Raw genomic sequence first — 57,467 nt, forward strand, 5'->3', positions numbered from 1 at the left:
ATTAAATTCCAGAACCCCTGTTTGCTAACGCAAACAGGGGTTTTGTTTTGGGCGGTCGAAAAATATTCCTGTGGATCATCGCTTAATGCGGCTCGCCTCGTTTGCAGCCTGTGGTCGCCTTCAATGTTAAAGTCCATGCCTCGATTTTGCTTTTCCTAAGGAAGCCGTTATGCCGGATGCGACGTCCCTCAGTGCTGGATTCATGGTCGTTCATGGCAACCGTCTGGATGAACTGCGTAGCCTGGTAGTCAGCTGGATGCGCCGTTATCCGCTCGCTCCCCTGGAAAACGAAATCGTTCTGGTGCAAAGCAACGGCATCGCCCAATGGCTAAAGCTGGCCCTGGCCGAAGACCCGGAAGAGGACGACACGGGCGGCTGCGGCATCGCTGCGGCCATTGATGTGCAGCTTCCCGGCAGCTTCATGTGGCAGCTCTATCGCATGGTCCTCGGTAAAGATGAGATCCCGCCCAAGTCCCTGCTCGATAAAGCCCCACTGACCTGGCGACTGATGCGCCTACTCCCCGAGCTCATCGATCAACCGCACTTCGAGCCCCTGCAGCGCTTCCTCACCCACGACACCGACCTGCGCAAACGCTATCAACTCGCCGAACGTTTGGCCGACCTGTTCGACCAATATCAAGTCTACCGCGCCGACTGGCTGGAAGATTGGGCCGCCGGCCGCCACCAACTGCGCAACGGTCGAGGCGAAACCAAACCGCTAAATCCAGCGAACTGCTGGCAGGCAGAACTATGGCGTGCACTACTGTTGGACGTGGGTGAAGAGGGCATGGCCGAAAGCCGCGCCGGTGTTCACCAGCGCTTCATCGAGCGTATCAATAACCTGGAGAAAGCCCCGCCAGGCCTGCCATCCCGAGTGATCGTTTTCGGCATTTCGTCACTGCCCGCGCAAGCCCTGGAAGCCCTCGCCGGTTTGGCAAGGTTCAGCCAGGTCTTGCTCTGCGTGCACAACCCTTGCCGCCATCACTGGTCCGACATCGTCGCCGACAAAGACCTGCTGCGTAACGAATACAAACGCCAAGCGCGCAAGGCTGGTATGCCGGTCATTATCGACCCACAAAGCCTGCACCAGCACGCGCACCCGCTGCTCGCCGCCTGGGGCAAACAGGGCCGTGACTACATCAGCCTGCTGGACAGTTATGACGACCCCAACAGCTATCGCGCCGCCTTCCGTGATGGCCGCATCGACCTGTTCAGCGAAAGCGAGCCCACCACGCTGCTCAACCAGTTGCAGGACGACATCCTCGAACTACGCCCGCTCAACGAAACACGCGAGCTGTGGCCGGGCGTCGACCTCAATAACGACAGCTCCATTCGCTTCCACATCGCCCACAGCGCCCAACGCGAAGTGGAAATTCTCCACGACCAATTACTCCAACGCTTCAGCGCCGATCCCACGCTGCGCCCGCGCGACATCATCGTTATGGTCCCCGATGTCGATAGCTACGCGCCGCATATTCGCGCCGTGTTCGGCCAACTGGAAAGAAGTGATCCACGCTTCATCCCCTTCACGCTCACCGACCAAGGGCAGCGCGGCCGCGACCCTCTGCTGATCGCCGTCGAACACCTGCTCAAACTCCCCGACAGCCGCTTCCCCGTCAGCGAAATCCTCGACTTGCTCGACGTCCCCGCCCTGCGCGAACGTTTCGCCATCAAGGAACGCGATCTGCCTACGTTGCACCGCTGGATCGAAGGCGCTGGCATCCGTTGGGGCCTCAATGCCGAACAACGCGCCGGCCTCGGCCTCCCCCATGAGCTGGAACAAAACAGCTGGCGGTTTGGCCTGCGCCGCATGCTGCTGGGTTACGCCGTCGGCACCGGTGTTGCCTGCCACGACATTGAACCCTATGACGAAATCGGCGGCCTTGATGCGGCCCTAATCGGCCCGTTGGTCGCCTTGCTCGACGCACTCAACGATGCGCATCAGGCCCTTTCTCAACCGGCAGCCCCTCAAGCATGGGGCGAGCGCCTGCAACGCCTGATGCAACTGTTTTTCCTGCCCAGCAGCGAACACGACGACTACCTGCTGGGCCAACTCGAACAGCTCAGAGAAGACTGGCTGGAAACCTGTGAGTCCGTCGGCCTACAAGTTGAGTTACCCCTCACCGTAGTCCGTGAAGCCTGGCTGGCGGGCCTCGACCAAGGCCGGCTGTCCCAGCGCTTTCTCGCCGGAGCTGTCAATTTCTGCACACTGATGCCTATGCGCGCCATTCCGTTCAAGCTCGTCTGCCTGCTCGGCATGAACGACGGCGACTACCCGCGCGCGCAACCGCCGCTGGACTTCGACCTGATGGGCAGCGACTACCGCCCCGGCGACCGTTCACGCCGCGAAGACGACCGCTACTTGCTGCTCGAAGCCCTGCTGTCCGCTCGTGACCAGCTCTACATCAGTTGGGTAGGCCGCAGCATCCGCGACAACAGCGACCGCCCAGCCTCGGTACTGATCGGCCAGATGCGCGACCATCTCGCCAGCGGCTGGCATAACGCACAAACAGAAGAACCATTGCTGGAGGCAATGACCCAGGAACATCCGCTCCAACCCTTCAGCGCTCGCTATTTCCACGAAGGCGACGCACTGTTCAGCTACGCCCGCGAGTGGCAATTGCTGCACGAAGCACCTGATGCACTCATAAAAGAATGCGAACTGGCGGAGCACCACCAGGAAGAGCCGCTGAGCCTTGGCCAGCTGCAGGACTTCCTGCGCCACCCGGTCAAACATTTCTTCAGCCAACGTCTGAAAGTGTTCTTCGAAGCCGCCGAAGTACCGCTGGCCGATGAAGAACCCTTCGTGCTCGACGCGCTGCAACGCTACAGCCTCAGCGATAGTTTGCTGAACGCCGCACTGAGCCAGCCCGATCACGTAGACCAGGCCCTCAATGCCCAAGCCCTGCGCCTGCAAGGTAGTGGCTTGCTGCCCATGGTCGGTTTCGGCGAGTGCCTGCGTAACGAACTGATTGAGCCGTTGCCCGATCTGCTGCAACGCTACCAGCACTTATTGGCGCTCTGGCCTACACCACATACAACCGCGGAACCGATCAGTTTTGAGCACCAAGGCATCCAGCTCGAAGGTTGGATCAGTGGCTTGCATCGACGCAGTGACGGCGGCTTGCTCAGCGTCACTACCCTCCCCAACAGCATCGGTTCGATCAAGACGCGTAAGTGGCACCGCCTGATTCACCCCTGGGTCAATCACGTGGTGGCCTGCGCCTGCGGTCTGCCGCTGAGCACCGGTTTGGTCGCCAGTGACGACACCTTGCTGCTGGCTCCATTGGATAGATCCAGCGCCGAGGAAATCCTTGGCAACCTGCTGCTGGCCTGGCATACCGGCATGCGGAAACCGCTTCCAGTGGCCGTTAAAACCGCCTTCGCCTGGCTCGGCCAAACCGACCCCGCCAAGGCCCAGGCCGCCGCCAGTAAAGCCTACGAAGGTGACGGCCTGACCACCGACGGCGAACGCCGCGAAACCCCGGCGCTCACCCGCCAGTTCCCCGACTACGCCACGCTCATCGCCAGCGAAGAATTCGAAGGCTGGGCCGAAACCCTGTATCGCCCGTTGATTAACGCCCCGTGGCGATCGCTCAGCAGTGAGGAGGCCAGCGCATGATCAGTAAACCTTTGGCTCTGGCCTTCCCGCTCAAAGGCAGCCAGTTGATTGAAGCCAGTGCCGGCACTGGCAAGACCTTCACCATTTCCGCCTTGTACCTGCGCCTTGTACTCGGCCACGGTGGTGATGAGTCCGGCTTCGGCCGCGAACTGTTGCCGCCGCAAATTCTGGTGGTGACTTTCACCGACGCCGCCACCAAAGAGCTGCGCGAACGCATCCGCATTCGCCTGGCCGAGGCCGCACGCTTCTTCCGCGAAGAAATCGAGCAACCGGACGCCCTGATCGCCGACCTGCGCGACGAATACATCCCCGAGCAATGGCCTGCTTGCGCCAATCGCCTGGACATCGCCGCCCAATGGATGGACGAAGCTGCCGTTTCGACCATTCACAGTTGGTGTCAGCGCATGCTGCGCGAACACGCGTTCGACAGCGGCAGCCTGTTCACCCAAACCCTGGAAACCGACCACAGCGACCTGCTCGGCGAAGTGCTGCGCGATTACTGGCGGCTGTTCTGCTACCCGATGCACGACGACGCGCTTAGCTGGGTCCGCAAAAACTGGGGGGGGCCCGCCGCGCTGATGCCGCGGGTGCGAGCGCTGTTCGGCAGCGAACGGCCTACCGACGAGACGCGCGAACCGGCCGAGCTGATCAACGCCTGTCTGCAAGAGCGCCGCGAAGCTCTGAGAACCCTCAAGGCACCGTGGCAACAATGGGCCGCCGAACTGCGCGACATTTGCCTGCAAGCTGTAGCCGCCAAAGCCGTCGACGGCCGCAAGATGCAAGCGCGTTACTTCGAGCCCTGGTTCGAAAAGATCAGCGCCTGGGCCGCTGACGAAACCCTCGAACAACTGGACATCAGCACGGGCTTCACCCGCCTGACGCCCGACGGCATGGCCGAAGCCTGGAAGGGCGCGCCTCCACGCCACCCCGGCATCGACGCCATGGCCAGTCTCAAAGCCAGCCTCGACGCGTTGCCCACCCCCGACGCCGCCGTGTTGCAACACGCCGCTGCTTGGGTAGGTAAACGCTTCGAAGAAGAAAAACGCCGCCGCGCCGAAATGGGCTTCGACGACATGCTGATCCGCCTCAACGCCGCCCTGCAAACAGATGGCGGCGAGCGCCTGGCCAGTGTGATCCGCGAGCAGTTCCCGGTGGCCCTGATCGACGAATTCCAAGACACCGACCCGGTGCAATACAGCATCTTCGACAGCATCTACCGTATCGAAGAAAACCACCTCGACAGCGGCCTATTCCTGATCGGCGACCCCAAGCAGGCGATCTACGCCTTCCGCGGTGCCGACATCTACACCTATCTGCGCGCTCGCCAGTCCACCACCGGCCGCCACCACACCTTGGGCACCAACTTCCGCTCCAGCCATGCGATGGTCGAAGCGGTGAACCACGTGTTCCAACGCGCAGAAACCGGCCGTGGCGCGTTCCTGTTCCGCGAGTCGAATGGCGACAACCCGGTGCCGTTCCACTCGGTTCTATCCCAAGGTCGCAGAGAGCAACTACAGGTCGATGGCCAGACGTTGCCAGCGATGAACCTCTGGCACGTGCCCACCGATCAGCCGCTATCCAACGCGCTGTATCGGCGGCAACTGGCGGCTGCCTGCGCCACGCAAATCGTTGAGTTACTCAATGGTGGACAACTGGGTACCAGCGGTTTCCTACAAGCGGACGGTAACTTCAAAGGCGTACTGCCGTCAGACATCGCCATCTTGGTGCGCGACGGTAAAGAAGCCCAAGCCGTGCGCGCTGAGTTGGCCACCCGTGGCGTGCGCAGCGTGTACTTGTCGGACAAAGACTCAGTCTTCGCCGCCCAGGAAGCCCACGACTTGCTGGCCTGGCTCAAAGCCTGCGCCGAGCCCGACGTCGAGCGGCCGCTGCGTGCCGCCTTGGCCTGCGTCACCTTAAACCTGTCACTGGCGGAACTGGAGCGTCTGAACCAGGACGAACTGGCGTGGGAAACCCGCGTGATGCAGTTCCGTGGCTACCGCGTAATCTGGCGTACCCAAGGTGTGCTGCCGATGCTGCGGCGTCTGTTGCATGATTTCAAACTACCGCAAACCCTGATCGCCCGCAGCGACGGCGAACGTGTGCTGACTAACCTGTTGCACCTCAGCGAGCTGCTGCAACAGGCTGCCTCGGAGCTGGACGGCGAACAGGCGTTGATCCGCCATCTGGCTGAGCACTTGGCGCTGTCAGGTCAGGCCGGTGAGGAGCAGATCCTGCGCCTGGAGAGTGATGAGCAATTGGTCAAGGTGGTGACTATCCACAAGTCCAAAGGCCTGGAATACGACCTGGTTTTCCTGCCGTTCATCTGCTCGGCCAAACCGGTGGATGGCAGCCGCCTGCCGCTGCATTACCACGACGAACAGGGTAAATCCCAGGTCAGCCTGCGGCCCACCGCTGAGCTGATCGCCCAGGCTGACGACGAGCGGCTGGCCGAAGACCTGCGTTTGTTCTACGTCGCCCTCACTCGCGCCAAGCACGCGTGCTGGCTGGGCATTGCCGACCTCAAACGCGGCAATAACAGCAGCTCCGTCCTGCATCTGTCGGCGCTGGGCTACTTGCTGGGCGACGGTGCATCGCTGAGCGAGTCCGCCGCACTCGCGCGCTGGTTGCAGAACCTGCAGGAAGGCTGCGCCGCCATCCATTACAGCCAGGTGCCCGACGCGCAAGAGATCTTGTTCCACCCGCCGCGCAACGATGCCACCTTGCTCGCGCCGTTGCTGCCCACGCGCAAGGCCGCCGAAAATTGGTGGATCGCCTCCTACAGTGCATTGCGCATTGGCGACAGCATGAGCGCCGCGCCGCTCGAAGCGCCGGAAAGCCCGCAAGCCCAGAAGCTCTTCGACGACGAGCGCCTCGACCCCGATGCACCGCGTGAAGTGGCGGCGACTGGCGGCGATATTCACCGTTTCCCACGTGGGCCTAACCCCGGTACTTTCCTTCACGGCCTGTTGGAATGGGCGGGCGAAGAGGGTTTTATCGTGACACCCGAGGCCATCGAAAAGGCCGTGGGCGCCCGCTGTAACCGGCGCAATTGGGAAGGCTGGATCGTTACCCTGAGCGGGTGGCTCGGCCACCTGCTGCAAACACCACTGCCAATGGATAACGGCCACGTCACCTTGAGCGGTCTGCAGCAGTACCAGATCGAAATGGAGTTCTGGTTCGCCAGCCACAAAGTCGATGTACTCGCCCTCGACAAGCTGGTGTGCCAGTACACCCACAACGGCGTGTCCCGCGTGGCCGCCGAACCGGTGCTGCTCAACGGCATGTTCAAAGGTTTTATCGACCTGACCTTCGAGCACGGCGGCCGGTATTACGTGGCCGATTACAAATCCAACTGGCTCGGCCCCGAAGATTCGGCTTACACCTTTGACGCCATGGAACAGTCGATTCTCGAGCATCGTTACGACCTGCAATACGTGCTTTACCTACTGGCCTTGCACCGCCAGTTGAAAGCGCGTCTGCCCGATTACGACTACGACCGCCACGTCGGCGGTGCGCTCTACGTTTTCCTGCGTGGCACTCAATCGGTGAGCCGAGGCGCGTATTTCACCCGGCCTCCACGTGAACTGATCGAAGGCTTGGACCTGTTGTTCCAGGGCAAACCCATCCCGCCCAAGGTTGAGCCCGCCTGGGAACAAGGAGTGTTGTTATGAGCCTGTCGCCGTTACCGCTTGAGGCGCTGATGCCGCTCAACCACGCCGCCGACCTGGTGCAACTGCTGGAACGTTGGGTTGACCGGGGTTGGCTACGCGCGCTGGACAAGGCCTTTGTCGGTTTCCTCCACGAACTTGATCCGCAGGCCGACCCGCTGGTGTTGCTCGCTGCGGCGTTAACCAGCCACCAATTGGGCCATGGTCACGTGTGCCTCGACCTGTTCGAAACCCTCAAGGCCCCGGATTTCGCCCTGTCGCTGCCACCCGAAGGCGACCTGCAAACCGGCGCCATGTTGCTGCCGTCGCAATTGCTCGACGGCCTCGACGGCGCCCATTGGTGCCATGCGCTGGCCTCCAGCCAATTGGTCGCACTGGCCGTCGATGGCAGCGACGCCGCGCAAAGCCGTCCATTGGTGCTGTCCGGTAAACGCCTGTACTTGCGCCGCTATTGGGCCTACGAACGGCGCATCGACACGGCGTTGCGCTTGCGCCTGGCCACTCAGGAAGCCGTCGGCACCGATTTGGCGCAACGCCTCAATAGCCTGTTCGACCAACCGCCACCCGACGGCGTGATCGACTGGCAAAAACTCGCCTGCGCCTTGGCCACTCGCGGTGCCTTCAGCATCGTCACCGGCGGCCCCGGCACCGGCAAGACCACCACGGTGGTGCGCCTGCTCGCGCTGTTGCAAGCACCCGCGGTGGGCGCCGGCAGCCCGTTGCGTATCCGCCTGGCTGCGCCCACCGGCAAAGCCGCCGCACGCCTCACTGAATCCATCAGCCAGCAAGTGCTGTCGCTGAATGTGCCGGACAGCGTACGGGAAAAAATCCCGACCCTGGTCACCACCGTTCACCGCCTGCTAGGCAGTCGTCCTGGCACGCGGCACTTCCGCCACCACGTCGGCAACCCATTGCCCCTGGATGTGCTGGTGGTGGACGAAGCCTCAATGATCGACCTGGAAATGATGGCCAACCTGCTCGACGCTCTGGCGCCTCACGCACGTCTGGTGCTGCTCGGTGACAAAGACCAACTCGCCTCGGTGGAAGCCGGTGCCGTACTCGGCGACTTGTGCCGCGACGCGGAAGCCGGCTGGTACAGCCCCGAAACTTCCCAATGGCTGCAAGCGGTGAGCGGCGAAGACCTCAGCGCCAGTGGCCTGCACGAAGACCTCGACGCCAGCCACCCGCTGGCCCAGCAAGTGGTCATGCTGCGCTACTCGCGGCGTTTCGGCGAAGGCAGCGGCATCGGCCAACTGGCGCGCTGGGTCAACCAGCAAAACGCCGAAGAGGCGCGCAAACTGCTCGCCGCCCGCCGCCACGACGACCTGTTCTGCCTCAGCCTCAAGGGCGAACACGACCACGCCCTTGAGCGCCTGGTATTGGACGGGCAGGGCGACGAAGCCCAGGGTTATCGCTATTACCTGAACCTGCTGCACAGCGCTCGCCCGGCCCTCGATACACCGCGTGACAATGTGGCCTGGACCCTCTGGGCGCAACAACTGCTGCAAGCCTTCGACGCGTTTCAGCTGCTCTGCGCCGTGCGCAAAGGTCCCTGGGGCGTGGAAGGGCTGAACCTGCGCATCACTGCCGCTTTGCGCAAAGTGCGGCTGATCGAAGGCGACGACCAGTGGTATGAAGGCCGCCCGGTGCTAATGACGCGCAACGATTACGGCCTTGGCCTGATGAACGGCGACATCGGCATCGCCCTCAAGCTGCCCGAAAGCGACGGCGGACCCCAAGTGCTACGCGTAGCTTTCCCACGCAACGACGGCCAGGGCGGCGTGCGTTTTGTACTGCCCAGCCGTCTGAACGATGTGGAAACCGTGTACGCCATGACCGTGCACAAATCCCAGGGCTCGGAATTTACCCACACCGCGCTGATCCTGCCGGACGCACTGAACCCGGTGCTGACCAAAGAGCTGATCTACACCGGCATCACCCGCGCCAAGCGCTGGTTCAGCTTGATCGAACCGCGTGGTGGCGTGTTTGAGGAAGCCGTAAGGCGCAAGGTCAAGCGCTTGAGTGGGTTGATGTTGGAATTGGACGTGCCGGCTGAAAAAAACTGACTGATCGGTCATGAAATATTTCTGATTCAGTTGTCTGATTTTTCTGAAAAAATAGCGAATCTCGCGAAAGCAGCTCTTCGCGGGGTTTTCCGTTGCTGTGCTATCGTTGCGGCATCACCTTGAAAAAACACCTGAGAGAATTGCTGCATGAACGTGGCTGTCTCGCCCGCAGAGCGTAGTTTGAGCTGGAGACACATGTTACTGGTGGCGGCTCTGTGCCTGCTCGCGCCGCGGGTATTTGCGCAGACGCCCAGCCTGGCCGATCACCGCGCCCAATCCGTCACTCAAGTGGTCCTCGGCATCCTCAGTTACGCGCGCTGGCCGGTGGAGCCTGCGCAACTGCGGCTATGCATCGTCGGCCCGACCCAATACACCGATGACCTGATCAAAGGGACCACCCAGGCCACCGGTCGCCCGGTGGTGGTACATCGCCTGCTGGCGGACCACCCGGATATCGTCAATGCCTGCGACGCCGTGTACATCGGCAAGCTCTCCGACGATGAGCGCACTCGGCTGTTCGCGTCGCTGATCGGCCACCCGGTGCTCAGCATCAGCGAAGGCGGCGACCGATGCACCGTGGGCAGCTTGTTCTGCCTGCGCGTGGGCGATGAGCAGGTGTCGTTTGAGGTCAACCTGGACTCCGTCGCCCGCAGTGGCGTGCGCATTCACCCCAGCGTGTTGCAACTGTCCCGTCGTCGAGCGCCGACGCCATGAGCAAACCAAAAGCGCGGCCGACCTTGCGTTCGGTCATCGGTCGCGGGCACTTGATCCTGGCATTGGTCGCCGTGACCCTGGCCAGTGTGTCGCTGACCTTGCTCGGTGTGCTGGCGCTGCGCGTGTATGCCGATCACAACCTGAACCTGATCGCGCGCTCCATCAATTACACCGTGGAAGCGGCGGTGGTGTTCAACGACAGCGCCGCCGCCACCGAAATGCTCAGCCTGATCGCCTCAACCGAAGAGGTGGCCCAGGCCGAAGTTTTCGATGCCAACGGCAAGCTGCTGGCGCAATGGGTACGGCCGGAGACCGGGATGTTGTCGCAAGTGGAATTGGCGCTGGCGCATACCTTGCTCGAACAACCCATCCGCCAGCCGATCCTGCACCAAGGGCGAACTGTCGGCAGCATTCACCTCGTCGGTCATGGCGGCAGCCTGCTGCGCTTTCTGCTCAGCGGTCTAGCCGGGATCCTGATCTGCACCGCGCTCAGTGCCTGGGTGGCGTTGTACCTGGCGCGTCGCTTGCTACTCGGCATTACTCAACCCCTGCAAAGCCTTGCTTCTGTGGCTCACGCTGCCCGCAGCGAACGCGATTTTGACCGCCGTGTGCCCCCGGCGCAAATCGCCGAACTCGACAGCCTGGGCAGCGACTTCAATGCCTTGCTCGGCGAGATGGAAGCCTGGCAAAGCCACCTGCAAAGTGAAAACGAAACCCTCGCCCACCAGGCCAGCCACGACAGCCTGACCGGCCTGCCCAACCGCGCGTTCTTCGAAGGCCGGCTGATTCGCGCTCTGCGCAGTGCTGCCAGGGTCAACGAGCGGGTGGCGGTGTTGTTCCTTGACAGCGACCGCTTCAAAGACATCAACGACAACTTCGGTCACGCCGCCGGTGATGCCGTTTTGGTCGCCGTCGCCGAGCGCGTGCGCGCGCAACTGCGTGAAGACGACTTGGTGGCACGCCTGGGCGGCGATGAATTTGCAGTGCTGCTGGCACCGCTGCACAAACTCGAAGATGCGCAGCGCATCGCCGACAAGATCATTGCCAGCATGGACAAACCGATCCCACTGCCCGGCAACACCCAGGTGTTGACCTCCCTCAGTATCGGCATTGCCGTTTATCCCGAGCATGGTGCCACCCCCGGCACCCTGCTCAATGCCGCCGATGCGGCGATGTACCAGGCCAAACGCTTATCCCAGGGCGGCCAGCAAACGGCGGAACCTGCGCCCACCGCCGCAAATGTTAACCACAGGAGTTGATCCCTTGTTCTCGACCGCGCGTTTTATGTTTATTACCTTACTGGTGGCATTCCTTGCCCTCGGCGGCTGCCAGACGCCCCCACCCAAAGGCCTGAGCCCGGCCCAAGTCGCGGTCCTCAAACAACAAGGCTTTGAACTCACCGACGAAGGCTGGGCGTTCGGGCTGTCGGGCAAAGTACTGTTCGGCAGCGACGTGGAAAGCCTCAACAAAGCCAGCACCGACATCGTCGAACGCATCGGCAAAGCCCTGGTCGGCGCCGGCATCGACCGCGTACGCGTAGACGGCCACACTGACGCCTCGGGCAAAGAGAGCTACAACCAACAACTGTCCCTACGCCGCGCCAAAAGCGTGGGCAAAGTGCTGACCGGTGTGGGCATGAAAGAAGAAAACATCCAACTGCGCGGCCTGGGCAGCAGCGAACCGGTGGCGCCGAACACCACGGTAGCGGGGCGCACCGAGAATCGGCGAGTGTCGATTGTGGTGATCGCGGACTAACCGCTTAACCCGTTCCAATGCTGCAATGCTGTCAAATGTGCATGACCAAAGTTCTGCGTCCGCCACAGTTCAAAAATGTGGGAGCGGGCTTGCTCGCGATGGCGGTCGTTCAGCCACATATTTATTGGCTGACCCACCGCATTCGCGAGCAAGCCCCACATTTATTTTTGCAGCGTGCTCGCTACAGTGTTCGCTTAACTGCCCGGCGTCATCGCCTGTGTCAAGTCATCCACCACGGCCTTGCCCATCTCACACAGGTAATGCGCAGCCCACGCGTATTGCTCGCCGCGCACATCCATGGCGGCTTCCATGGCGAGTTTCTTGGAGTAAAAAAGCAGGGGGGAGGCGTGTTCCAGGGCTTGCTCAATCGGCATGCCGGAATTGACGCGGAACAGGGGTTTTTGGTTTTCGCCGTAATCGCCGAAGGTGACGACGCCGAGGGTGGTGATGGAGGAAAGCGGTGGATCGGGGACGATTTTGCTCATGACGATTGCTCTCTGCTGAAGTAGAGCCGCCACATCACATCGCTAAACATGAAGAGGGTGGCAGCTGTGTGCAGGTTAGCGATCCGGGCCAGAGCGCATCCCGGGTAGACTCGAAAGTCTCCCGCACACAGCCGCCATAAAACGCTAAAAGCTGACGAGAGCCAGCTAATACTGTTGGGGGCAGTGACACGCCTGAAACCCGGATCGCTAAACCCGATCGCTGATGTGCAGCGACCCAGGGAGGCTAGTGACCCAAACAGTAAGGCGCAATAGGGTGGAGAGTCTCTAGGAAACGTCCTGCGATTTAAAGCGAATCGTCGTTGATGGCCCTTTAATCCGCAAACTTGATCTCCCGCGTCTCCCCCATCAGCAACCCCTGATTCTGCTCCGTCACCTCCCTGATGTAGTCCCACAACAACGTAATCCGCTTCAGCTTCCTCAAATCCTCCCGGCAATACATCCAGAACTGCCGCGTAATCGCAATCTCCTCCCCCAGCACCGGCAACAACCGCGGGTCCTGCGCCGCCAGAAAGCACGGCAATATCGCCATCGACCGGCCCTGCTGCGCGGCGACGTACTGTGCAATCACGCTGGTGCTGCGCAAACTCGCGCTGGCGCCGGGCACCACATTCGCCAGGTACAACAGCTCGGAACTGAACGCCAGGTCATCCACGTAACTGATAAACGGATGCTCAGCTAAGTCTGCCGGGCGCTGGATGGGCGGGTGTTGGTCGAGGTAGTCCTGGGTCGCGTAGAGCTGCAGTTTGTAGTCGCACAGTTTGCAGCACACGTACGGCCCGTGTTCCGGGCGTTCCAGGGCGATAACGATGTCGGCTTCGCGCTTGGACAGGCTGATGAAGTGGGGCAGGGGCAGGATGTCGACCGAGATCGCGGGGTACGTGTCGACGAAGTGGCTGAGCTGCGGGGTAACAAAAAAACTGCCGAAACCTTCGGTGCAACCCATGCGCACATGGCCGGACAGTGCCACGCCGGAGCCGGACACCTGCTCGCAAGCCATGTGCAAGGTGCTTTCGATGGACTCCGCGTAACCCAGCAAACGCTGGCCCTCGGCGGTAAGGACAAAGCCGTTGGTCCGGGATTTTTCGAACAGCAAGGTGCCGAGCGACACTTCCAAAGAACTGATGCGCCGCGACACGGTGGTGTAGTCCACCGCCAGGCGCTTGGCGGCCACGCTGGCCTTGCGGGTGCGGGCCACTTCGAGGAAAAACTTCAGGTCATCCCAGTTCAGGGAGCCCAGTGATGTGATGTTTTTTTGCATATTGGACCGGCTTTTATGTGCGTTCTTATTAGAGATTTGCACATCTATACTCGAAAAACAGTCCGAACGCCTCATTTCCAAGGCGACTCACGCGCCTTGTCTCTGCATAACTACAAGATTGGAGACCACATGAACGCTTCTGCCGATATTTCCGTGCAACAGGTCAAGTTGCTGATCAATGGTGAATGGGTCGAGTCCAAGACCACCCACTGGCAAGACATCGTTAACCCGGCCACCCAGCAAGTGCTGGCCAAAGTTCCTTTCGCCACCGCCGATGAAGTCAACGCCGCCATCGACGCCGCCCACAGCGCCTTCCAGACCTGGAAACTGACGCCGATTGGCGCACGCATGCGCATCATGCTCAAGCTGCAAGCCCTGATCCGTGAACATTCCAAACGCATCGCCGTGGTCCTCAGCGCCGAGCAGGGTAAGACCATTGCCGATGCCGAGGGCGATATTTTCCGTGGTCTGGAAGTGGTGGAACACGCCTGCTCTATCGGCACCTTGCAGATGGGCGAATTCGCTGAAAACGTCGCCGGTGGCGTCGACACCTACACCCTGCGCCAACCCATCGGCGTGTGCGCCGGCATTACCCCGTTCAACTTTCCGGCGATGATTCCGCTGTGGATGTTCCCGATGGCGATTGCCTGCGGTAACACCTTCGTGCTCAAACCGTCCGAGCAAGACCCGCTGTCGACCATGTTGCTGGTGGAGCTGGCGCTGGAAGCCGGTGTACCGGCGGGTGTGCTCAATGTGGTGCACGGCGGCAAGGACGTGGTGGATGCGCTGTGCACCCATAAAGACATCAAGGCCGTGTCGTTCGTCGGCTCGACGGCTGTGGGCACTCACGTCTACGACCTGGCCGGTAAACACGGCAAGCGCGTGCAATCGATGATGGGCGCCAAGAACCACGCCGTGGTGCTGCCGGACGCCAACCGCGAACACACCCTCAATGCCCTGGTCGGCGCCGGTTTCGGCGCAGCGGGCCAGCGCTGCATGGCCACCTCGGTGGTGGTGCTGGTGGGCGCGGCCAAGCAATGGCTGCCGGACCTCAAGGCGTTGGCGCAAAAGCTCAAAGTGAATGCCGGCAGTGAAGCCGGTACGGATGTCGGCCCGGTGATTTCCAAACGTGCCAAGGCGCGCATCCTGGAACTGATCGAAAGCGGCGTGAAAGAAGGCGCCAAGCTGGAGCTGGACGGGCGCGACATCAAGGTGCCGGGCTTCGAGCAAGGCAACTTTGTTGGCCCGACCCTGTTCTCGGGCGTGACCACGGACATGCAGATTTACACCCAGGAAATCTTCGGCCCGGTGCTGGTGGTGCTGGAGGTTGCGACCCTCGATGAGGCCATCGCGCTGGTCAACGCCAACCCGTTCGGCAACGGCACCGGCCTGTTCACCCAAAGCGGTGCGGCGGCACGTAAGTTCCAGAGCGAAATCGATGTAGGCCAGGTCGGCATCAACATCCCGATCCCGGTGCCGGTGCCGTTCTTCAGCTTCACCGGCTCGCGTGGCTCCAAGCTCGGCGACCTGGGCCCGTACGGCAAGCAAGTGGTGCAGTTCTACACCCAGACCAAAACTGTCACGAGCCGCTGGTTCGACGACGACACGGTCAACGATGGCGTCAACACCACCATCAACCTGCGCTGATTTCGGGAGACGACCATGAAGATTGCATTTATCGGCTTGGGCAACATGGGCGCGCCCATGGCCCGCAACCTGATCAAGGCCGGCCACGCGCTGAACCTGTTCGACCTGAACCAGACGGTTCTCAAAGAGCTGGCCGAACTCGGCGGCACTGTCAGCGATTCCCCGCGTGATGCGGCTAACGGCGCTGAATTGGTGATTACCATGCTGCCCGCCGCTGCCCACGTGCGCAGTGTGTGGCTGAATGAAGACGGCGTGCTCGCCGGGATCGGCAAGGGCGTACCGGCAGTGGATTGCAGCACCATCGACCCGCAAACCATCCGTGATGTAGCGGCTGCGGCGGCGAAGCAAGGTGTAGCCGTTGCCGACGCCCCCGTCTCCGGCGGCACCGGCGGCGCCAGCGCGGGCACCCTGACTTTCATGGTCGGCGCCACGCCAGAACTGTTCGCCACTCTGCAACCGGTGCTGGCGCAGATGGGCCGTAACATTGTGCATTGCGGCGACGTCGGCACCGGCCAGATCGCCAAGATCTGCAACAACCTGTTGCTCGGCATCAGCATGGTCGGCGTCAGCGAAGCCATGGCCTTGGGCGATGCATTGGGCATCGACACCCAGGTGCTGGCCGGGATCATCAACAGCTCCACCGGTCGCTGCTGGAGTTCCGACACCTACAACCCATGGCCGGGCGTGATTGAAACCGCGCCGTCGTCCAGAGGTTATACCGGTGGTTTTGGTGCCGATTTGATGCTCAAGGATTTGAGCCTGGCCACCGAAGCCGCGCGCCAAGCCAAGCAACCGGTGATTCTCGGTGCCGTGGCCCAGCAGTTGTACCAATCGATGAGCCAGCGCGGGGAAGGCGGCAAAGACTTCTCGGCGATCATCAACAGCTATCGTAAGCCCGAATAGGGCATTTTCCGGGAGCCTGCCGCTGGCGGGCTCCCGGGTTTTTGCGGGTCACGCAAACACAAAATACTTACGCACCGTCTCAACCACTTCCCACGTCCCCTTCATCCCCGGCTCCACCACAAAGATATCCCCAGCCCGCAAGTGAATCGGCGCCATGCCTTCGGGGGTGATCACGCAGTAGCCTTCCTGGAAATGGCAGTATTCCCACTTCACGTATTCCACATACCACTTGCCTGGTGTGCAGATCCAGGTGCCCATGATCTTGCTGCCGTCTTCGCTGGTGTAGGCATTGAGGTTGACGGTGTGCGGGTCGCCTTCGAGTTTTTCCCATTTGCAGGCATCCAGCACCGGCAGTGGGTGGGTGTCGCGAAGTACGGTGATGGGCTTGGACATGATGCCTCCGAGGCAGTGAATGCAAAGGTGAACCCTAAGGCCTTGGGCGTTGCGTCAGTGGTCTGAACTCGACATCGGGATGCCCAGAAGCGCAGGCGGATGCGATTCCTCTGACACCCATGCAGTCCATGTGGGAGCGGGCTTGCTCGCGAAGGCGTTGGGTCAGCCTAAGTATTCAGTGACTGACACTCTGCATTCGCGAGCAAGCCCGCTCCCACATTGGATCTTCAGTGTTTGAGCTGCTTTCGTCAGACGAAATTTTCGGGCGTCAATCCGCCATTTCCTCGCAGTAAGTACGAAAGAATTCCCGTCTGGCGCAGGAATTAGCAAGAAAATGCACGGCTGGCCCTCGTATCATTCACCTTAGAACGAGTGAGAGCCTTGAAATGAACCCAATAAAAACGTGGTGGGATATCAGCCCGCCCTTGAGCGCGGCCACCCCGACCTGGCCGGGCGATACGCCGTTCCAGGAAGAGCGCGTGTGGCAGTTCGGCCCCGAGTGCCCCGTGAATGTGGGTCGCGTGACCTTCTCGCCGCACACCGGCGCCCATGTGGATGCACCGCTGCACTACAGCGCGGACGGTGCGCCGATTGGCGAAGTGTCGCTTGATGTGTACATGGGCCCGTGCCGGGTGTTGCATTGCCTGGGCAGTGGCGCGCTGGTGCAGCCGCATCAACTGCAAGGGCGTGTGGATAACCTGCCGGAGCGCGTGCTGCTGCGCACTTATCCACAAGCGCCGCTGACGGCATGGGACTCGAACTTCACCGCCATCGCGCCGCAAACCATTGAGCTGCTCGCCAGCCTGGGTGTGCGCCTGATCGGTATCGATACGCCCTCGCTGGACCCGCAACAGTCCAAGACCATGGATTCCCACAACGCCGTGGCTCGCCATGGCATGGCGATTCTCGAAGGCATTGTGCTCGATGACGTACCGGAGGGTGACTATGAACTGATCGCGCTGCCGCTGCGCTTTGCCAACCTGGACGCGAGCCCGGTTCGCGCCATTCTCCGCCCGCTCAAGGAGCTTACGCGATGAGCCAATGTCCCTTCTCTGCTGACTACCAACCGCCGGAAGAGTGGCATAACGCCGAGCTGAATTTTTCCGAGTCGATGAGCTACGGCGATTACTTGGACTTGGGCAAAGTCCTCAGCGCTCAGCACCCGTTGTCGCCGGACCACAACGAAATGCTCTTTATCATCCAGCACCAGACGTCCGAGCTGTGGATGAAACTGATGCTGCACGAGCTCAAGGCCGCTCGCGAACACGTGCGCCAGGGTGAGTTGCCACCAGCGTTCAAAATGCTGGCGCGGGTGTCGCGGATCTTCGATCAACTGGTGCACGCCTGGGCGGTGCTGGCGACCATGACGCCGTCGGAGTACAAGGCGATTCGCCCGTTTCTGGGGCAGTCGTCGGGGTTCCAGTCGTTCCAGTACCGTGAGATCGAATTTATCCTCGGCAATAAAAGCGCGGCGCTGTTGCGTCCTCACGCACATCGGCCAGAGTTATTGAACGAGTTGAAAGTGGCGATTGCCACACCGTCGCTGTATGACGAGGCGATCAATCTGATGGCCAAGGCTGGCTTGGCGATCGACCCCAAACGCGGCGAACGCGACCCAACGGCGGCCACGGTTCATGATGAGTCGGTGGAGGCGGCGTGGCGTGAGGTGTATCGCGACCCGAGCCGGTATTGGGATTTGTATCAGTTGGCCGAGAAGTTTATCGACCTGGAGGATTCGTTCCGCCAGTGGCGTTTTCGACATGTCACCACAGTGGAGCGGATTATCGGCTTCCAGCCGGGCACCGGCGGTACCGAGGGCGTGGGTTACCTGCGCAAGATGCTCGATACGGTGCTATTCCCCGAACTGTGGCGAGTCCGTTCCACGCTCTAAACAAAAAGCCCCGGAATCCCGGGGCTTTCTACATTTGGAATGCCATCAAGAATGTGGGAGGGGGCTTGCTCCCGATGGCAGTCTGTCAGCCAATACATCCGGTCTCTGACATACCGCTATCGGGAGCAAGCCTCTTCCCACAGGGATCACTGTGCATTCACTACAGCGCTACCCTTTTTGATCCGCATCCGGTAGGCAATATAGATAATCCCCACCCACACCGGCATCGCATACACCGACTTATTTATCCCCGGAATCGCCAGCATCACACTGATGATCATCACCATGAACGCCAGGCACAGGTAGTTGCTGAACGGGAACCAGAAGGTCTTGAACGACGGCACCACGCCTTGCTCGCCCATGGCCTTGCGGAACTTGATATGGGTGATGCTGATCAGCGCCCAGTTGATCATCAGCGAGGCAACCACCAGCGCGAACAGCAACTCAAGGGCGCTCTTGGGCGCGACGTAGTTGACCACCACGCACAGCATGGTCACCAGCGCTGAAATCGCCAGGGCGCGCAGCGGTACGCCTTGCTTGTTGAGTTTCATCAGCGCTTTAGGCGCATCGCCTTGTTCGGCCAGGCCAAACAGCATACGGCTGTTGCAGTACACGCCGCTGTTGTACACCGACAACGCTGCAGTCAGCACCACGAAGTTGAGGATGTGCGCGGCGGTGTCGTTACCGATCAGCGAGAAGATCTGCACAAACGGGCTGCCGCTGTAGGCATCGCCCGATGCGCCGAGGGTTTGCAGCAGTTGGTCCCACGGGTACAGCGACAGCAGCACGGTCAGGGCGCCGACGTAGAAAATCAGGATCCGGTAGACCACCTGGTTGATGGCTTTGGGGATCACTTTGCGCGGCTCGCTGGCCTCGGCGGCGGTAATGCCCACCAGCTCCAGGCCACCAAACGAGAACATGATGAAGGCCATCGACATCAACAGCCCCATGCCGCCATTCGGGAAGAACCCGCCGTGGCTCCACAGGTTGCTGACGGAGGCTTGCGGGCCGCCGGTGCCGCTGAACAGCAGGTAGCAGCCGAGCACGATCATGCCGACAATCGCCACCACCTTGATGATCGCGAACCAGAACTCGGCTTCACCGAAGAACTTCACGTTCAGGGTGTTGATCAGGTTCACCGCGACAAAGAACACCAGCGCGCTGACCCAGGTCGGGATTTCCGGCCACCAGAACTGGATGTACTTGCCCACGGCCGTCAGTTCGGCCATGCCCACCAGCACGTAGAGCACCCAGTAGTTCCAGCCGGCCAGGAAGCCCGCGTAACCGCCCCAGTATTTGTGCGCGAAGTGGCTGAAGGAGCCAGCCACGGGCTCTTCGACGATCATCTCGCCGAGCTGGCGCATGATCAGGAACGCGATAAAACCCGCAATCGCGTAACCCAGGATCATCGACGGCCCCGCCGACTTGAGCACCCCGGCCGAGCCGAGGAACAACCCCGTGCCAATCGCCCCTCCCAAGGCAATCAGCTGAATATGCCGGTTCTTCAGGCCACGCTTGAGGCCTACCGGGTTAACCATGTCATCCGCCATTAACATTCCCTTCTACTTGTTTTTCTCAGGGTTGATTGCACGCCGCACCCGCCCCTCAGAACTGCTGAGGGGTCAGATATTACTCTGCGTAAACTTTTCGTAATACAGCTGAACACCATCAAGTGCCTGATCCGCCAGCCATTGCTGGATGGATTCGACCATCGGTGGGGGGCCGCACACGTACATATCCGCCGATCTGTCCCGCAATTCGGCCAGGTCGAAATGTTCGGTGAGGTAGCCGCGCTTGCCGGGCCATTCCGGCGATGGGTTGCTGAGCACTTCGGTATAGCGAAAGCCGGGGATTGTTGCGGCGTATTGCCTGATCCGCGCCGCCTCGCATAAATCTTCGGCTCCGCGCACGCCGTAGTACAAGTGCACCGGCTGCTTGCAACTGTTGGCCGCCAGCTCATCAAGCATGCCCAGCAACGCCGACAACCCGGTGCCGCCTGCCACCAGCACCAGCGGCTGAGTGACATGCCGCAGATAAAACGCACCCAATGGCGCCTCCATCAGCACTTCGTCACCGACCTGACAGTGTTCGCGCAGGTAGTTGCTCATGACGCCATCGGGCAGCAGGCGTACCAGAAACTGCAATTGACTGCCCGGCCGATTGGCGAAGGAGTACGAGCGCCAACTGTCGGTGCCGGGCACCGACAGGCGGGCGTATTGGCCCGGCAGAAAATCCAGCGAATCCTCCAACTGCACCTGCAGGATGGCCGTGCTGGCCGACACCTGCTGTACGTCGCTCACCGTGCCACGCACCTGCACCGGGCCAGGTGCGTTACACAGGCTCGAATCAAAATCGAAGTAAAACGTCGCGTCGGATTTGACCCGCGTCTGGCAACTGAGCATTTTGCGTTGTTGCAGGTCGAGGCTGGAGAGGGCTTCTTCGTCGACGTAGTCCTGGGTGTAATCGCCCGACTCGCAACGGCCCTGGCAGGTGCCGCACACGCCTTCGCGGCAATCCAGCGGGATCTTGATGCCGTTGCGCAGGGCCGCGTCCAACAGGATTTCGTTAACACCCACCGGGAAAAACAGGGTCTTGCCGTCGGCAAAACTGAAGGCCACTTTGTGATTCATCCGCATAACTCCGCATATCTGATTTTTTGTAGCTGACCCGCTCGCCACAACAAGCCCGTTCGCCACAGGGCGGTGCTCGCTACAGGTGATAAAAATCCAGCACCGAGTTGATGGTGTCGTTGAGCAGCAGGGCGTGCTTGCGCGTGATCAACCAGCTGTCGCCATGGGGTTTGAGGCTGTAGGTGGCGTGCCCATAAAACTGCTCCGAAGTGGCCAGCCGATAGAACAGTGTGTGCCAGTTCAGCTTTACTTCCAGTAACCCGCCGGGTTGCTCGGCAACGCGCACGTTATTGATCAGGTGCAACGTACGCGGCATCGGCGTGGCCGATGCGGCCTTGCCGGTGCGCAAACGGAACACGCGGTCTTCCAACCCTGAACGGTTGGCGTAATAAATCAACGACATCTCGCGCTTGGGGTCGCGGGTGTAGACGTGTTCCGAGTCCCATTGCGGCAGGTGTAATTCACTCTGCGGGTCGAACAATTGCACATAGGCATCCCAATCCTGGGCATCGCACAGCTCGGATTTGCGGTAGAAAAACTGTTCGATCTGGTACTGCAATTGCGCGTTCATCACTTCACCTCCCGCAGTGTCAGCGCTTGTTGGTCCAGGCCCTTGAGCAAGAACTGCTGCCAATTACGGTGCTGGTTGACGTAGAGGCCTTCGTGGGTGAATTCGGTGCCGGTCATCGCGGGCTGGATGCCGATGGCTTCGCTGTTCGGTGTTGGGCCGGTCTCCCAGCGGTGGCTGCCGCGTGAGATATCACTCCAGCGCTCCAGGCGGCCCTGGAAGCCGCGTTGGGCCTCGCGAAATTCCACCAGGTCATCGGGTGTGCCCATGCCGGAGACGTTGAAGAAATCCTCAAACTGGCGGATACGGTTTTCGCGGTCGGCGTCGGACTCGTTTTTCACTCCCAGGCACTGGCTGATGATCTCGGTCTTGTTCCACGCCACCGGGCGAATAATCCGTAACTGCGAGCTGATCTGGTCGAGAAAGAACAGGCTTGGGTAGATATTCAGATTGCGCAGGCGATGCATCATCCATTCGGCCTTCTGCTGGCCGTGTTCGGACACGAGGCGCGGCATGATGGTGGCATAGCCGGAACGCACGCTCGGGTTGGGCATGTCGCTGAACAACAGGCTGTGGCCGTTGTTGAAGGCGAACCAGCCGTCATCGGTGTTCGCATCGCCTGCGCCGAGCTTGCTGTAGTCCAGTGTGGCGCCTGAGCCGGTGCCGTTTTCGCTGTTCACCTGCTGGCGATGCTGCACCGTGGCCACGTAGTTGTAGTGCACGGTGCTGACGTGATAACCGTCCAGGCCGTTTTCGTTCTGCAGCTTCCAGTTGCCGTCATAGGTGTAGGCGGATTTGCCCGGCAGCACTTCCAGCTCACCGGTGGCGGACTGCGCGACCATCATGTCGAAGAACACTGTGGCGTCGCCGAGGAAGTCTTGCAGGCTGTCGGTGCCATTCACGTCCAGGCTGATAAACACAAAGCCCTTGTAGCTTTCGATGCGCGCCTTTTTCAGGCCGCGAGTGGCCTTATCGAAACCTTCCGGGTATTCGCCCGGCGCCTTGACCTTCACCAGCCGGCCATCGCTCTTGTAGCACCAGGCATGGAACGGGCAGGTGAAGGTCGATTGGTTGCCCTTGCCGACCCGCGTGAGGGTGGTGCCGCGATGCTGGCAGGCGTTGACCAGCGCATTCAGTTGGCCCTCGCCGTCGCGGGTGATGATCATCGGCTGGCGCCCGGCGCGCATCGTCACGAAGTCGTGGTTATGGGCCAGCTCGCTTTCGTGGCAGGCGTAAATCCAGTTCTTTTCGAAGATCAGCTCCATCTCCAGGTCGAACAATTGCGGCTCGGTGAACATGTCCCGCGCGATGCGGAACACTTCATCGGCCGGGCGAAAATCCAGGCAGCCTTCGATAAACGTTTTCCACTGCTCGACGCTTCTTGCACCACTCATGGGAGGCACCTTTTTGATAGGGGCTAATCGGTGGTTCATTAGAGGCAGCGGGGCAGGGCCTGGGCTATCCGCTTAGTGGGGGAACCTGCGCCGGAAAATTGAGCAGCAAATACCCAGCTCGGTGCGCCGTGGTGACGCGATGCGCTACTGTCATACCAAGGGAAAGTCGCAAAAGCCTGCTGCTTATCCACATAGTCGACCGTTGCTATCCACCCCGTTGCAGCAAAGCTGACGTGGCTTGGAACTTGCTGTCGATCTGTACGACGCGCCGTCAGAGCGCGCAAAAGCCTAACCGCCGTGGGTGCACCTTGATGAGTAGCCATACACGCGATATTCATATTCAACGCTTCGACCTGGAGGGCGCCTGCAGCTGGATGTCCGGCATCTGCGGGCCACACCGCCTGGCGACGGCCACGCCCGAGCGCCTGCGTTTTCACCACAGCGCCAATGTGTTCAAGTCCCGCGCTACCACGCTGGGCGTGATCGAATACGGCACTGACGTGACCATCGATATCGAAGACGCCGAGCACTTCAGCAGCTACAGCCTCAGCCTGCCGTTGGTGGGCGAGCAGGAACTGAGCAAAGACGGTGTGCGCCTGAGCTCCAACCGCGACCAAGGCGTGATCATCTCGCCCAATGAACATCAAGTGCTGGCAATTTCCGGCGATTGCCGCAAGTTGCAGGTGGTGATTACACGGGCGGCGATGAGCGAATCCCTGGAAGGCTTGCTGCAACGGCCGATTGAAGCGCCGCTGCGTTTTGAGTCGGTGATGGACGCCGTGGACGGCGCCTCGGCGTCGTGGTGGCGCATGGCGCGTTACTTCATCGCGGAGCTTGAGTGCAGCAGTGAGTTGTATGAGCAGGCGGCGTTCACCCGCGACCTGGAAAGCTCGCTGATCAAGGGGCTGATCCTCGCCCAGCCGAATAATTACTCAGAAGAATTGCGCGACGTGCTGGGCGTGAAGCTGCCGCACTACTTGATTCGGGCGCGGCAGTACATCCATGACAACGCCCGTGAAGCGGTGCATCTGGAAGACCTTGAAGCGGCTGCGGGCGTGTCGCGGTTCAAACTGTTTGATGCGTTTCGCAAATACTTTGCCTTGTCGCCCATGGCGTACTTGAAGAAACACCGGTTGGGCGCGGTGCGCCAGGACATCCTCGAACACGGCTCTACGCATACCATTTCCGAAATCGCCTTGGGGTGGGGGTTTACGCACTTGGGCCGGTTCTCGGCGCAATACCGCAAGCTGTTTGACGAGTCGCCCAGCCAGACCTTGCAGCGCAAGCGCCTGCGCAATATCTGAGCCTGATGAAGATCAACCTGTGGGGTGTGTGGGCGATCTCAGATCAGCTCTTCAACCAATTGCAGGCAATGACTCAGCCCCGGCGACTGATCATTCACCCGCCGGCTGAGAATGATCGGCGAGGTCGCGGTGGCTTCCACAATCGGCGTGTAGCCGATATCCGCGCGGTGCAGCACTTGCACCGAGGCCGGTACCAGCGTCACGCCTATGCCCGCGCCGACCAGGCCGATGGCGGTTTGCAACTCGTTGGTCCATTGCGCCACCTTGAGGCTCAAACTGTGGGCGTCGAACAGCGCGATCACATGGTCGGCATAGCTGGGGCGCGGGTTGCCGGGGTAGAGCACAAAGGGTTCGGCGGCCAACTGGGCGAGGGTAGCGGGAGCACCCAGCAGCGGGTGCCCGGCGGGCAGCACGGCGACCAGTCGATCCTCGACCAGTACGCGTTGGACGATGGCCGGATCATCGATGCGAATCCGCCCGAAGCCCACGTCAATGCGCCCGGCCTTGAGCGCTTCGACCTGCTGCAAGGTGGTCATCTCGGACAGCCCCAACTCCAGCTCCAGCGTCTCGTGGCTGCGCAGCCGTCGAATCAACTCCGGCAGCACGCCGTACAGGGTCGACGGCGCAAAACCGATGCCCAGCCAGGTCTTCTCGCCCAGGCCGATGCGCCGCGTGGCGTCGCAGACCTTGCCCAGTTGCTCAAGCAGCACATTGGCGTGCTCATAGAAAAACCGCCCGGCCTCGGTCAGCCGCAACGGTCGGCCACGCTCCAGCAGAATTACGCCCAATTCATCTTCCAATTGCTGGATCTGCCGGCTCAACGGCGGCTGGGCGATGTGCAGGCGTTCGGCGGCGCGGGTGAAATTGAGGGTCTCACCCAGCACCTGGAAATAGCGCAGATGACGCAGTTCCATGACGGCTCCTTTCATACCCTGAAGGTATCGTGCGAGACCCATTCTATATTGGAAGCCAGGAAAAATACGGCACAGAATCGGCTCAAGCCTATAAAGAACCCAACGGGTATAGCCATGCCGATTTGCGCCATCGAGTCGATCGAGACCATCATCGTCGATCTCCCTACACTCCGCCCGCACAAGCTGGCGATGCACACGATGCAAAACCAGACCCAGGTGATTATCCGCGTGCGTTGCGCCGACGGTATCGAAGGTATCGGTGAGTCCACCACTATCGGCGGCCTGAGCTACGGCAATGAAAGCCCCGACAGCATCAAAATCAACATCGACCGACACTTTGCGCCACTGTTGATTGGCCAGGACGCGAGCAACATCAACGCGGCCATGTTGCGCTTGGCGCGCAGCATTCGTGGCAACACCTTTGCCAAGTCCGGTATCGAAAGCGCCTTGCTCGATGCCCTCGGCAAACGCCTCAACCTGCCGGTCAGCGAACTGCTCGGCGGGCGTGTTCGCGATGCCTTGCCGGTGGCGTGGACCCTGGCCAGCGGCAACACCGAACAAGACATTGCTGAAGCTGAAAAGATGCTCGACCTGCGCCGTCACCGTATCTTCAAATTGAAGATTGGCGCCGGTGAAGTCGGCCGCGATCTGGCCCATGTGATCGCGATCAAAAAGGCTCTGGGCGAGCGCGCCAGCGTGCGCGTTGACGTCAACCAGGCGTGGGACGAAGCCGTGGCCCTGCGCGCGTGCAAAGTGCTCGGTGATAACGGCATCGACTTGATTGAACAACCGATCTCACGCAATAACCGCAGCGGCATGGCCCGGCTCAACCTGTCGAGCCCGGCGCCGATCATGGCCGACGAGTCCATCGAATGCGTGGAAGACGCCTTCAACCTGGCCCGCGAAGGCGCGGCCTCGGTGTTCGCGCTCAAGATTGCCAAAAATGGTGGCCCGCGGGCCGTATTGCGTACCGCCGCAATCGCCGAAGCGGCCGGTATCGGCCTGTACGGCGGCACCATGCTCGAAGGCGGCATCGGCACACTGGCCTCGGCCCACGCCTTCCTGACCTTGAACAAGCTGGCCTGGGACACCGAACTGTTCGGCCCGCTGCTGCTGACCGAAGACATCCTCACCGAACCGCTGGCGTACCGCGATTTTGAGCTGCATGTCTCGCGCTTACCGGGCCTTGGCCTGACTATTGATGAAGAGCGTTTGGCGTTCTTCCGTCGTGACAAACACTAAGAGGCGCCTGCCATGTTGTTCCACGTAAAAATGACCGTGAACCTGCCCATCGACATGAACCCCGAACGCGCGGCGGCCCTGAAAGCCGAAGAGAAAGCCCTGGCGCAGCGCCTGCAACAGGAGGGCAAATGGCGTCACTTGTGGCGCATCGCCGGGCACTACGCCAACTACAGCGTGTTCGATGTCGACAGCGTGCAGGCACTGCACGAGCTGCTGATGCAACTGCCGCTTTTCCCCTATATGGCCATCGAAATAAATGCCCTGTGCCGACACCCTTCGTCGATCCATGAGGACGACCGCTGAGCCTGCTTTGCACCCAATAATTACAAGATGAGGATTGCACCATGTCCATCCGACTGTCCCAGACTGCCCACGCCCAACAGTTTCTCGAGCAAGCCAGCGGCAACCTTAACGATGCCGGCAACCCGCGCACCAAGGCGCTCATTTACCGGATCCTGCGCGACACGGTGAACATCATCGAAGACTTGGAAGTGACCCCGCAAGAGTTCTGGAAGGCGGTCAACTACCTCAACGAGTTAGGCAAGCATCAGGAGGCGGGTTTGCTCGCCGCCGGGCTGGGCCTGGAGCATTACCTGGATTTGCTGATGGACGCCGCCGATGAAGAGGCGGGCAAGTCCGGTGGCACCCCGCGTACCATCGAAGGCCCGCTGTATGTGGCCGGAGCGCCGCTGAGCAAGTACGAAGCGCGGCTGGACGATGGTAAGGACGCCGCGGTGCCGCTGTTTATGCGCGGGCAAGTGCGCGATACCGACGGCAAGCCGTTGGCGGGCGCGATTGTCGATGTATGGCAGGCGAATACTGGCGGTACGTATTCGTGGTTTGACCCGACGCAGTCGGAATTCAACCTGCGCCGGCGCATTGAGACCGATGCTCAGGGCAACTACCGTTTTCGCAGCATCGTGCCATCCGGCTACGGCTGCCCGCCGACCGGGCCGACGCAACAGCTGCTCGACCAACTGGGTCGTCATGGGCAGCGGCCGGCGCATATTCACTTCTTTATTTCGGCGCCAGGGCACCGGCATTTGACCACGCAGATCAACCTGTCGGATGACCCGTACCTGCATGATGATTTTGCCTATGCGACGCGCGATGAGTTGATTGCTGAGATTCGCTTCAGTGACGATCAGCAACTGGCGCGGGAGTTTGGCGTGGAAGGGCGGTTTGCGCAGATTGATTTTGACTTTGAGTTGCAAGCGTCTGGTGCGCCCCAGGAGCAGAAACGCATGCAGCGCGTGCGCGCCCTGGAAGACTGATTTTAACGCGGTTAAAAAATGTGGGAGCGGGCTTGCTCGCGAATGCGATGGATCAGCCAGCACATGTATTGACTGGCACACCGCCTTCGCGAGCAAGCCCGCTCCCACATGGGTTCTGTGGTGTTCTGGTTATTTGCGCACGACTAAGTCCAGCACCTCATCGCGATCCTTGATCTTCTGCAGCACAATCTCCGAGCGTATATCCATCACCCCCGCCGTGCGGTTCAGGTGGTTCACGATAAAGTCCGAAAAGTGCTTCAAATTCCTAGCCTGCACCCGCAACACATAATTGCTCGCCCCGGTAATCACATACGCACTGGCCACCTCCGGCCAGCCTTGCACCTTCTTAATAAACGTCTCATGCCAGTCCTCCACGTCCTGGCGCAAGGACAGGTGCACGATCGCCTCCAGCTCGATCCCCAATTGCTCGGCATTCAATACCGCGCGGTAACCGCTGATGATGCCCTCGCTCTCCAGCAGGCGCAAACGGCGTAGGCAGGCGGAGGGCGACAGGGCGACTTTTTCTGCCAGTTCCTGGTTGCTGATGCGGCCATCTTGTTGCAGAAAATGCAGGAGGCGCAGGTCGGTGGCGTCGAGAATCATGCTTAGAATAAATCCGCGTGTTTTGGAGTTAAATTCGAATTTCCTACAGCTTAATTAGCCTGTTACCCACCACTTTGCACGAAAATTCTCTAAAGCTTCGTTCATTATTTGGTTCATCTTCACTTATAAAAACCAGGACAGCCCATGACCACCCGAAGCCACTGCCAAGCCCTCGATGCCCAGGACTCGATGGCGCCGCTGCGTCATCAGTTCGCCTTGCCCGAGGGCGTGATCTACCTCGACGGCAACTCCCTCGGCGCACGCCCCGTGGCGGCGTTGGCGCGGGCACAGCAGGTAATCGCCGACGAGTGGGGCAATGGCTTGATTCGCAGTTGGAACAGCGCCGGCTGGGCGGATCTGTCCCAGCGTTTGGGTAACCGTCTGGCCCCCTTGATCGGCGCGCGTGACGGCGAAGTGGTGATCACCGATACCACCTCGGTCAACCTATTCAAGGTGCTCAGCGCCGCGTTGAGCGTGCAGCGTCAACGCCAGCCTGGGCGCAAGGTGATCGTTAGCGAGGCGAGCAACTTTCCCACCGACCTGTACATCGCTGAAGGCTTGGCCGAGTTGCTGCAACAGGGTTATTCGTTGCGGCTGGTAAACAGCCCCGATGAACTGCCGCAGGCCATCGATCAGGACGTGGCGGTGGTGATGCTCACCCACGTCAACTACAAGACCGGCTACATGTATGACATGCAGGCGCTCACCACATTGAGCCATGAATGCGGCGCGCTGAGCATCTGGGACCTCGCGCATTCGGCGGGCGCGGTGCCTATCGACCTGCACAAAGCCGGGGCCGATTACGCGATTGGCTGCACCTACAAATACCTCAATGGCGGGCCGGGCTCCCAGGCGTTTGTGTGGGTCAATCCAGCGTTGGTGGACCTGGTGCGCCAGCCGTTGTCGGGCTGGTTCGGGCACACACGGCAGTTTGCGATGGAGGCTCAATACGCCCCGAGCAGCGGCATCGCGCGTTACCTGTGCGGCACGCAGCCGATCACTTCGTTGGCCATGGTCGAATGCGGCCTGGAGATTTTTGCCCAGACCGACATGACCAGCCTGCGGGCTAAATCCCTGGCGCTGACTGACCTGTTTATTACGCTGGTGGAGGCCCGCTGTGCGGCTCACGGTCTGGTGCTGATCACGCCACGTGAGCACGCCAAGCGTGGCAGCCATGTGAGCTTCGAACACCCCGAGGGCTACGCGGTTATTCAGGCGCTGATCGCCCGTGGCGTCATTGGTGATTACCGCGAGCCGCGCATCATGCGCTTTGGGTTTACGCCGCTGTACACCAGTTTCACCGAGGTGTTTGACGCAGTAGAGATCCTTGGCGAACTCCTCGATAACGCCACGTGGGACCAGCCACAATTCAAAGTGCGCAACAGCGTCACTTAAGAACACTGCAAGCCCGCTCCCACAGTGGATCTATATCCAAACCGTGCAATCACAATAATAAAGGGGCACACCACATGACCACGCCAGACAACGGCTTTGCAGAGATCACCCACCGCGAACTGGGCCTGCGGCGCCAGCTCACTTGCGGCCAGATGAGCATGATCGCCATCGGTGGCGCCATCGGCACTGGGCTGTTCATGGGCAGCGCTTATGCCATCGGCTATGCCGGGCCCAGCGTGCTGGTCAGCTACGCCATCGGCGCGCTGATCACCTTGCTGTTGATGGGCTGCCTGGCGGAGATGACGGTGGCGCATTCCACCTCGGGCTCATTCGGCGCCTACGCCGAGTTCTACATCAGCCCGTTGGCTGGCTTCCTGGTGCGTTATGCCTACTGGGCGGCGATTGTGCTGGCGGTGGGCGCCGAGGTCACGGCGGTGGCGATGTACATGAAGTACTGGTTCGCCAACGTGCCGGAATGGGTGTGGATCGTGTCGTTTTCCAGTGTGCTGATTCTGCTCAATGCGATCAGCGTGAAGACCTTCGGCAACTTCGAATATTGGTTCTCGACGATCAAGATCAGCGCCATTGTCGGCTTCATCATCCTTGCGGTGTATGTGGTGTTCGGCTCGGGCAACCCGGAATACGGCATGCAGAATTACACCGCCCACGATGGTTTTTTTCCGCATGGCTTGAGCGGTATGTGGATCGCGGTGATCGTATCGATCTTCAGCTACCTCAGCGTGGAGATGATCGCCGTAGCGGCCGGTGAAGCCGCTGACCCGGAGCAGGCAGTGAAGAAAGCCTTCCGTGCCACCATCGTGCGGCTGGTCGTGTTCTACCTGTTGACCCTGGCGCTGATGCTGGCCATCGTGCCGTGGAACCAAGCCGGCCAGACCCAGAGCCCGTTTGTCACAGTAATGCAGACCATCGGCATTCCCGGCGCCACCGGGGTGATGAACTTCGTGATTCTGATTGCGGCGTTGTCGGCGATGAACAGCCAGCTCTACATCACCACACGCATGATGTTCAGCTTGTCTCGCGCAGGTTTTGCGCCCAAGTCCATGGGCGCCTTGAGCAAGAGCGGAATTCCACTGAATGCGCTGCTGCTGTCCAGCTCTGGCATTGCCTTGGCGACCTTGCTGAACGTGGTGTACCCGCAAAGCTCGTTCACCTTGATGATGGCGATCTCGATGTTTGGCGCGATCTTCACCTGGTTCATGATCTTCCTCACTCACCTGTTTTTCCGCCGCTATCGCAAGCGCCACGGCGGGCCGAAGCTGTCGTTCCAGCTGCGCCTGTTTCCCTATAGCACGCTGTTGGGGCTGGTGCTGATGGGCGCGGTGATGATCACCACGTACTTCACTGAGGCGTTCAAGATGACCCTGGTGTTCGGCGTGCCATTCCTGCTGATTCTGTCGGTGGTGTATTACGGGTTTTTCCGCAAGGGCAGGGCCAGGGCGTCGAACAAGGCTTTGGCGTAGCCGGGCAATTGCTCAAATGAACGCGCGCATAACAGTAGCGTGCGACAGGCCCAGTCTTCTCGCAGAGGTTGGGCCTTGAAGCGGCGCTCCAGCGGCCAGCGCTCCAGTGCGGCTTGGGGCACGATGCCCAGGCCCGCGCCGCCAGCGACCATGCGAATCAACCCGTCAAAACCATCGGCGCGGATGCGCGTTTGCAAGCGAAAACCTGCGTGCAACGCCTGTTCTTCCAGATATACCGCCAGCGCGCTGTTGGCGGTGAGGCCTACGTAGTCGTATTGCAGGCTGTCGATGAAACTTGCAGTGCCCGTCGCCAGCGGATGGGCCGAGGGCATGATCAACACCAGTGGGTCGTCGCGAAACGGTAGGGTTTGCAGGCTGTGTGTGTCCACCGCGTTGGAAATAATCCCGAGGTCCGCCGTGCCTTGGCGCAATGCTTGGGTGATGCGCAGGCTCGGCAGTTCTTGCAGGTCGATATCGAGGTTGGGATGTTCGCGCAAAAACTCCGCCAGCAATTCCGGCAGGTATTCGCTCAGGGCCGTGGTGTTGCACAGCAGACGCACCTGGCCTTTGACGCCATTGGCGTATTCGGCCAGGTCCTGTTGCAGATGCTCGGCCTGTTGCAGCAACAGGCGCGCGTGGCGGGCCAGGGCTTTGCCTGCTGGCGTCGGTGTGACGCCACGGCGGCCGCGTTCGAGAAATTCGATGCCCAATGAAGCTTCCATCGCACGGATGCGGGCGCTGGCGGCGGCCAGGGATAAATGGCTGCGCGTCGCGCCAGCGGTAATGTTGCCGGTGTCGAGGATGTGCAGGTAGAGGCGCAGGTCGATCAGGTCAAAGTGCATGGCCGAAGCTCTTCAGTGGCTGGACTTGCTCGCGTAGAGGCGCTCAGCCTCACACAAAACAAGAGGCTGACTCAGTATATGGCGAATTTTCATCTTCGCTGTGAAGTCGCAAAATCCCTCCATGACTACTTTCCTCTCGTTCTACCAAAACCTCGGCCCCGCCCTGACCCTGCTGGTACTCGGCACCTTCCTGCTGGCCGGCACCGTCAAAGGCGTCATCGGCCTGGGCCTGCCCACCGTGGCCATGGGTATGCTCGGCCTGGCTATGCTCCCGGCGCAGGCTGCGGCATTGTTGATCATTCCTTCAACGGTCACCAACCTCTGGCAACTGGCAATCGGCGGCCACTTGAGCGCCTTGCTCAAGCGCCTATGGACGATGTTGCTGCTGATTTTCCTTGGCACCGGGCTCGGCACGCTGTGGATGGGCATGGACGGTGGGCATTGGGTGGTGCGCGCGCTGGGCGCGGCGCTATTGGTGTATGCCTTGAGCGGGCTGTTCCTGCCCAGCTTCAAGGTGAAGCCTCACACCGAGCGTTGGTTGGGGCCGTTGTGTGGGCTGATCACCGGCCTTATCACCTCGACCACCGGTGTGTTCGTGATTCCCGCCGTGCCGTACCTGCAAGCCTTAGGCTTGAACCGGGATCAGTTGGTGCAGGCCTTGGGGCTGTCGTTCAGCGTGTCTACGCTGGCGTTGGCTGCGGGCTTGGCCTGGCGCGGGACCTTGGGCGGCGGCGAAATTAATGCATCGCTGTTGGCGCTGCTGCCCGCGTTGTTGGGTATGTGGCTGGGTCAAGTGTTGCGTCAGCGCATCAGTGCGGTGCTGTTCAAGCGCGTGTTTTTCATCGGCATGGCGCTGTTGGGCGGTCATCTGCTGATCAGCGGTTAAGTCAAGAGTCCGGCGTTATTCGTGCATTTTGATCAAATGTATTTTGCCGCACTGCTGCTTATTCCCGGGGTTGAATGTCGATAGCCTGCCGGCACACATTTTCAACCCTCTGGACCCCTTCGATGAAAAAAGTACTCCTGCTTAACGGCGGCAAGAAATTCGCCCACTCCGACGGCCGTTACAACGCCACCTTGCATGACGCCGCCCTGGCGGTGCTGGACCGTGGCGGCATTGATGTCAAAGTCACCCATATCGACGAAGGCTACGACGTGGCCGAAGAAGTGGCCAAATTTCTCTGGGCCGATGTGATCATCTACCAGATGCCCGGCTGGTGGATGGGCGCGCCGTGGATCGTCAAGAAGTACATCGACGAAGTCTTCACCGAAGGCCACGGCAGCCTCTACGCCAGCGATGGCCGTACGCGCTCCGATTCGTCGCAAAAGTACGGCAGCGGCGGCCTGATTCAGGGCAAGCAGTACATGTTGTCGCTGACCTGGAACGCCCCGCAGCAAGCCTTTGACGACCCGACCCATTTCTTCGAAGCCAAGGGCGTCGACGCGGTCTATTTCCCGTTCCACAAGGCCAATGAGTTCCTCGGCATGACCGGCCTGCCGACGTTTCTGTGCGTGGACGTGATGAAGCGCCCGGCCATCGAGGCTGACGTGGCACGCTACGAGCAGCATCTGGCGCAGGTGTTTAACCTCTCGGTGTAAGCTGCTACCCACCGATCAACAAGGACAGCCTGTGAAAGCCCGATCCGATGAGCTACAGATCTTCGTCAGCGTGATTGAGTGCGGCTCGATTTCCGCCGCGGCTGAGCAGGTCGGGCAGACGCCCTCGGCGGTCAGCCGCACGTTGTCGCGACTGGAAGCCAAGCTCGACACCACGCTGATTAACCGCACCACGCGGCGCATGGACCTGACCGAAGAGGGCAAGTACTTCTTTGAGCAGGCCAAGGTGATCCTGGCGCAGATGGATGACCTGGAAGAGCGGCTGTCGTTGCGCCAGAAAAAACCGGCCGGGCGCCTGCGCATCAACGCCGCTGTGCCGTTCATGCTGCATGGGATCGTGCCGTACATCGCCGAGTTTCGCAGCCTCTACCCGGACATCCAGCTGGAGCTGAACAGCGATGACCTGATCATCGACCTGCTGGAGCAGAGCACCGACATTGCCATTCGCATCGGTGCGCTGGCCGACTCCACGCTGCACGCGCGGTCGCTCGGCTGTACGCCACTGCATATCCTCGCCAGCCCCGACTACCTCAAGCAATACGGCATGCCGTCCACGGTCGCCGAGTTAGCGGACCATACGTTGCTGGGCTTCACTCAGACTGAAACCCTCAACCACTGGCCGTTGCGGCATGTGGAAGGCGACCGCTGGCTGATCCAGCCAAGCATCGCCGCCTCCAGCGGCGAAACCCTGCGCCAGTTGGCGCTGGAAGGACAGGGCATTTGCTGCCTGTCGAACTTCATGACGGTTGAAGATATTAACGCCGGGCGCCTGGTACCGGTGCTGGAGGCGTTCAACAGTGGCTATCGCCAGCCGATCCACGCGGTGTTCTACCGCAATTCGCAGTTGGCGTTGCGCATCCAGTGTTTCCTGGACTTCATTCAGACCAAGCTGGCGCGGTATGCCTGCTGATTTATGATCTGTGCGCACGATTGAATTGGGCACATCGAAGAGTGGTGGCGCTGTACCTGCTGGGGCTTGAGAAGCCGGTACCAGGCGCTTTCTACTTTGTGGAAAGCGGCGAAGCGGCACTTGTCGACATGACCACCGACATCGCGATTGGCCGAGGCTGAAGCCGAGTAGGGCCCTGAAATGGTCAACTGTGGCCTGGGCTCTAACAGCCGCGTGCGTGGCAAGCATGCCCGTGAGTTGCTGGGCTGGGCGCCGAAGCGGGCTTGCTCGCGAAAGGGGCCGCTCGGTCTGTCTGGTTCACCCAACACTGGCCCCTCATCGCTCAATTCCGTACCATTACCCGCCTTATCCCCCGCAACGCCCTGGTACCTCATGAACCTAACCCGTCTGCGCGCCGATGCTCTGGCCGGCCTCACCACGTCTTTTGCACTGCTGCCCGAGTGCATCGCCTTTGCCCTGGTTGCCCACCTCAACCCGCTGATGGGGCTCTACGGTGCCTTTATCATTTGCACCCTCACCGCATTGTTCGGCGGCCGGCCCGGCATGGTCTCGGGGGCGGCCGGCTCGATGGCGGTAGTGATCGTCGCGTTGGTGGTGCAGCACGGCGTGGAGTATTTACTGGCGACGGTGCTGCTGGGCGGGCTGATCATGGTTGCGTTCGGCCTGCTGCGCCTGGGCAAGCTGGTACGCATGGTGCCGCACCCGGTGATGCTCGGCTTCGTCAACGGCCTGGCGATTATCATTGCGCTGGCGCAACTGGAGCATTTCAAACGTGGTGAGACTTGGCTCAGCGGCACGCCGCTGTATGTGATGACCGGGCTGGTGGTGGTGACCATGGCCATTGTCTACCTGCTGCCCCGCCTGACCCGCGCCGTGCCGCCCGCCTTGGTGGCGATCCTCGGCGTTGGCCTGGCGGTGTACCTGCTCGGCCTGCCGACCCGGACGCTGGGCGACATGGCCCACATTGCCGGTGGCTTGCCGACCTTCGCGCTGCCGCAAATCCCCTGGACCCTGGAAACCCTCGGCATCATCGCGCCCTATGCGTTCCTGATGGCCATGGTCGGCTTGTTGGAAACCCTGTTGACCTTGAACCTCACTGACGAGATCACCGAAACCCGTGGCTACCCCGACCGCGAAAGCGTGGCGCTGGGCGCGGCGAATATGGTCTCGGGCCTGTTCGGCGGTATGGGCGGTTGCGCGATGATCGGGCAAACCGTGATCAACCTGAGTTCTGGCGGGCGCGGGCGCTTCTCGGGTGTGTTTGCCGGGGTGATGATCCTGTTGTTCATTCTGTTTCTGTCACCGCTGATCGAGCGAATTCCGCTGGCGGCATTGGTGGGCGTGATGTTCGTGGTGTCGCAGCAGACCTTCGCTTGGGCGTCCCTGCGGGTGATCAACAAAGTACCGGTCAATGACGTGCTGGTGATTCTGGCGGTGACGGTGATCACCGTGTTTACCGACTTGGCCACGGCGGTGCTGTGCGGCATTGTGATTGCGGCGCTGAACTTCGCTTGGCAACAGGCGCGTGAGCTCTATGCCGATGAGCATCTGGAAGCCGATGGCAGCAAGCTTTATCGCCTGCATGGCACGCTGTTCTTTGCCTCGACTACACCGTTCTTGAACCAGTTCGACCCGGCCGATGACCCGGCTCAGGTGACGCTGGATTGCCGTCACCTGATCTTTGTCGACTACTCAGCGATTGCCGCGCTGATGACCTTGCGTGAGCGCTATACCAAGGCCGGTAAGCACCTGCGGGTGCTGCATTTATCGGAGCGCTGCAAGAAGTTGCTCAAGCGCGCCCGCGTGCATCATGAGTAATTGATTACGGCCCGACCAGGTCTTCGAGTTCCTGGGCACGGCTCTGGGTCATGTCCAACAGGCAGCCGGAGCCGTTGACTTGGTCGATGGTGCCGCCAGTGGCTGAGCCTGCGAAGGCGCAGTTAGCGTCGCGGTATTTAAGCCACAGGCGTTGCACGTCCTGCAGTTTCTGCTTGCGGTCGCCTTCTTGAGCGGCCAGGGCGGTTTTGTAAGCTTTGTTCAGGCGTTCGTCCTGAACCTTGGTTTCCTTGGCGTTGCAATTGACCATGTCGACGGTCGTGTTGGCGCTGTCCATGCATTTTTTCAGCGCGGCGTTCTCGGCCGCCGAGGCGCTGCCGGACAAGGCGAGCAATAGCGCGCTGGTGGCGAAAGGAACAATCAGGGTCTTGCGATTCATCGTTGGAATTCCTTATCGACGGTGGGGCTGCCATCTGAGACTCGGCCCTGGCAGTTGAGTTTCGATACATAAAAAACTTCATGTAAAAACACCCTCCGGATTTTCACGCGTTGGCGCTGGGCATACCCGCAAGCGACAGCACTTATCCGTGGGCGAAAATTACTTTCATAAAAATTGAAAACTATATCGGTTAATGATTTATGAGTTTCACAACCAATTCGACGTGACCCTTTTCAAGGAGTACCGCATGGCCGCACCACTGGGCTTCGGGCTGTTGGCATACGCTGCCATCGCCATCATTGCATTGATCGTGCTGATCGCACGTTACCGACTTAACCCGTTTATTGTCATCACTCTGGTGTCTATCGGCCTGGCGCTGATGGCCGGCATGCCGGCGGACACCATCATGGGCTCGTACGAGGCGGGTGTCGGTAAAACCCTGGGGCATATCGCCTTGGTGGTGGCGCTGGGCACCATGCTCGGTAAGATGATGGCCGAGTCGGGCGGCGCCGAGCAGGTGGCGCGCACCCTGATCAATCGCTTTGGTGAACGCAATGCGCATTGGGCGATGGTGTGTATCGCCTTCCTGGTGGGGCTGCCGCTGTTTTTCGAGGTCGGTTTTGTGTTGCTGGTGCCGATCGCCTTTACCGTGGCGCGGCGCGTTGGGGTGTCGATCCTGATGGTCGGCTTGCCTATGGTCGCCGGTTTGTCGGTGGTGCATGCGTTGGTACCGCCGCACCCGGCGGCGATGATGGCGGTGCTGGCGTATAACGCGTCGGTGGGGCAAACCGTGCTGTATGCGATCTTGATTGGTATCCCTACGGCGATTATCGCCGGTCCGCTTTACGCCAAATTCATCGTGCCACGCATTCACCTTCCGGCGCAGAACCCGCTGGAACGCCAGTTTATCGAGCGCGAACCGCGCACCCGTTTGCCGAGTTTTTCGCTGACCATGGGCACGATCCTGCTGCCGGTAGTACTGATGATGATCGGCGGCTGGGCCAATGTGATTTCCACTCCTGGCACCGGTTTTAACCAATTCCTGCTGTTTATTGGCAACTCGGTGATCGCGCTGTTGGTGGCCACCTTGGTGAGCTTCTGGACCTTGGGCCTGGCCCAGGGCTTTAACCGCGAAGCGATCCTCAAGTTTACCAATGAATGTCTGGCGCCGACCGCCAGCATCACCTTGCTGGTGGGCGCGGGCGGCGGCTTGAATCGCATCCTGGTGGACGCCGGCGTAACCCATGAAATTCTTGGTTTGGCCCATGCCTTCCATCTGTCGCCGCTGGTGATGGGCTGGTTGTTCGCCGCACTGATGCGCATCGCCACGGGTTCGGCCACTGTGGCCATGACGACGGCGTCTGGTGTGGTCGCGCCCGTCGCGCTGGGCCTGGGTTATCCCCACCCGGAGTTGCTGGTGTTGGCCACCGGTGCGGGCTCGGTGATCTTTTCCCACGTCAACGACGGTGGCTTCTGGCTGATCAAGGAATACTTCAATATGACGGTGATCCAGACCTTCAAGACGTGGACCGTGCTGGAAACCCTGATTTCGGTGGTCGCCTTCGGTCTCACTTATGGTCTGTCCTGCATCTTGTAACCCGGAGACCCCATGGACATTCTCTACCAGATCCGCGCCCGCCAGGATTCCTTCAGCGCTGGCGAAGGGCGTATCGCCAAGCTGATGCTTGATGACGTGGGCTTTGCCGCGTCGGCCAGTCTGGAAGAGTTGTCGCAACGGGCCGAGGTCAGCACAGCGACCTTGTCGCGGTTTGCGCGCAGCGTGGGTTGCCGCGACTTGCGTGACTTGCGCCTGCAATTGGCCCAAGCCAGCGGCGTCGGCAGCCGCTTTCTGGACCCGGCGGGGTTGCCGGAGCAGTCGGCGTTTCATCGGCAGATTCTCAGCGATATCGAATTGACCTTGCGTCAGCATCTGTCAGGTTTTAACCAGGCAAGTTTTGTCCACGCCGTCAGCCTGTTAGGCAAAGCGCGGATGATTCACGCGTTCGGCATGGGCGGCCCGTCGAGCCTGTGCAGTGAGGAGTTGCAGGTGCGACTGGTGCGCCTGGGTTACCCGATTGCCGCGTGCCGCGATCCGGTGATGATGCGTGTGACGGCCGCGACGCTGGGCCCTGAGCATGCCCTGATCGTTTGCTCGCTCTCCGGCCTCACGCCCGAGTTGTTGGATGTGGTGAGGCTGGCGCGCAACTACGACACCCCCATCGTCGCCATCACTTTGGCCGACTCTGCGCTGGCCCAGTTGGCAGACGTGTTGCTGCCACTGCAACCGGCCGAAACCAGTTTTATCTACAAGCCCACGGCGGCACGCTACGGCATGCTGTTGGCCATCGACCTGCTCGCTACCGAGCTGGCGCTGGCCATGCCGGACGACAACCAGGAGCGCCTGCGCCGGATCAAGCTGGCCCTGGACGACTATCGCGGCGGCCCCGATAGCCTGCCGCTTGGAGATTGATATGAAGTACGACACGCTGATTCGCCAGGCGCTGATCATTGATGGCAGCAACTCCCCGGGTTATGTCGCGGATGTCGGTGTGCGGGCAGGGCGGATCGCAACGATTGGCGACCTGTCGACCGCGCAGGCCGAGCACGCAATCGCGGCCAATGGCCGGGTGTTGGCGCCGGGCTTTATCGACGTGCACACCCACGATGACACGGTAGTGATCCGTCACCCGCAGATGTTGCCCAAGCTCAGCCAGGGTGTGACCACGGTGATTGTCGGCAACTGTGGCATCAGCGCCTCGCCGGTCAATTTGCGCAGCGACCCGCCGGACCCGATGAACCTGTTGGGTTCGCGTGAAGCGTTCGTTTATCCGCGGTTTGCCGATTACCGTGCGGCTGTGGAAAGCGCGCATCCGGCGGTCAACGTCGCCGCGCTGATCGGCCATACGGCCCTGCGCAGCAACCATATGGACGACCTGCACCGCACCGCCACGCCCGATGAAATTGCCGCCATGCGCATGCAATTGCAGCAAAGCCTGGAGGCCGGTGCGCTGGGTTTATCCACAGGTCTGGCCTACGCCAGCGCATTCAATGCCGAGACCGATGAAGTGCTGCAACTGAGTGAAGAACTGACGGCCTTCGGTGCGGTGTACACCACCCATTTGCGCAGTGAATTCGAACCGGTGCTGGAGGCGATGGACGAGGCGTTTCTGATTGGCCGACATGCCCAGGTGCCGGTGATTATTTCTCACCTGAAATGTGCGGGCGCGGGGAACTGGGGGCGGAGTCCGCAGCTATTGGCGTCGCTGGAGCTGGCGGCGAAAACCCATCCGGTGGGCTGTGATTGCTATCCCTATGCGGCCAGCTCGTCGACGCTGGATTTGAAGCAGGTCACGGATGCGTTTCGCATCACCATCACCTGGTCGACGCCACACCCGGAGGTCGGCGGGCGCGACTTGCAGGATATCGCCGCCGAGTGGGAGGTTTCGCTGCTGGACGCAGCACGTCGCCTGCAACCGGCAGGGGCGGTGTACTACGGGATGGATGAGGCGGATGTACGCCGCATCCTCGCGCATCCGCTGTCGATGGTCGGCTCTGATGGTTTGCCTGAAGACCCGTTCCCCCATCCACGGTTGTGGGGCGCGTTTCCGCGAGTGCTGGGGCATTTCAGCCGGGATGTGGGATTGTTCCCGCTGCACACGGCGGTGCACAAAATGACGGGGTTGTCGGCGGCGCGTTTTGGCTTGGCCGAGCGTGGCGAAATTCGTGAAGGGTATTGGGCTGACCTGGTGTTGTTCGACCCGTTGCACGTGCGCGATGTGGCGGATTTCAAAGCGCCACAGCGCGCCGCTGAGGGCATTGATGGCGTGTGGATCAACGGGGTGTTGAGCTACAGCGATGGTCAGGCCAATGGTCAGCGGCCGGGGCGATTCCTGGCGCGCAATGGGGATTTGCGTGGTGGGTTTTCGTCTCTATAGTGGGCGCTTTCATACACGGAGCTGTCGCCATGCACTTAGGAAAAGTCACCCCCATTTTGCGGATTTTCGACGAGGCCAAAGCGTTGGAATTCTACGTCGAGTTCCTCGGGTTCAAGGTCGACTGGCAGCACCGCTTCGAGGCGAATTTTCCGTTGTATTTGCAGGTGTCGTTGGGCGAATGTGTGCTGCATTTATCCGAGCATCATGGCGATGCTTCGCCGGGGTCGGCGGTGCGGATTCAGGCGCAAGAGGTGGACGCGTATCAGCAGCAGTTGCTGGCCAAAGATTACCGTTATGCCAAGCCTGGGGTTGAGGAAACGCCGTGGGGCTCGCGGGAGATGAGCATCAGTGATCCGTTTGGGAATCGGCTGGTGTTTGTTGAGGAAGGCGAGGGCTGATGGGTAAATTGCAGGCAATAAAAAACCGCCTTAGTAGGGCGGTTTTTTATTGCAAACCCAGTTTGCGGCTGGGGTTGCTATCTCAAAAGACGCATCGACCTGCAGTTGGATACTACCGCTGGTCATGTCATCACGCAAGACGGAATGATGGCCGGCATGCTTACTTTAGGCATCCTTTCTCTTGCTTGATTTGACTGCAAACTCTTTCAATGAATCTATCAGGCGATACTGGATATTTGACCACTGTTCGACACACCTTAGACGGGAATGTTGGTTAGGATCTTCCCCGTTCTGCGTTTGTCGCTTTTTAGGTGAGCCGGGTATGCGCGCGAATTCTGGACCGACCGCCACGGGCTAGTAATCCGTGCCGGATTGATGCGGAAGGACCATTAGCCCGGCCACCTCAAAGGACGTATCGATCTGCGTCTGAAGGCTCACGTGTTCCGGTAAGTGCGCTGGAGGTAAGGCCCAACTCAAGGAGGGCCGAGTATGTCTAAGTTTGCACGACGTACGTGGAACCTCGTAGTGAATGCCCTGCGTGTTTATCACGTGTGGACACTCCTGCGGGACAGCTTTGATGACCTGTAAGGTCTGAGAAGTGGAGCCGCCTCGGCTTAAATCGAGGCGGCTTTTTGGTTTTTTAAACCCGGAAATGACTGACCATCTGCTGCAACTGGCTGCCCAAACGCGCCAGTTCCACACTCGACTTCGCTGTCTCGTCACTCGCCGTTGCGGTCTGCTCCGACACATCACGCACGTTCACAATGCTGCGGCTGATCTCTTCAGCCACGGCGCTTTGCTGCTCGGCCGCCGCTGCAATCTGCTGGTTCATCGACTGGATGTTCGACACCGTACGGGTGATGTTTTCCAGCGACACACCGGCCTTACGGGTCAGCTCGACGCTGCTGTCGGTGAGGCTGCGGCTGTTGTTCATCACAGTAGCCACTTGTTGGGTGCCGTTCTGCAAACCCGCCACCAGGCCTTCGATTTCTTCGGTGGATTTTTGGGTGCGTTGGGCCAGGCCACGGACTTCGTCGGCGACCACGGCAAACCCACGACCGGCTTCACCGGCACGCGCCGCTTCAATCGCGGCGTTGAGCGCCAGCAGGTTGGTCTGCTCGGCCACGGCCTTGATCACATCCATCACGCTGCCGATCTTGTTGCTCTCTTGTTGCAGGTGCGTCATGGCGTCGGTGGAACGTGCCACTTCAGCGGCCAGGCGTTCGATCTGGGCGATGGCTTCGGCCACCACTTTGTCACCTGCGCGGGCTTGGCCGTCAGCATCGGCAGCGGCCAGGGACGCCTGCTCGGCGTTGCGCGCAACTTCCTGCACCGTGGCAGTCATTTCGTGCATAGCGGTGGCGACTTGATCGGTCTCGATCTTCTGGCTGTTGACGCCGGCACTGGTCTGCTCGGTGACGGCCGACAGCTCTTCGGCAGCGCTGGCGATCTGGGTCACGCCGTCGCGAATACCACTGATCAATTCACGCAGGGTGGTGCCCATGCGCTGGATGCCTTGTTGCAACACGCCCAGTTCGTCACGACGGGTCACTTGGATGTTGTGGCTCAGGTCGCCGGAGGCAATGCGCTCCACCACGGCCAGGGTTTCCTGGATCGGGCGCGTGATCTGGCGGGTAATCACCCAGGCCGCGATGACGCCGACCAGCAGGGCCAGAAAAGTGCTGATCAACTGCAGGCTGCGGGCCTGGGCGCTTTCGGCGTCGCGGCGATCCAACTGAATGTCATACAGCTTGTCGCTGATGGTGACGATATCGGCGCCTTGCGTGGTCATTTCGGCACGGGCGCTGACGATATTGGCGTTGGCTGCCTTGTAGCTCTGCACGGCGCTGCGATAGGCGCCCAGTGCAGTTTCCAGTGAGGTCAATGCGCTTTGTTGACTGCTGCCAAACGCAGCGTTGAGACCTTTCAAGCCACCGATGGCTTTCTCGATTTGCGCAGCGGCGCGGGCTTCGGTCTCTGCGTTGACCGTGTTGGTGTAACCGCGCACTTCATAACGGGCCAGCTGGAACTCTTCCTTGGCGTTGGTTATAGCCTGGTATTGCGTGTAGCGCTCCGGGCTGTCGGGCATCTGCTGCGCGGTGGTGTCCAGTGCTTCGATCTGGGCATTGGCAATATCAGCCTTGTCGCCCATGACCTGGCGCGCGGCATTGCCGTTACGGTAGGCCTCGCGCATTTTGTTCAGCGACTGTTGGTAAGCGGTGATGACGGCTTTCTGGTCGGTGAGCAGCTTGCGGTTTTCCGGGCTCTTGAAGCTGTCCAACAGCTTCTGTTGCTGGGCGGCGAAGGCGTCCAGGCTAGTCTGTACGTTCTGTGCCACGGCCTCATCGCCGTTTGCCAGCATGTACTGCAGGCGCACGATACGCAGTTTTGTCAGGGAGGCGTTGAGCTGGGTGATGTCGCTCATCCAGTTGCTACGGTCGATCAGCCCGCCCAGGCTGGTCCAGCCGGTCAGTGCCAGGATCGAGGTGAGGACCAGCACCAGGCCGAAGCCCAGGCCGAGTTTGAGGTTGACGCTGATGTTGCCGAACCAGCTATTCATCGAATGCTCCGCAAGAATGATGTATGTCTGCTGGACGGTGTTGTTGTTTGAGCCAGCCAAAGTGTGTAGGGCTGTATCGGCGACGAGAGATGAATCTGAAGTACTTTTCTTACCGCTGCGACGAAGGGTCGCCATTGCCTGGCAGCAATGGCGACCCTCGGGGCTCACAGTAGGGCGGCGGGCACCACGGTCAGCCTGAGGCACGACGCAGCCCTCTGGCTCATGTGCACGGTATTGCGTGCGACCCGTGGATGACTGGCTTGGCCTGAGGGTTCGCCGCTGTTGGGGTTGACGTCAAAACGCGGGAAATTACTGCTGGCAATGTCCAGGCGCAGTCGATGGCCGCGTTTGAACAGGTTGCAGGTGGCAAAGGGCTCGATCAGCACCTTGACCCGCTCGCCGGGCGTGAGCAGCGTCGGCTGTTCCCAGGATTCGCGATAGCGGCAGCGTCGGAGGCCATCGGTAATGTTCATCGCGAAGCCGTCGGGATAATCGATGCTCGGTGGATACACGTCCACCAGCTTGGCGGTGAAATCGGTGTCAGGCGCGTTGCTGTCGATCCACAACTCAATCTGTACGCTGCCTGCAACGATCAGGTCTTCGTCGAGTGGTTCGGTCTGGAAACTCAGTACATCTTCGCGTTCATTTAGTGGGCTGTTGTCGCCTCGGGTGCCGAAGAAGTCAGGGCGTTCACGTTGGTCGAAAGCACCGCCCACAAATACCGGGGCGCCGGAGGTCAGCGCGCCACCAATGGTCGGAACCGGGTGAGCGGGGTCGGCGATGTAGCTCATGTGAGCGTCGAGGTCGGATGGAGCGCTCGGGGTCAGTTGTGTTTGCGCATTCAAGTACAGGGTCAGCGTCTGGCTGCCCGGCAATGGCCATTGCGTCGATTGCAGCCAGCGTCCGCCGTGTTGCAGGCGGCCGTTGGGGTCGCGTTTGCCGTTGCCGCCGCCCATCAGAAAAACATCCACACGGGTCTCTGCGGGCTGAGGCGACGGTTTGAGGGATTGCTCGAACCACGCCAGGCGGCAACTCAGCCAGTCTCGATCAACCTGGCCATCGAACACCGCCTGCGGCCCGAACTCCACATCTCCGCTGTGGCTGATATTGCGGTCGCCATGCAGCCACGGGCCCATTACCAACTGAAGGTTCGCGGTGCCGTTGTGTTCAAAGGCGTTGTAGTTGGCCAGGGTGGAGCTGACATAGGCGTCGTACCAGCTGGACATGAACAACACGGGAATATCGGGCAACTGCGAATAATGGCCTTCGGCGTAGATACCCGACTTGCGCCAATAGTCACTGAAGTCGCCCTGGGCCCATTGGTCCAGTATGTAGGCCTCGTATTCCGGTACATGGCGCAAGGGCGACTGGCCGGGTTGCCAGGGCATACGGGTAAACCACTGGTGAATATCCTCTTGCTCCAGCGCTTGACGAATGTATGGGTCGGCCAGGGCAGCCGGGCTTTCCTTGGCCTGGCGAAAGGCCCACGTAGCCTGTTTGAGCTCGAATGCGCCGCCCTGGCGAATGCCGCACTGGTAAGCGTTGGCGAAGCCGCCGCTGTCGAGCACCATGCTGCTCAAACCAGGTGGGTGCAGGCAAGCCATCGCCAGTTGGGTATGAGCGGCGTAAGACAGGCCCATGCTGCCAATTTTGCCGTTGCACCAGGGCTGCCGGACGATCCAGGCCAAGGTGTCAAAACCGTCTTCGCCCTCAGCGGTGTATTTGGTGAACAGCCCTTCGGAGGCATAGCGCCCTCGGCAGTCCTGGAAGATGGCGACAAAGCCTCGTTCAGTCAAACGCGCTGCCATCTGTTCGCGGGAGATGTGCTGGCCGTCCAGCTGTTTTTCCGAGCGTGAGGGTTTGCTCTTGTCGTACGGCGTGCGTTCGATGACGACTGGAAAGGGGCCGTCGCTGCCGGTCGGCAAATAGATATCGGTAGCCAGGTGGATGCCATCACGCATCGCAACCATTTGGTTGTGCAGGGTTTGCATGGGGAAAACACTCATCGACTCAGTAACCGCTCGTGACCGCGATGGCCAACAACACCATCGCCAGCACGGCGTAGATCAGGAACAGCGGCAGGATATAGCGGGCCCATTGGCCCCAGCCGACGTTAGCGGTGGCCAGTAACACCAGCAGGCCGCTGGAGGTCGGGGTGATCATGTTGGTCAGGCCATTACCCATCAGAAAGGCGAGCACAGTGGTCTGCGGGCTAACGCCAGACAGTTGGCCCAGCGGGCCGAAGATTGGCATGGTCACCGCAGCCTGGCCCGACGTAGACGGGATCAACACATCCAAACCCAGTTGCGCGAAGAACATGCCGTAGGCCGACACAATCGGACCGTGGTCGCCCACCAGGTTGGCCAGGCTGTTGACGATGGTGTCCAGTACCTGGCCAGTGCTGAGGATGATCTCCACCGCGGTGGCCAGGCCGATCAGCACCCCGGCAATCAATACTTTCTTCATGCCATCGACGAACGCACTGGCGGCGACGCTGGCACCCAGCCCGGCGATCACACTGAACGTCACGGTCAGGAGCAAGTAGAACGCCGACAGCTCATGGTATTTCCATGCCCAGCGGTTAGAGGCGTAGACCAGGAAACCGATGCCCACCAGCAGCACGATCAGATTGATCAGGTGGCGCGTGGGCAAGGGTCTACGCTCGAACGTTATTTGCGCCGTCGCATCGAAACCGTGCTGGCGAATACTCCACAACACGAACGCAATGCCCACCAGCAGGAAGGTGCAGTAGGCCAATACGCGCATGCTCAAACCACTGAATATCGGCAACCCGACCATCGGCTGGGCGACGGACAACGCCACCGGATTAGAGATCGACGCCAGATAGCCGATCTTCACCGAAATCGCGACGATGGCCAGCCCAATCAGGTTCGACAGCCCCAGCCGGTTGGCCATGGCGACCATCAGCGGCACGATCAGAATGAACTCCTTGGCCAAGCCCATGAACGTACTGCCAGCGGAAAACACCAGCATCAGGCTCGGCACCAGCACGTAGATATTGCCTCGGGTCAAACCCAGCAGGCGCTCCAGCCCGGCATCGATGACGCCGGCCTTGTTCAACACGCCGAACATGCCACCGATGAACAACACCATGAAAATCAACGCCGCGCGTTTCTCGATGCCTTGAGGGATGGCCATGAACCCTTCGACCAGCGACACCGGGCGGGCCGTCGTATCGCCAGCCTTGCGCGGCTCCAGCGCAAACAGTTGGCTCAGGCTGTCGTGTTTTTCCAGCACCTGATAAGAGCCCGGTACCACCAGCCCATTCTGGCGCTCAAACTTGCCTGCGTTCACCGCGTAGGTGAAGGCCACGGCAAGCAAGACGATGCTCAGGAGGATAATGGCCGGGTTGATCTGTTTGCGTTGCGTGGGTTTTTCCACCACCGCTTGGGTGGGGATGATCTGTGATTCGCTCATGCTGGCTGCCCCGGCGTTCGCCGTTTTTGTTATGGGGGAGTGACGCGTGTGGAGCGGACACTAGGGCAAAGTTTTTATGGCGACAACGTTATGCGCAGGCTGGATTGGGCTATGCGTTTTGTGCGTTCAGGCGCTGTTTGAGATGCTCGGCAAACGCCGTCACCACCGGTGGGCGTGGCTCGTTAGCGCGATAGGCCAGGCCGAAAGAATAGGGCAGCGTTGGTCGAAAAGGCCGGGTAACGATCGGTAAATGCAGGAAGTGGCTGGCCAGCAAACCGTTGACGATCGACACCCCGAGGCCTTCGGCGACAAAGCTGCACGCCGCCCCCACCGAGTGCACTTCGACACGTACCTGCGGCGTGAGGTTGGCGGCGCGAAACACTTGGTTCAACTCCGCCCGCAAGGCCCTTTGTCGTCCCAGCATGACCAGCGGCAGATTGCGCAGATGCTGCACCTCGATACAGGCGTGGCGGGTCAGTGGGTGGTTGGCGGGCATCACGCAAACGCCCTCGGTTTGGAGCACGGGCTCAATGTCGAAGTCGGGAATTTCCGTCGGCAATCGCACAAAACCCAAGTCGGCTGAGCGATCCAACACGGCACGCTCGATCATGTCATACGAGCCGGTAAGCAACTCGACGACGATGTCCTCATGGCTTTTGAGAAACTCCGCGACGATGCGAGGCAACAGCTCCTGGGTCATGCTGGTGGGCACTCCGACCTTGAGCAGGCTCTTGCGCGAGCGGCCCACGCGCATCTCGTCAGCCAAGCGTTGGATGCGTTGCATGCCGTCTACCAGGCTGGCGACTTCCATCAACAACTCTTCTGCTTCTGCGGTGGCCATCAGGCGGCCCTTTTTGCGCAGAAACAAGGTGAAGCCCAAGGCCTCTTCCAGTTGGCTCAACAGGCGGCTGACGGCCGATTGCGATAGGCCCATGCGCGTTGCCGCGCCGATGGTCGAGCCGGTGGACATGATCGCCTTGAAGGCTTCGAGCTGCTTGAGATTCACCGTGGTTTTCCTGTCGGTTGCGAGGGGCGAGCGGTGCTTTGCGCATAGCCTGATGCGCATCTCGCATAACGTTGTGGGGCTTTCGATGAGCCGCTAGTGTCCGCTCCAACGCGACGTGCCGTCCAGTGCATGGCGCGGTGCAACTGCCCATAAAAAACCACAACAGGCATTGAGGAAACAGTTATGCGCGAGTTTTTCACGCGGGGGAAAATCGCGTCGGTGGGCGTGTTGGCGAGCCTGTCACCGGTGCTTCTGGCTCAGGGTTTCTGGGAAGACTCCCAGGGTCGATTGACCTTGCGTAACTTTTACTTCAACGACGATTACCGTGATGGTGGCGAGGATCGCAAGGAGTGGGCGCAGGGCTTTTTGCTCAACCTGCAGTCGGGTTATACCGAGGGCACGGTGGGGTTTGGCCTGGACGCGTTGGGGCTGACAGGCCTGCGCCTTGACTCCAGCCCCACCCATGCCGGCACCGGTTTATTGCCGGTGCACGATGACGGTCACGCGGCCAGCGAGTTCTCCAGTTTAGGCGTCACCCTGAAGATGCGTTGGGGCGATACCGTGGTGAAAGCCGGCACGTTGTTGCCGAAGATTCCGGTGCTGGTGCAAAACGACGGGCGCCTGCTGCCGCAGACGTTCCAGGGCGCTCAGTTGGAATACACCGGTATTCGCAACCTGTACCTGCACACCGGGCACCTGGATAAATTCAAGCAGCGAAACTCCACCGACAGCGTGGCCATTTATCCCCAGGGCTACAGCGGCAAGGAAGGCAGCGCCTTCGATTTCGCGGGTGCCACTTATGCCTTCACACCACGCCTGAGTGGCACTTGGTATTACGGCGAAATGCGAGAGTTCTATCGCCAGCAATTTGTCGGCCTTGTGCATAAACAGCCTGTGGGCAGCGGTACGCTGACCAGTGACTTGCGTTATTTCATCAGCAATGAGGCGGGAGAGGCGCGCAACGGCAAGGTCGACAGTGACATGGTCAGTGGGCTGTTCACCTACCGTCTGGGCGCGCAGGCGTTCGGCGTCGGTTATCAGAAGGTCAGCGGGGACACCGCGTTGCCTTATGCCAGTGTCTCAACGGTGTATTCCTTCAGTAACGCCGGCGTGGGCAAGTTCATCCAGGCCGGTGAGCAAACCTGGATGCTGCGCTACGACTACGATTTCGCCGCAGTGCTGCCAGGCTTAAGTTTTATGACCCGCTATTACAAAGGACAGAACGGTGATTACAAGGGGCGTGAAGCGCGGGAGTGGGAATCTGACACCAACCTGCGCTACGTCATCCAGGACAGTACCTTCAAAGGCCTGGGCGTGGAGTTGCGCAAGGCGACCTATCGTTCGACCTATGCCAGCGACCGAGACAACTACCGACTCTACCTGACATACGACCTGGCCCTTTGGTAGCCGGAAAGGGGGCTGATCAGCGGCCGGTCTTGTGTGCTAGTCTGCGGGCCCTTTTAGTTTTGGATGGCACGGGAAATCGTGCTGCCCTACAGCGGAGCCTCTTCATGTCCGAAGTTAATCTGTCCACCGACGAAACCCGCGTCAGCTACGGTATCGGCCGTCAGTTGGGCGACCAACTGCGCGACAACCCGCCACCGGGCGTTAGCATCGACGCCATCCTGGCTGGCCTGACCGACGCTTTCGCAGGTAAGCCAAGCCGCGTTGACCAAGAGCAAATGGCTGCCAGCTTCAAAGTTATCCGCGAAATCATGCAAGCTGAAGCGGCTGCCAAGGCTGAAGCGGCTGCTGGCGCTGGCCTGGCGTTCCTGGCTGAAAACGCCAAGCGTGATGGCATCACCACCCTGGCTTCCGGTCTGCAATTTGAAGTGCTGACCGCCGGTGATGGCGCCAAGCCGACCCGTGAAGACCAAGTGCGTACTCACTACCACGGCACTCTGATCGACGGCACCGTGTTCGACAGCTCCTACGAGCGTGGCCAGCCTGCAGAATTCCCGGTTGGCGGCGTGATCGCTGGCTGGACCGAAGCCCTGCAACTGATGAATGCCGGCAGCAAATGGCGTCTGTACGTGCCGAGCGAACTGGCTTACGGCGCTCAAGGCGTTGGCAGCATCCCGCCGCACAGCGTTCTGGTGTTCGACGTTGAGCTGCTCGACGTTCTGTAATACTCGGTAATGTTGGCGCCGGTTTCAGGTCGGAGCTGGCTTGCCTGCGATGGCATCAACTCGGTAGCCGGTAGGGCCGAGTCGTTTGGATCGCGGGCAAGCCCGGCTCTCGCATGAAGCAGGTGCACTCAAGTTGTGCAGGGTATCTCATGGATGGAACTTGCCATTGAGGTCCGTGGCCGGGCGCAACGCCCGGGCATAGCAGAACAGAAACAGGTTGCGCACCACTTCCTTCAGCACCCCAGGTTCACTGGAACTCAGGCCGTTCACGTCCAGGTCGCCTTGATCCTGCAGCTCATTGAGCGCTTCTTCTTCCAGCACCGCACAGACTTCACCGGTTTCCCGATGCAGGATTCGCAGGTAAGGGTGTGGTCGGTCCAGCCAGGCATCTATCAAATAAGTCATGGTCATTCTCCTTGAGAGTTTCAATGAGAATAATTCTTATTAGCAGAATAGCAAGTGCCTATTGGCGATTTGCAGATTTTTCTGTGGGGATAGTGCGTTCGATCAACGGGGAGGCAAAACGCCATCCCGCGGCGGGCGCGGGATGGATGCAGCAGATTCAGACTTTGCGTACAAACTCAGACTTGAGTTTCATCGGGCCGATACCGTCGATCTTGCAATCGATATCGTGGTCGCCGTCGCACAAGCGGATGTTCTTGACCTTGGTACCGACTTTGACCACCAGGGACGTGCCTTTGACCTTGAGGTCCTTGATCACCGTGATGGTGTCGCCGTCTTGCAGGACGTTGCCTACAGAGTCTTTCTTCACGGTTTCATCGCTGGCCGCTTCGGCCTCGCCACTGGCGGACCACTCATGGGCGCATTCCGGGCAGATCAGCTGGGCGCCGTCTTCGTAGGTGTATTCGGAATTGCATTTCGGGCAGGGTGGCAACGTGCTCACTAAAGCTCCTTGAAAGTCAGGAATGGCTAAAGTCGCACATTATATAGGGTTTTGTAGTTGTAGCGGGGCAGCGAGTTGCTAATGGGGTCTAAATGTGGGAGCAGGCTTGCTCGCGAAGGCGTCGGGTCAGTAACACTTTCGGTGACTGACACTCCGCATTCGCGAGCAAGCCCGCTCCCACACAAGCCTGCGCTCGCAGATATTGCTCAGTGCGTGCGGGCTACCGCAAACTCACTCAGCTCGACCAGGGCGTCCCGGTATTCGCTGGCAGGCAGGACTTCCAGGCACTTGATGGCGCGAGCTACGTAGTCACGCGCCAGTTGTGCGGTGTACTCCAGAGAGCCCGAAGCGTCCACGGCGGCACGGATGGCTTCCAGGTCTTCGATGCCGCCTTTCTGGATTGCCTTGCGCACCAGGGCAGCTTGTTCCGGTGTACCTTCGCGCATGGTGTAGATCAGCGGCAGAGTCGGCTTGCCTTCGGCCAGATCGTCACCGACGTTCTTGCCCAGGGTCTCGGCGTCGCCTTTATAGTCGAGCAGGTCGTCTACCAGTTGGAACGCCACGCCCAGATGGTCACCAAAGGTGCGCAGGGCTTCGGCTTGTTCGGCAGTGGCGCCGCAGAGGGCGGCGGCACTGTGAGTGGAGGCCTCGAAGAGCATCGCGGTTTTGCCGCGAATCACTTCCATGTAGGTTTCTTCGGTAGTGCTGGCGTCCCGAACCTTCGACAGCTGCAACACTTCGCCTTCGGCGATGATGCGTGTGGCCTGTGAAAGAATCTTCATCACTGGCATCGAGCCCAGCTCGACCATCATTTCGAACGAGCGCGAGTAGAGGAAATCGCCGACCAGCACGCTTGGGGCGTTGCCCCACATTGCATTGGCCGTCTCGCGGCCACGACGCATGCCGGACATGTCGACCACGTCGTCATGCAGCAGGGTGGCGGTGTGCAGGAATTCGATGGTGGCGGCCAGCAGGCGCAGGTCATCGCCTTCGCGGCCCAGGGCCTTGCCACACAGCAACACTAATAAAGGACGCAGGCGTTTGCCGCCCGCCGACGTAATGTAGTCGCCAATTTTGGAGACCAGCGGCACTTTAGACGTCAGCTGCTGCTTGATGATGCCGTCGACGGCGCTAAAATCGTCCGCGACCGCGCGGTAGAAAGCTTGGGGTTGCATCAGCGACAGTCGCTCCAGAAGGGTTGCGCGGCATGCTAGGACCCAGGCCCGACACTGTCAAGGCGCGATAGACGGCCTCTTGCAACACCCATTTACCTTGCGTACAATCGCGCACCCTGAACTTCCTGGGCAGCACCTGCCTTACGCAATTGCATTCGGGACGTCCATCCCATGCAGCCATGCCAGCCAATACCTCTTCTTATAAAGCGCTGGGTGAGCAGGATTATCGGAGAAATACCATGTCGTACGCAGTAATTGTTACTGGTGGCAAGCAATACAAGGTCGCCCCAGGTGAATACCTGAAGATCGAAAAACTGGAAATCGCTACCGGCGAATCCGTTACCTTTGATCGCGTTCTGTTGGTCGCCAATGGCGATGACGTGAACATCGGCGCTCCAGTTGTTGCTGGCGCTACCGTTGTGGCTGAAGTGATCTCCCAAGGTCGTCACGATAAAGTCCGCATCATCAAGTTCCGTCGTCGTAAGCACCACATGAAGCGTATGGGCCACCGCCAGTGGTACACCGAGATCAAAATCACCGGTATTCAGGCTTAATTTCAGCCTAATTCCTCACTAGGAGAATTGACTCATGGCACACAAAAAAGCTGGTGGTAGTACCCGTAACGGTCGCGACTCAGAAGCCAAACGCCTTGGCGTTAAGATGTATGGCGGCCAGAAAATTATTCCGGGCAACATCATCGTGCGTCAGCGCGGCACCCAATTCCACGCCGGTTACGGTGTTGGCATGGGTAAAGATCACACCCTCTTCGCTAAAATCGAAGGCGTGATCAAGTTTGAAGTAAAAGGCGCGTTCAACCGCCGTTACGTGAGCGTTGTCGCCGCTTAATTGCGCGATCGCTGGAAAAGCCCTGTCTCGCGACGGGGCTTTTTCGTTTGTGGAGTGAGTCTCTTGCAAAGCTGTTTGTGATGGGCTCAGGCGCTGGATAGGCGGTTGTTGTTTGAGGTCGCTGCGCTCATTTTTGCAAGAGTCTTATGTCTTGGTTTCTTAAGCTCGTCCATGCGACGAGAGGCGTTTTGTTATGAAGTTCGTTGATGAAGTTTCCATCCGAGTAAAAGCAGGCGACGGCGGTAACGGTTGCATGAGTTTCCGTCGCGAAAAGTTCATCGAAAACGGTGGCCCTAACGGCGGCGACGGCGGTGATGGCGGTTCCATCTACATGATGGCCGACGAAAACCTCAACACCCTCGTCGACTACCGTTACACCCGGCACTTCGATGCCGAACGTGGCTCCAACGGCGGCAGCACCGACTGCACCGGTAAAAAAGGCGAAGACTTGGTGCTGCGCGTACCGGTCGGCACTACGATCATTGACTCCGCCACCCAGGAAGTTATTGGTGACCTGACCAAGGCCGGCCAAAAGCTGATGGTTGTGCAGGGCGGCTGGCATGGTCTGGGTAACACCCGATTCAAGTCCAGCACCAACCGCGCGCCACGCCAGACCACGCCGGGCAAGCCGGGCGAGCAGCGTGACCTCAAGCTGGAAATGAAAGTACTCGCAGACGTAGGCCTGTTGGGCCTGCCGAACGCCGGTAAGAGTACGTTCATTCGCTCGGTCTCGGCCGCCAAGCCGAAAGTCGCCGACTACCCGTTCACCACCCTAGTGCCAAACTTGGGCGTGGTCAGCGTCGACCGCTGGAAAAGCTTCGTGGTCGCCGACATTCCTGGCCTGATCGAAGGTGCTTCCGACGGCGCGGGCTTGGGGATTCGCTTCCTCAAGCATTTGTCGCGTACCCGTTTGCTGCTGCACCTCGTCGACATGGCGCCGCTGGATGACACCAGCGCCCCAGACGCCGCCGAAGTGATCGTCAGTGAGCTGACCAAGTTCAGCCCGGCCCTGGCCGAGCGTGATCGTTGGTTGGTGCTGAACAAGTGCGACCAGATTCTGGAAGAAGAGCACGAAGAGCGCGTCAAGGAAATCGTCGACCGCTTGGAGTGGGAAGGTCCGGTCTATGTGATCTCGGCCATCGCTAAAGAAGGCACCGAGCGCCTGACCCGCGACATCATGCGCTACCTGGAAGACCGCGCCGACCGCCTGGCGGCCGACCCGGTATTCAAGGCCGAACTGGCCGAGCTCGACCAGCAGATCGAAGACGAAGCCCGTGCCCAGTTGCAAGCCCTGGACGACCAGCGTGCCCTGCGCCGCAGCGGCGTGAAGTCGGTCCATGACATCGGCGACGATGATTGGGACGAAGAAGACGTGGATGATGAAGACGGTCCGGAAATCATTTACGTGCGCGACTGATTCGTTGCAGTAAACTTAAGCGCCGCTCTCTCGAGCGGCGTTTTGGTATCTGGGTTTTACGTAGTCAGTAATGTAGTCACGAATAACGTTATGGGCCGCGCTGGGTCGCGCAGCCCTCACTCTAAGGTTGAAGATAATGCGGAGCAAAGTGACAGGTGCGCAGCGCTGGGTCGTAAAGATCGGAAGTGCGCTGCTGACGGCGGATGGCAAAGGTCTGGATCGCGCAGCCATGAGCGTCTGGGTCGAGCAGATGGTGGCCTTGCATGAGGCCGGTGTTGAGTTGGTGCTGGTGTCGTCCGGGGCCGTTGCCGCCGGGATGAGCCGTCTCGGCTGGACCGCGCGACCCAGCGCGATGCACGAGCTGCAAGCCGCCGCCGCCATCGGCCAGATGGGCCTGGTGCAAGCCTGGGAGTCGAGCTTTGCCGAGCACGGCCGCCACACGGCGCAGATCCTGCTGACCCACGACGACCTCTCCGACCGCAAGCGCTACCTCAACGCCCGCAGCACCTTACGCGCCCTGGTGGAGCTTAAGGTGATCCCGGTGATCAACGAGAACGACACCGTGGTCACCGACGAAATCCGCTTCGGCGACAACGACACCTTGGCTGCACTGGTGGCCAACCTGGTCGAAGCTGACCTGCTGGTGATACTCACCGACCGCGACGGCATGTTCGACGCCGACCCGCGTAACAACCCCAATGCCCAGCTGATCTACGAGGCGCGCGCCGATGACCCGGCGCTGGACGCCGTGGCCGGCAGCGTTGGCGGTGCCCTGGGCCGTGGCGGCATGCAGACCAAGCTGCGTGCGGCACGCCTGGCTGCGCGTTCCGGCGCACACACCATCATCGTCGGTGGGCGCCTGGAACGCGTGCTGGATCGCCTCAAGGCCGGCGAGCGCATCGGTACGCTGTTGTCGCCGGAACGTGGCATGCTGGCGGCGCGCAAACAGTGGTTGGCCGGGCACCTGCAAACCCGTGGCACGCTGGTGCTGGACGATGGCGCCGTGTCGGCGCTGTCTCAAGGCAACAAGAGCTTGCTGCCGGTAGGCGTCAAATTGGTGCAAGGCAGCTTCCGCCGCGGCGAGATGGTGGTGTGCGTTACGCCGGACGGTCGTGAGATCGCCCGTGGTCTGGCTAACTACAGCGCCCTTGAAGCGCAGAAAATCATTGGACAATCGTCTGACGCGATTGTCGGACTATTGGGTTACATGGCCGAACCAGAATTGGTTCACCGCGATAACCTCATCCTGGTCTAAGCGAAGGAATACACGATGCGCGTAATGAAGGGATTACTTGGCCTGCTGCTGGCCATGCCGCTGCTGGCCTCGGCTGAAGAGATTGGTCAGGTGTCAACGGTGTTCAAGTTTGTCGGCCCCAACGACCGGATCGTGGTCGAAGCGTTTGATGACCCCAAGGTCGACGGCGTGACCTGCTACTTGTCGCGCGCCAAGACGGGCGGCGTGAAAGGTGGCTTGGGCCTGGCCGAAGACCGTGCCGAAGCTTCGATTGCTTGCCGTCAGGTCGGCCCGATTCACTTCAAGGGCGAACTCAAGGACGGCGACGAAGTGTTTAAGGAGCGAACTTCGCTGGTGTTCAAGACCATGCAGGTAGTGCGCTTCCTCGACAAAAAGCGCAATACCCTGGTTTACCTGGTCTACAGCGACCGTTTAATCGAAGGCAGCCCGCAAAACGCCGTTACGGCGATTCCGATTTTGCCTTGGCCGACCGCTCAGTAGTTCGCAGGCGAGTTTTGTAATCGGCGGCTATGATTGCAAGCTTGCGGTCTGTAATCTCGAACGGCCGCAACGTAAAAGAACATGGGATATCTGGAGTTCGTCATGAGTGCTTTCCACGACCTGAAACTCAAAGCTTTGGACGGTCAAGAGCTACCGCTGGCGCCCTTCAAGGGGCAAGTTGTGCTGGTGGTCAATGTGGCCTCCAAATGCGGCTTGACCCCCCAATACGCGGCGTTGGAAAACCTCTATCAGCAGTATAAAAGCCATGGGTTTACCGTACTTGGCTTGCCGTGCAACCAGTTTGCAGGCCAGGAGCCGGGCACCGAGGAAGAGATCCGGGCATTTTGCAGCCTCAACTATGGTGTGACGTTCCCGTTGGGCAGCAAGCTCGACGTCAATGGTCCGGAACGTCATCAGCTCTATCGCCTGCTGGCTGGCGAGGGTGCCGAGTTTCCTGGGGACATCACCTGGAATTTCGAGAAATTCCTGCTCGGCAAAGATGGGCGCGTACTGGCGCGCTTTTCGCCGCGTACCGCTCCGGATGACCCGACAATCGTGCAGGCCATCGAAAAAGCCTTGAGTTGAATCGGGCCCATGCGGCGAGGGAGCTTGCTTGCGCTGGACTGCGCAGCCGTCTCAAGCCCCTCATCACTACTACCCCTTAATCACCCCGATCAATAGTGCTACCCGGCACATCGCACTCCTCATATTATCCACATCATAAATTCCTTTCCCGTGGAGTGCTCCCATGCCTGTCCAAGCCTTGTTCAAACCCTTCCAACTCGGTGCGCTGCAGCTTTCGACCCGTGTGGTGATGGCGCCAATGACCCGTTCGTTCTCCCCCGGTGGCGTGCCCAATTCCAACGTCATCGAGTACTACCGCCGCCGCGCGGCCGCCGGCGTTGGCCTGATCATCACCGAAGGCACCGTGGTCGGCCATCAGGCGTCCAACGGCTACCCGAACGTCCCGCATTTTTACGGTGAGGCCGCGCTGGCCGGCTGGAAGAAAGTGGTCGACGCGGTGCACGCCGAAGGTGGCAAGATCGTCCCGCAACTGTGGCACGTGGGCAGCGTACGCCGTATCGGCACTGAGCCTGACGCCAGCGTGCCAG

51 protein-coding genes and 2 pseudogenes (1 of these 53 running past the window's edge) are annotated in these 57,467 nt (G+C 60.3%); 34 read left to right on the plus strand and 19 right to left on the minus strand.

Annotation, left to right across the window (positions count from 1 at the left end; all coding sequences use genetic code 11):
• Positions 1-169 precede the first annotated feature (169 nt).
• From recC to FW764_RS25695, 6 genes are all read left to right on the plus strand, one after another.
• A complete protein-coding gene (gene recC / locus FW764_RS25670; RefSeq protein WP_446436327.1) occupies positions 170-3,622 on the plus strand; it encodes an exodeoxyribonuclease V subunit gamma in 3,453 nt (1,150 codons plus the stop codon).
• Positions 3,619-7,293 (plus strand): exodeoxyribonuclease V subunit beta, encoded by a 3,675-nt coding sequence (gene recB / locus FW764_RS25675; RefSeq protein WP_446436328.1) that lies wholly within the window; start codon positions 3,619-3,621, stop codon positions 7,291-7,293. The genes recC and recB overlap by 4 nt, the downstream gene beginning before the upstream one ends.
• Positions 7,290-9,356: an exodeoxyribonuclease V subunit alpha gene (gene recD, locus FW764_RS25680; protein WP_446436329.1), complete on the plus strand. Its 2,067-nt coding sequence runs from the start codon at positions 7,290-7,292 to the stop codon at positions 9,354-9,356. Before recB ends, recD begins: the two co-directional genes overlap by 4 nt.
• Before the next feature lie 147 nt (positions 9,357-9,503).
• Positions 9,504-10,070: a YfiR family protein gene (locus tag FW764_RS25685; RefSeq protein WP_446436330.1), complete on the plus strand. Its 567-nt coding sequence runs from the start codon at positions 9,504-9,506 to the stop codon at positions 10,068-10,070.
• Positions 10,067-11,329 carry a diguanylate cyclase domain-containing protein gene (locus tag FW764_RS25690; RefSeq protein WP_446436331.1) on the plus strand — a complete coding sequence of 421 codons (1,263 nt, stop codon included), beginning with the start codon at positions 10,067-10,069 and terminating at the stop codon, positions 11,327-11,329. The genes FW764_RS25685 and FW764_RS25690 overlap by 4 nt, the downstream gene beginning before the upstream one ends.
• Before the next feature lie 4 nt (positions 11,330-11,333).
• Complete coding sequence (locus FW764_RS25695) at positions 11,334-11,825, plus strand: OmpA family protein (RefSeq protein ID WP_446436332.1); 492 nt, start codon at positions 11,334-11,336, stop codon at positions 11,823-11,825.
• 194 nt (positions 11,826-12,019) lie between these two features.
• On the opposite strand, the gene FW764_RS25700 is transcribed toward FW764_RS25695, so the two are convergent.
• Both FW764_RS25700 and FW764_RS25705 read right to left on the minus strand, forming a co-directional pair.
• Positions 12,020-12,310: a DUF3077 domain-containing protein gene (locus tag FW764_RS25700; protein ID WP_446436333.1), complete on the minus strand. Its 291-nt coding sequence runs from the start codon at positions 12,308-12,310 to the stop codon at positions 12,020-12,022.
• A 331-nt stretch (positions 12,311-12,641) separates the two neighbouring features.
• Positions 12,642-13,589, minus strand: coding sequence for a LysR family transcriptional regulator (locus tag FW764_RS25705; protein WP_446436334.1), 948 nt, complete (start codon positions 13,587-13,589; stop codon positions 12,642-12,644).
• A gap of 129 nt (positions 13,590-13,718) precedes the next feature.
• Between FW764_RS25705 and FW764_RS25710 the strand changes: the two genes are divergently transcribed.
• Together FW764_RS25710 and mmsB are read left to right on the plus strand one after the other, a co-directional pair.
• Positions 13,719-15,236 carry a CoA-acylating methylmalonate-semialdehyde dehydrogenase gene (locus tag FW764_RS25710; RefSeq protein WP_221295643.1) on the plus strand — a complete coding sequence of 506 codons (1,518 nt, stop codon included), beginning with the start codon at positions 13,719-13,721 and terminating at the stop codon, positions 15,234-15,236.
• Between the two features lie 15 nt (positions 15,237-15,251).
• Positions 15,252-16,139, plus strand: a complete 888-nt coding sequence (gene mmsB / locus FW764_RS25715; RefSeq protein ID WP_446436335.1) for a 3-hydroxyisobutyrate dehydrogenase — start codon at positions 15,252-15,254, stop codon at positions 16,137-16,139.
• 48 nt (positions 16,140-16,187) lie between these two features.
• Here mmsB and FW764_RS25720 read toward each other — a convergent pair whose 3' ends face one another.
• A complete protein-coding gene (locus FW764_RS25720; RefSeq protein ID WP_003194115.1) occupies positions 16,188-16,532 on the minus strand; it encodes a cupin domain-containing protein in 345 nt (114 codons plus the stop codon).
• Between the two features lie 386 nt (positions 16,533-16,918).
• Between FW764_RS25720 and kynB the strand changes: the two genes are divergently transcribed.
• Together kynB and kynA are read left to right on the plus strand one after the other, a co-directional pair.
• Positions 16,919-17,569 carry an arylformamidase gene (kynB, locus tag FW764_RS25725; protein ID WP_446436336.1) on the plus strand — a complete coding sequence of 217 codons (651 nt, stop codon included), beginning with the start codon at positions 16,919-16,921 and terminating at the stop codon, positions 17,567-17,569.
• On the plus strand, positions 17,566-18,423 hold the full coding sequence (kynA, locus tag FW764_RS25730; RefSeq protein WP_446436337.1) for a tryptophan 2,3-dioxygenase: 858 nt from the start codon (positions 17,566-17,568) through the stop codon (positions 18,421-18,423). The genes kynB and kynA overlap by 4 nt, the downstream gene beginning before the upstream one ends.
• 146 nt (positions 18,424-18,569) lie before the next feature.
• Here the strand turns inward: kynA and FW764_RS25735 are convergent, their stop codons facing one another.
• The 4 genes from FW764_RS25735 to antA form a co-directional block, all read right to left on the minus strand.
• The gene (locus FW764_RS25735; RefSeq protein ID WP_446436338.1) at positions 18,570-19,973 is read right to left on the minus strand and encodes an amino acid permease; all 1,404 of its coding nucleotides are present in this window, start codon (positions 19,971-19,973) and stop codon (positions 18,570-18,572) included.
• Between the two features lie 72 nt (positions 19,974-20,045).
• The gene (gene antC / locus FW764_RS25740; RefSeq protein ID WP_446436339.1) at positions 20,046-21,053 is read right to left on the minus strand and encodes an anthranilate 1,2-dioxygenase electron transfer component AntC; all 1,008 of its coding nucleotides are present in this window, start codon (positions 21,051-21,053) and stop codon (positions 20,046-20,048) included.
• Between the two features lie 79 nt (positions 21,054-21,132).
• Positions 21,133-21,624 (minus strand): anthranilate 1,2-dioxygenase small subunit, encoded by a 492-nt coding sequence (gene antB / locus FW764_RS25745; protein ID WP_446436340.1) that lies wholly within the window; start codon positions 21,622-21,624, stop codon positions 21,133-21,135.
• Entirely contained in the window at positions 21,624-23,015 is a 1,392-nt protein-coding gene (gene antA, locus FW764_RS25750; RefSeq protein ID WP_446436341.1) for an anthranilate 1,2-dioxygenase large subunit, read from the minus strand. The genes antB and antA overlap by 1 nt, the downstream gene beginning before the upstream one ends.
• 311 nt (positions 23,016-23,326) lie before the next feature.
• On the opposite strand from antA, the gene FW764_RS25755 reads away from it, so the two are divergent.
• On the plus strand, positions 23,327-24,319 hold the full coding sequence (locus tag FW764_RS25755; RefSeq protein WP_446436342.1) for an AraC-like ligand-binding domain-containing protein: 993 nt from the start codon (positions 23,327-23,329) through the stop codon (positions 24,317-24,319).
• A gap of 38 nt (positions 24,320-24,357) precedes the next feature.
• On the opposite strand, the gene FW764_RS25760 is transcribed toward FW764_RS25755, so the two are convergent.
• The gene (locus FW764_RS25760) at positions 24,358-25,233 is read right to left on the minus strand and encodes a LysR family transcriptional regulator (RefSeq protein WP_446436343.1); all 876 of its coding nucleotides are present in this window, start codon (positions 25,231-25,233) and stop codon (positions 24,358-24,360) included.
• Between the two features lie 114 nt (positions 25,234-25,347).
• Between FW764_RS25760 and FW764_RS25765 the strand changes: the two genes are divergently transcribed.
• From FW764_RS25765 to catA, 3 genes are read left to right on the plus strand one after another with little or no spacing between them, the layout of a single operon-like run.
• Positions 25,348-26,475 (plus strand): muconate cycloisomerase family protein, encoded by a 1,128-nt coding sequence (locus FW764_RS25765; RefSeq protein WP_446436344.1) that lies wholly within the window; start codon positions 25,348-25,350, stop codon positions 26,473-26,475.
• A 12-nt stretch (positions 26,476-26,487) separates the two neighbouring features.
• The gene (catC, locus tag FW764_RS25770; RefSeq protein WP_446436345.1) at positions 26,488-26,778 is read left to right on the plus strand and encodes a muconolactone Delta-isomerase; all 291 of its coding nucleotides are present in this window, start codon (positions 26,488-26,490) and stop codon (positions 26,776-26,778) included.
• Positions 26,779-26,819: 41 nt separating this feature from the next.
• On the plus strand, positions 26,820-27,749 hold the full coding sequence (gene catA / locus FW764_RS25775) for a catechol 1,2-dioxygenase (protein WP_446436346.1): 930 nt from the start codon (positions 26,820-26,822) through the stop codon (positions 27,747-27,749).
• Positions 27,750-27,878: 129 nt separating this feature from the next.
• On the opposite strand, the gene FW764_RS25780 is transcribed toward catA, so the two are convergent.
• Complete coding sequence (locus FW764_RS25780; protein ID WP_003176072.1) at positions 27,879-28,352, minus strand: Lrp/AsnC family transcriptional regulator; 474 nt, start codon at positions 28,350-28,352, stop codon at positions 27,879-27,881.
• Positions 28,353-28,496: 144 nt separating this feature from the next.
• Here FW764_RS25780 and kynU point away from each other — a divergent pair, with 144 nt between their 5' ends.
• Together kynU and FW764_RS25790 are read left to right on the plus strand one after the other, a co-directional pair.
• On the plus strand, positions 28,497-29,747 hold the full coding sequence (gene kynU, locus FW764_RS25785; protein ID WP_446436347.1) for a kynureninase: 1,251 nt from the start codon (positions 28,497-28,499) through the stop codon (positions 29,745-29,747).
• A gap of 74 nt (positions 29,748-29,821) precedes the next feature.
• Positions 29,822-31,228: an amino acid permease gene (locus FW764_RS25790; protein ID WP_446436348.1), complete on the plus strand. Its 1,407-nt coding sequence runs from the start codon at positions 29,822-29,824 to the stop codon at positions 31,226-31,228.
• On the opposite strand, the gene FW764_RS25795 is transcribed toward FW764_RS25790, so the two are convergent.
• Complete coding sequence (locus FW764_RS25795; protein ID WP_446436349.1) at positions 31,174-32,070, minus strand: LysR substrate-binding domain-containing protein; 897 nt, start codon at positions 32,068-32,070, stop codon at positions 31,174-31,176. The genes FW764_RS25790 and FW764_RS25795 overlap by 55 nt on opposite strands.
• 121 nt (positions 32,071-32,191) lie before the next feature.
• Between FW764_RS25795 and FW764_RS25800 the strand changes: the two genes are divergently transcribed.
• The 5 genes and pseudogenes from FW764_RS25800 to FW764_RS25820 all read left to right on the plus strand — a co-directional run bounded on the left by FW764_RS25800 (position 32,192) and on the right by FW764_RS25820 (position 36,415).
• Positions 32,192-32,956, plus strand: a complete 765-nt coding sequence (locus FW764_RS25800; RefSeq protein ID WP_446436350.1) for a sulfite exporter TauE/SafE family protein — start codon at positions 32,192-32,194, stop codon at positions 32,954-32,956.
• 122 nt (positions 32,957-33,078) lie between these two features.
• Complete coding sequence (locus FW764_RS25805; RefSeq protein WP_446436351.1) at positions 33,079-33,669, plus strand: NAD(P)H-dependent oxidoreductase; 591 nt, start codon at positions 33,079-33,081, stop codon at positions 33,667-33,669.
• Between the two features lie 31 nt (positions 33,670-33,700).
• Complete coding sequence (locus tag FW764_RS25810) at positions 33,701-34,597, plus strand: LysR substrate-binding domain-containing protein (RefSeq protein WP_446436352.1); 897 nt, start codon at positions 33,701-33,703, stop codon at positions 34,595-34,597.
• A gap of 41 nt (positions 34,598-34,638) precedes the next feature.
• Positions 34,639-34,858, plus strand: a pseudogene (locus FW764_RS25815) (NAD-dependent epimerase/dehydratase family protein); the annotation flags it as partial.
• Between the two features lie 111 nt (positions 34,859-34,969).
• Positions 34,970-36,415, plus strand: coding sequence for a SulP family inorganic anion transporter (locus FW764_RS25820; RefSeq protein ID WP_446436369.1), 1,446 nt, complete (start codon positions 34,970-34,972; stop codon positions 36,413-36,415).
• A 4-nt stretch (positions 36,416-36,419) separates the two neighbouring features.
• On the opposite strand, the gene FW764_RS25825 is transcribed toward FW764_RS25820, so the two are convergent.
• A complete protein-coding gene (locus FW764_RS25825) occupies positions 36,420-36,812 on the minus strand; it encodes a lysozyme inhibitor LprI family protein (RefSeq protein WP_446436353.1) in 393 nt (130 codons plus the stop codon).
• Between the two features lie 247 nt (positions 36,813-37,059).
• Between FW764_RS25825 and FW764_RS25830 the strand changes: the two genes are divergently transcribed.
• From FW764_RS25830 to FW764_RS25845, 4 genes are read left to right on the plus strand one after another with little or no spacing between them, the layout of a single operon-like run.
• A complete protein-coding gene (locus tag FW764_RS25830; protein ID WP_446436354.1) occupies positions 37,060-38,409 on the plus strand; it encodes a GntT/GntP/DsdX family permease in 1,350 nt (449 codons plus the stop codon).
• Positions 38,410-38,421: 12 nt separating this feature from the next.
• Positions 38,422-39,282 carry a MurR/RpiR family transcriptional regulator gene (locus FW764_RS25835; RefSeq protein WP_446436355.1) on the plus strand — a complete coding sequence of 287 codons (861 nt, stop codon included), beginning with the start codon at positions 38,422-38,424 and terminating at the stop codon, positions 39,280-39,282.
• A gap of 1 nt (position 39,283) precedes the next feature.
• Positions 39,284-40,747: an N-acyl-D-amino-acid deacylase family protein gene (locus FW764_RS25840; protein ID WP_446436356.1), complete on the plus strand. Its 1,464-nt coding sequence runs from the start codon at positions 39,284-39,286 to the stop codon at positions 40,745-40,747.
• A 29-nt stretch (positions 40,748-40,776) separates the two neighbouring features.
• A complete protein-coding gene (locus FW764_RS25845; RefSeq protein WP_446436357.1) occupies positions 40,777-41,145 on the plus strand; it encodes a glyoxalase superfamily protein in 369 nt (122 codons plus the stop codon).
• Between the two features lie 640 nt (positions 41,146-41,785).
• Here the strand turns inward: FW764_RS25845 and FW764_RS25850 are convergent.
• From FW764_RS25850 to FW764_RS25870, 5 genes and pseudogenes are all read right to left on the minus strand, one after another.
• Positions 41,786-42,649: a methyl-accepting chemotaxis protein gene (locus FW764_RS25850; RefSeq protein ID WP_371317720.1), complete on the minus strand. Its 864-nt coding sequence runs from the start codon at positions 42,647-42,649 to the stop codon at positions 41,786-41,788.
• A pseudogene (locus FW764_RS25855) lies at positions 42,641-43,840 on the minus strand (methyl-accepting chemotaxis protein); the annotation flags it as partial. The gene FW764_RS25850 and the pseudogene FW764_RS25855, both read right to left, overlap by 9 nt.
• A 29-nt stretch (positions 43,841-43,869) precedes the next feature.
• Entirely contained in the window at positions 43,870-45,696 is a 1,827-nt protein-coding gene (locus FW764_RS25860; protein ID WP_446436358.1) for a CocE/NonD family hydrolase, read from the minus strand.
• A 19-nt stretch (positions 45,697-45,715) separates the two neighbouring features.
• Positions 45,716-47,143 (minus strand): YfcC family protein, encoded by a 1,428-nt coding sequence (locus FW764_RS25865; protein WP_446436359.1) that lies wholly within the window; start codon positions 47,141-47,143, stop codon positions 45,716-45,718.
• A 109-nt stretch (positions 47,144-47,252) separates the two neighbouring features.
• Positions 47,253-48,149: a LysR family transcriptional regulator gene (locus FW764_RS25870; RefSeq protein ID WP_446436360.1), complete on the minus strand. Its 897-nt coding sequence runs from the start codon at positions 48,147-48,149 to the stop codon at positions 47,253-47,255.
• 183 nt (positions 48,150-48,332) lie between these two features.
• On the opposite strand from FW764_RS25870, the gene FW764_RS25875 reads away from it, so the two are divergent.
• Positions 48,333-49,556, plus strand: coding sequence for an OprD family porin (locus tag FW764_RS25875; RefSeq protein WP_446436361.1), 1,224 nt, complete (start codon positions 48,333-48,335; stop codon positions 49,554-49,556).
• 104 nt (positions 49,557-49,660) lie between these two features.
• Entirely contained in the window at positions 49,661-50,278 is a 618-nt protein-coding gene (locus tag FW764_RS25880) for an FKBP-type peptidyl-prolyl cis-trans isomerase (protein ID WP_053257950.1), read from the plus strand.
• A 147-nt stretch (positions 50,279-50,425) separates the two neighbouring features.
• On the opposite strand, the gene FW764_RS25885 is transcribed toward FW764_RS25880, so the two are convergent.
• The 3 genes from FW764_RS25885 to FW764_RS25895 form a co-directional block, all read right to left on the minus strand.
• Complete coding sequence (locus FW764_RS25885) at positions 50,426-50,683, minus strand: PA4570 family protein (RefSeq protein ID WP_005791321.1); 258 nt, start codon at positions 50,681-50,683, stop codon at positions 50,426-50,428.
• 157 nt (positions 50,684-50,840) lie between these two features.
• Complete coding sequence (locus FW764_RS25890; RefSeq protein ID WP_083356797.1) at positions 50,841-51,182, minus strand: zinc ribbon domain-containing protein YjdM; 342 nt, start codon at positions 51,180-51,182, stop codon at positions 50,841-50,843.
• 206 nt (positions 51,183-51,388) lie between these two features.
• Complete coding sequence (locus FW764_RS25895) at positions 51,389-52,357, minus strand: polyprenyl synthetase family protein (protein ID WP_446436362.1); 969 nt, start codon at positions 52,355-52,357, stop codon at positions 51,389-51,391.
• 239 nt (positions 52,358-52,596) lie between these two features.
• Here FW764_RS25895 and rplU point away from each other — a divergent pair, with 239 nt between their 5' ends.
• From rplU to FW764_RS25930, 7 genes are all read left to right on the plus strand, one after another.
• Positions 52,597-52,911 carry a 50S ribosomal protein L21 gene (rplU, locus tag FW764_RS25900; RefSeq protein ID WP_003176051.1) on the plus strand — a complete coding sequence of 105 codons (315 nt, stop codon included), beginning with the start codon at positions 52,597-52,599 and terminating at the stop codon, positions 52,909-52,911.
• Between the two features lie 34 nt (positions 52,912-52,945).
• The gene (gene rpmA / locus FW764_RS25905) at positions 52,946-53,203 is read left to right on the plus strand and encodes a 50S ribosomal protein L27 (RefSeq protein ID WP_003176049.1); all 258 of its coding nucleotides are present in this window, start codon (positions 52,946-52,948) and stop codon (positions 53,201-53,203) included.
• A gap of 193 nt (positions 53,204-53,396) precedes the next feature.
• Positions 53,397-54,620, plus strand: a complete 1,224-nt coding sequence (gene cgtA, locus FW764_RS25910) for an Obg family GTPase CgtA (RefSeq protein WP_017735024.1) — start codon at positions 53,397-53,399, stop codon at positions 54,618-54,620.
• 136 nt (positions 54,621-54,756) lie between these two features.
• Positions 54,757-55,875, plus strand: coding sequence for a glutamate 5-kinase (gene proB, locus FW764_RS25915; protein WP_446436363.1), 1,119 nt, complete (start codon positions 54,757-54,759; stop codon positions 55,873-55,875).
• A 15-nt stretch (positions 55,876-55,890) separates the two neighbouring features.
• A complete protein-coding gene (locus FW764_RS25920; RefSeq protein ID WP_017137940.1) occupies positions 55,891-56,355 on the plus strand; it encodes a CreA family protein in 465 nt (154 codons plus the stop codon).
• Positions 56,356-56,457: 102 nt separating this feature from the next.
• Positions 56,458-56,940 (plus strand): glutathione peroxidase, encoded by a 483-nt coding sequence (locus FW764_RS25925; protein WP_446436364.1) that lies wholly within the window; start codon positions 56,458-56,460, stop codon positions 56,938-56,940.
• 163 nt (positions 56,941-57,103) lie between these two features.
• Positions 57,104-57,467, plus strand: the beginning of a protein-coding gene (locus FW764_RS25930; RefSeq protein WP_446436365.1) for an NADH:flavin oxidoreductase. 740 nt of this gene lie beyond the right edge of the window; 364 of the gene's 1,104 nt are visible here — the first part of the coding sequence; the start codon lies at positions 57,104-57,106; the stop codon falls past the right edge of the window.

It is taken from the genome of Pseudomonas sp. 1152_12, assembly GCF_052850675.1.

Coding starts and splice junctions, on each gene's coding strand:
- recC (WP_446436327.1), top strand. CDS start 170: ATGCCGGATGCGACGTCCCTCAGTGCTGGATTCATGGTCGTTCATGGC.
- recB (WP_446436328.1), top strand. CDS start 3,619: ATGATCAGTAAACCTTTGGCTCTGGCCTTCCCGCTCAAAGGCAGCCAG.
- recD (WP_446436329.1), top strand. CDS start 7,290: ATGAGCCTGTCGCCGTTACCGCTTGAGGCGCTGATGCCGCTCAACCAC.
- FW764_RS25685 (WP_446436330.1), top strand. CDS start 9,504: ATGAACGTGGCTGTCTCGCCCGCAGAGCGTAGTTTGAGCTGGAGACAC.
- FW764_RS25690 (WP_446436331.1), top strand. CDS start 10,067: ATGAGCAAACCAAAAGCGCGGCCGACCTTGCGTTCGGTCATCGGTCGC.
- FW764_RS25700 (WP_446436333.1), bottom strand. CDS start 12,310: ATGAGCAAAATCGTCCCCGATCCACCGCTTTCCTCCATCACCACCCTC.
- FW764_RS25705 (WP_446436334.1), bottom strand. CDS start 13,589: ATGCAAAAAAACATCACATCACTGGGCTCCCTGAACTGGGATGACCTG.
- FW764_RS25710 (WP_221295643.1), top strand. CDS start 13,719: ATGAACGCTTCTGCCGATATTTCCGTGCAACAGGTCAAGTTGCTGATC.
- mmsB (WP_446436335.1), top strand. CDS start 15,252: ATGAAGATTGCATTTATCGGCTTGGGCAACATGGGCGCGCCCATGGCC.
- FW764_RS25720 (WP_003194115.1), bottom strand. CDS start 16,532: ATGTCCAAGCCCATCACCGTACTTCGCGACACCCACCCACTGCCGGTG.
- kynB (WP_446436336.1), top strand. CDS start 16,919: ATGAACCCAATAAAAACGTGGTGGGATATCAGCCCGCCCTTGAGCGCG.
- kynA (WP_446436337.1), top strand. CDS start 17,566: ATGAGCCAATGTCCCTTCTCTGCTGACTACCAACCGCCGGAAGAGTGG.
- FW764_RS25735 (WP_446436338.1), bottom strand. CDS start 19,973: ATGGCGGATGACATGGTTAACCCGGTAGGCCTCAAGCGTGGCCTGAAG.
- antC (WP_446436339.1), bottom strand. CDS start 21,053: ATGAATCACAAAGTGGCCTTCAGTTTTGCCGACGGCAAGACCCTGTTT.
- antB (WP_446436340.1), bottom strand. CDS start 21,624: ATGAACGCGCAATTGCAGTACCAGATCGAACAGTTTTTCTACCGCAAA.
- antA (WP_446436341.1), bottom strand. CDS start 23,015: ATGAGTGGTGCAAGAAGCGTCGAGCAGTGGAAAACGTTTATCGAAGGC.
- FW764_RS25755 (WP_446436342.1), top strand. CDS start 23,327: ATGAGTAGCCATACACGCGATATTCATATTCAACGCTTCGACCTGGAG.
- FW764_RS25760 (WP_446436343.1), bottom strand. CDS start 25,233: ATGGAACTGCGTCATCTGCGCTATTTCCAGGTGCTGGGTGAGACCCTC.
- FW764_RS25765 (WP_446436344.1), top strand. CDS start 25,348: ATGCCGATTTGCGCCATCGAGTCGATCGAGACCATCATCGTCGATCTC.
- catC (WP_446436345.1), top strand. CDS start 26,488: ATGTTGTTCCACGTAAAAATGACCGTGAACCTGCCCATCGACATGAAC.
- catA (WP_446436346.1), top strand. CDS start 26,820: ATGTCCATCCGACTGTCCCAGACTGCCCACGCCCAACAGTTTCTCGAG.
- FW764_RS25780 (WP_003176072.1), bottom strand. CDS start 28,352: ATGATTCTCGACGCCACCGACCTGCGCCTCCTGCATTTTCTGCAACAA.
- kynU (WP_446436347.1), top strand. CDS start 28,497: ATGACCACCCGAAGCCACTGCCAAGCCCTCGATGCCCAGGACTCGATG.
- FW764_RS25790 (WP_446436348.1), top strand. CDS start 29,822: ATGACCACGCCAGACAACGGCTTTGCAGAGATCACCCACCGCGAACTG.
- FW764_RS25795 (WP_446436349.1), bottom strand. CDS start 32,070: ATGCACTTTGACCTGATCGACCTGCGCCTCTACCTGCACATCCTCGAC.
- FW764_RS25800 (WP_446436350.1), top strand. CDS start 32,192: ATGACTACTTTCCTCTCGTTCTACCAAAACCTCGGCCCCGCCCTGACC.
- FW764_RS25805 (WP_446436351.1), top strand. CDS start 33,079: ATGAAAAAAGTACTCCTGCTTAACGGCGGCAAGAAATTCGCCCACTCC.
- FW764_RS25820 (WP_446436369.1), top strand. CDS start 34,970: ATGAACCTAACCCGTCTGCGCGCCGATGCTCTGGCCGGCCTCACCACG.
- FW764_RS25825 (WP_446436353.1), bottom strand. CDS start 36,812: ATGAATCGCAAGACCCTGATTGTTCCTTTCGCCACCAGCGCGCTATTG.
- FW764_RS25830 (WP_446436354.1), top strand. CDS start 37,060: ATGGCCGCACCACTGGGCTTCGGGCTGTTGGCATACGCTGCCATCGCC.
- FW764_RS25835 (WP_446436355.1), top strand. CDS start 38,422: ATGGACATTCTCTACCAGATCCGCGCCCGCCAGGATTCCTTCAGCGCT.
- FW764_RS25840 (WP_446436356.1), top strand. CDS start 39,284: ATGAAGTACGACACGCTGATTCGCCAGGCGCTGATCATTGATGGCAGC.
- FW764_RS25845 (WP_446436357.1), top strand. CDS start 40,777: ATGCACTTAGGAAAAGTCACCCCCATTTTGCGGATTTTCGACGAGGCC.
- FW764_RS25850 (WP_371317720.1), bottom strand. CDS start 42,649: ATGGGCACCACCCTGCGTGAATTGATCAGTGGTATTCGCGACGGCGTG.
- FW764_RS25860 (WP_446436358.1), bottom strand. CDS start 45,696: ATGCAAACCCTGCACAACCAAATGGTTGCGATGCGTGATGGCATCCAC.
- FW764_RS25865 (WP_446436359.1), bottom strand. CDS start 47,143: ATGAGCGAATCACAGATCATCCCCACCCAAGCGGTGGTGGAAAAACCC.
- FW764_RS25875 (WP_446436361.1), top strand. CDS start 48,333: ATGCGCGAGTTTTTCACGCGGGGGAAAATCGCGTCGGTGGGCGTGTTG.
- FW764_RS25880 (WP_053257950.1), top strand. CDS start 49,661: ATGTCCGAAGTTAATCTGTCCACCGACGAAACCCGCGTCAGCTACGGT.
- FW764_RS25885 (WP_005791321.1), bottom strand. CDS start 50,683: ATGACTTATTTGATAGATGCCTGGCTGGACCGACCACACCCTTACCTG.
- FW764_RS25895 (WP_446436362.1), bottom strand. CDS start 52,357: ATGCAACCCCAAGCTTTCTACCGCGCGGTCGCGGACGATTTTAGCGCC.
- rplU (WP_003176051.1), top strand. CDS start 52,597: ATGTCGTACGCAGTAATTGTTACTGGTGGCAAGCAATACAAGGTCGCC.
- rpmA (WP_003176049.1), top strand. CDS start 52,946: ATGGCACACAAAAAAGCTGGTGGTAGTACCCGTAACGGTCGCGACTCA.
- cgtA (WP_017735024.1), top strand. CDS start 53,397: ATGAAGTTCGTTGATGAAGTTTCCATCCGAGTAAAAGCAGGCGACGGC.
- proB (WP_446436363.1), top strand. CDS start 54,757: ATGCGGAGCAAAGTGACAGGTGCGCAGCGCTGGGTCGTAAAGATCGGA.
- FW764_RS25920 (WP_017137940.1), top strand. CDS start 55,891: ATGCGCGTAATGAAGGGATTACTTGGCCTGCTGCTGGCCATGCCGCTG.
- FW764_RS25925 (WP_446436364.1), top strand. CDS start 56,458: ATGAGTGCTTTCCACGACCTGAAACTCAAAGCTTTGGACGGTCAAGAG.